Genomic DNA, 57,671 nt, shown 5'->3' with positions numbered 1-57,671 from the left:
GGGCAAGGGCCGCGACGGCGACGCCGACGATCTCCGCGACGCCGAAGATCTGGGAGACGTCCTCGGTGATCTCCTTGCTGGCCAGCGCCGTGACGCCAGCGGAGGACACGCCGTGGACGACGTCCTGGACCTGCTGGCGTTCGGCGGGGCTCAGGGCGTTGATGGAGGTCTTGAACTGCACCTGGGCGATCGCGGCCTTGCCATCCTCGGACACGAAGCGCATGCCCTGGGAGGCCTCAAGCTGGCGTTTCGCCAGCGCGAGCTTCTCCGCGCCGTCGGCTGCCTGCTTCTCGCCGGCGTCGAGCTTTGCCTTCCCCGCCGCGAGCTGGGCCTTCTGCGGGGCAACCTGCGCGTCGATCGCGGCCGCGGGCATTCCTGCACCCGCCATCTGCTCTTCCGCCGCCTTGAGCTGGGCCTCGCCGGCGGCCAGTTGCGCGCGGGCCTGCTCGAGTTGTGCCTTGCCCGCGGCTGCCTGCTTCTCGCCCTGCTCGACGGCGGCGGGCGCCTTGTCGAGTTCGGCCTGCGTGTCAAAGGGGTTGACTGTGGACTGCACCGTGGGAAGCGTCCCGAGCTTGTCCAGGGCCGCGGCGACCGCATCCTTGCCGGCTTGGTCGAAGCCGCTGCTGCCGGCCTCGAAGACGATGCCGGCCGAGCCGCCGGATGCTTCGGGCAGGTCCCTCTTGAGCTTGTCCAGCATCCGCTGGGTTTCCGTGCCCGGGATCTGGAAGTTGTTGGACATGGTGCCATGGAAGGCCACGGCGGAACCGCCCACGGCTACCAGGACGGCCAGCCACAGGGAGATCACCAGCCAGCGGTGGCGGTAGGAGAACTTGCCGAGACGGTAGAGCAAAGTAGCCATGGTGGTGCCGATCTGTTCCGGGTGGTCAGGCGGTAGGTGGTCAGGTTCCGCGTGGTCAGGCGGTGGCAGGTGCGTTGAAGCCGGAGGCCAGCAGGCCCACGGCGGTGACGAGGTGCTGGCGGAAGACTGCCAGCGACTCCAGGGAAAGGTCGGCGCCGCGTTCTTCGAACCAGACGCCCATCGCGGCCTTGCCGCAGGCGATGATGGAGCCGGCCATGGCGCGCAGGTGCAGTTCGTCTGCGCCGTCGCCGAGGCGTTCGCGGGCGGCGGCGATGATCTGTTCGGTGCAGTGTTCCCAGGCTTCGAGCTCGCAGCGGCCCAGCACCTGGCTGGAGTTCGTGAGGCTGAAGAGTTCGGCGATGGGCGCCGCCGTCATCGGGTCCGCCAGTTCCATCAGCGCAATGCGGGCGGATTCAAGGATGGGTTCATCCGCCGGGCGGAGGCGGAATTGCTCCAGGACGTTCTCGAGGAAGCGGTCCGCCAGGGAGGCCAAGGCGGCGTCCACGCCGGTGAAGTAATTGAAGAACGTCCGCCGGGACACCCCCGCCTCGGCGGCGATGTCTTCCACGGTGAAGTTTCCCGCGCCGTTGCTGCGCAGCAGGGCAAGCGCGGCGTCGGCGATCGCGCGGCGGGTGGCGACCTTGTTCAGTTCACGGCGGGACGCTGTTGTGGTGGGAGCGGTTGCAGGCACATATTTACACTAAGTGCATTTTTGCACTCTGCGCAAGTTAAAGAATCCGGCGCAAGTTAGATCCGGGGGAGCGGGGGCTATGCCTGCTGTTGCTGGCCGGCGGTGCTGCTCAGATAGATCGACTGGCCGGTTGCCCCGGGTTCGCCTTCCTTGAGCGGGATGGCGAAGACGGCGGTGCCGTAGGCGCACACCTCGGTCCAGTTCGTTCCCATTTCCGAGGTGTCGAAGCGCATGGCCACGATGGCGTTGGCGCCGCGCTGCTGTGCTTCGTTGACCATGCGGGCCATGACTTCCTGGCGGCTTTCGTAGAGGGCCTTGGTCATTTCGGGGAGTTCGCCGCCGCCCAGGGAGCGGATTCCGGCGAGCATCTGCGAGCCGATGTCCCGGGACCGCACGGTGAGGCCCATGACCTCGCCGAACACGGCGTCGATGCGGTGGCCCGGGATTTCGTTGGAGGTGACAATCAGCATGCGCTGAGCCTACCGGGGCGCCCCGTTAAACGGACGGATCCCCGGGGAATTCCCGGGGATCCGTCAGCATCGCGCCATGCCCTTGTGAGGCGGCTGCCTTAGGCCTTGGCGTCCGCGAGCTCGCGCTCTGCCGCCGGGGCTGCGGACTCCCGTTCCAGGGCGTCGTCCGCAAAGGCGGTGCCGGTGCGCGGTGCGTTGTACAGTTCCTCGTCCAGGATGCCCTGGCGCTTGGCCACGATGGTGGGCACGAGGGCCTGCCCGGCGACGTTGACCGCCGTGCGGCCCATGTCGAGGATCGGGTCGATCGCAAGGAGCAGGCCGACGCCCGCCAGCGGCAGTCCGAGGGTGGACAGGGTCAGGGTCAGCATCACGACGGCGCCGGTGGTGCCGGCCGTCGCGGCCGAGCCCAGCACCGAGACGAGGGCGATAAGCAGGTACTGGCTGAAGTCCAGGTTGATGCCGAAGAACTGGGCCACGAAGATCGCCGCGATGGCCGGGTAGATCGCGGCGCAGCCGTCCATCTTGGTGGTGGCGCCCAGCGGCACGGCGAAGGAGGCGTAGCCGCTCGGAACGCCGAGGTTCCGTTCGGTGACACGCTGCGTGAGCGGCAGGGTGCCGATCGAGGAACGGGAGACGAAGGCCAGCTGCACGGCAGGCCACACGCCGGAGAAGTACTGCTTCACGGACAGGCCATGGCTGCGGACCAGCACCGGGTAGACGGCGAACAGCACCAGCGCCAGGCCGATGTAGATGGCCACTGTGAACTTGCCCAGGGAGCCGATGGTGTCCCAGCCGTAGATGGCCACGGCGTTGCCGATCAGGCCGATGGTGCCCAGCGGGGCGATCCGGATGATCCACCAGAGGACCTTCTGGATCACGGCGAGTGCGGAGGCGTTGAAGTTCAGGAAGGGTTCGGCCTGCTTGCCCACCTTGAGGGCGGCCACGCCGACAGCGATCGCGATCACCAGGATCTGCAGCACGTTGAAGTTCACGGCGGTGGTGACTGCGTCGTCGGCGATGGTGGTGCTCGCGCCGAGGCCCAGGAAGTTCTTCGGGAACAGGCCCGTGAGGAAGGCCCACCAGCTGCCGACCTTGCCTGGGGCCTCGCCCTGGCTGTTGATGCCGGTGCCGGTGCCCGGCTGGAAGAGTACGCCCAGCCCGATGCCGATCAGCACGGCGATCAGGGAGGTGATGGCGAACCAGAGCAGGGTGTTCCATGCGAGCTTTGCCGCGTTGGAGACCTGGCGGAGGTTGGCGATCGAGCTGACGACGGCGGTGAAGATCAGCGGGACGACGGCGGTCTGCAGTAGCGAGACATAGCTCGAGCCGATGGTCTGCAGGGTGGCGCCGAGGCCGTTGGGGGCGGCCTTGGTGCTGCCGGTGTACTTGGCGATGAGGCCGAGCACCAGGCCGATGATGAGGGCGGCGATGATCTGCACGCCGAAGGACGTTGCCCACTTGGGGAGCTTGGGCGCGGTCTTTCCGGCGGAGGGCGAGAGGTTGGATGTTTTGCTCACCCGAACAACGTAGGGGTAGCTGGAATACCAGAGCGAGCGGACGTTGAGAAATATGACGGGTAAGATGAAGTGGCGGCCGTCACTGGAATACCAGCGACGGCCGCCACATCAATGAAGTTTCAAGTTATTCCGTCTGTTGCTGTGGCAAATGTCTCAGCCAAGCAGCGCCCGGCGGAGCGTGTCCAGCCCCACCGAGCCGATGTTCAGGGCGTCCGTGTGGAAGGCCTTGAGCTCGAAGCCGTCGCGCTTTTCCAGTTCGGCGCGGATCTCTTCCCAGAGCCGCTGGCCCACCTTGTACGAAGGGGCCTGGCCCGGCCAGCCGAGGTAGCGGGTGAACTCGAACTTGAGCTGGCCTTCGCTGATGGGCAGGTTGGCGCGGAGGAAGTCGTAGCCCTTCTCCGGCGTCCATGTGCCGCTGCCCCAAGCCTCGGGGACCGCGAGCTCAAGGTGCACGCCGATGTCGAAGACCACGCGGGCGGCACGCATGCGCTGCATGTCCAGCATGCCCATGTGGTCGCCTGGATCCTTCAGGTAGCCCAGTTCCAGCATGAGCTTCTCGGCGTACAGGGCCCAGCCTTCGCCGTGGCCGGACACCCAGCAGATGTTGCGGCGCCAGTCGTTCAGCAGCTCGCGGCGGTAGACGGCGGTGGCCACCTGCAGGTGGTGGCCCGGCACGCCTTCGTGGAAGACCGTCGTCGTCTCCGCCCAGGTGGTGAAGGTGTCCTCGCCGGCGGGCACGGACCACCACATGCGTCCGGGGCGGGAGAAATCGTCCGCGGGCCCGGTGTAGTAGATGCCGCCCTCGTCGGTCGGGGCGATCTTGCATTCCAGGGTCTTCATGACGTCCGGGATCTCGAAGTGGACGTCGGCAAGGTCGGCCACGGCCCGGTCGGACAGTTCCTGCATCCACGCCTGGAGGGCGTCCGTGCCCTTGATCTGCCGGGCGGGATCGTTGTCCAGGATCTCCTTGGCTTCCTCGATCGTGGCCCCGGGCCGGACCTGTTCCGCCACGCGCTCCTGCTCGGCGATGATGCGCTGCAGTTCCTGGACTCCCCACGCGTAGGTTTCCTCGAGGTCCACGGTGGCGCCCAGGAAGGTGCGGGAGGCCAGGGAATAGCGTTCGCGGCCCACCGCGTCCTTCTCGGGGGCGAGCGGCAGCAGTTCCGCCTCGAGGAACGCGGCAAGTCCCGCGTAGGCCGAACGCGCGACGGCGGCACCGGCGTCGAGCTTCTCCTGCAGGTCCGCGGGCAGCGGCTTGCCGTCGATCGCCGCGTCCGCGGCGAGCTTGGCGAAGAAGCCGTCTTCGGCGGCGTATTTGCCGGCCTGTTCGATCACGATCCGCACCTGGCGCGCGGCCGCGACCTTTCCGGAGTCCTTGGCCGAGCGCAGGGAGGCGATGTAGCCCTCGACGGCTCCCGGCACGTTGGCGGCGCGGCCGGCAATGTGCCCCCAGTCCCGCTCCGTGGCGGTGGGCATCAGGTCGAAGACGGCGCGGATGTCCTGGGCGGGCGAGGCGATGTTGTTCAGCTCAGCTGCGTCCCAGCCGGATTCGTGGAACTCCAGCTGCAGGCCCAGGCGCTCCCGCATGGCGTCGAGGGTGATGACGTCGGAGGCGTCGGCAGGCTCCAGGCCTGAGAGCTTGTCTAGGGTGTCGCGGGCAGCGGCAGCGAAGGCCGCGGCGCCCGCCGGCGAGAAGTCCTGGTACTCGCTCTCGTGACCCGGGATGCCGAGGGTGGTGGCCAAGCTCGGGTTCAACGCCAGGTACGTTTCGGTGTACGCGTCAGCTACGGCGTCGATGGCGGTCCGGGAACGTGCCGGTGAGGTGTTTTCAGTAGTCACCTGACGAGCCTAGCGGCGGGCGCGCCTTTCTGAAAGGGTTGCTGAACACTCAGCCCTTGCTGCGCCGCCAGGCGCCCGGACCCGGCGTCGGGTCCAGGCCGAGCCGCTGGCGCCGCACCCAGTGGCGGACGCTCGGCTTCTCGGGCATCGGCACCGCGGGTGCCGAAAGCGATGCGACGACGGCGGCCAGCGCGGCGAGCTCTTCCGGCGTCGGGTTTCCCTTGACCACCGAAAGCAGGGGCGCCTCGGGTGCCTCGGCAACCGGGTCCTGGTTCATGGGCTCGGTGCTCACAGCGGGATGTTTCCGTGCTTCTTCGTGGGCAGGCTGGCGCGCTTGTCACGCAGGGCGCGCAGTCCCTTGATGATCTGGACGCGGGTGTCGGACGGCGCGATGACGGCGTCCACGTAGCCCAGTTCCGCGGCCTGGTAAGGGTTGAGGAGTTCCTCTTCGTACTGCTGGATGATCTCCGCACGGCGGGCCTCGACATCCCCGCCGGTCTCGGCGACCGCTGCGAGATCGCGGCGGTAGAGGATGTTGACGGCGCCCTGGGCACCCATGACACCGATCTGGGCGGTGGGCCAGGCGAGGTTGAGGTCCGCGCCGAGCTTCTTCGAGCCCATCACGATGTACGCGCCGCCGTAGGCCTTGCGGGTGATGACGGTCAGCTTCGGGACGGTGGCTTCGGCGTAGGCATAGAGCAGCTTGGCGCCGCGGCGGATGATGCCCTGGAATTCCTGGTCCTTGCCGGGCAGGAAGCCGGGGACGTCCACCAGGGTGACGATGGGGATGTTGAAGGCGTCGCAGTGGCGGACAAAGCGCGCTGCCTTTTCTGACGCGGCGATGTCCAGGGTGCCGGCGAACTGCATGGGCTGGTTGGCCACGATGCCCACGGTGTGCCCTTCGATGCGGCCGTAGCCGATCATGACGTTCGGGGCGTAGAGCGACTGCATCTCCAGGAAGTGGGCGTCGTCCACGATCTGCTCGATGACCTTGCGCATGTCGTAGGGCTGGTTGGCCGAGTCCGGGATGACGGTGTCCAGGGCGAGGTCGTCCTCGTCGGTCTCGAGCTCCTGCTCGTGCTCCAGCACCGGGGCTTCGGAGAGGTTGTTGGACGGCAGGAAGTCCAGCAGTTCGCGGACGAATTCGATGGCGTCGGCTTCGTCGCTGGCCAGGTAGGTTGAGGTCCCGGTGGTGGCGTTGTGCTGGCGCGCGCCGCCGAGCGTTTCCATGTCCACGTCCTCGCCCGTGACGGTCTTGATGACGTCCGGTCCGGTGATGAACATGTGGGAGGTCTTGTCCACCATCACCACGTAGTCGGTGAGCGCGGGGGAGTAGGCGGCACCGCCGGCGCACGGGCCCATGATCAGGGAGATCTGCGGGATGACGCCGGAAGAGTGGACGTTGTTGCGGAAGATATCAGCGAACATTGCCAGCGAGGCAACGCCTTCCTGGATGCGGGCGCCGCCGCCGTCGTTGATGCCGACCATCGGGCAGCCGTTGCGGAGCGCGAACTCCTGGACCTTGACGATCTTTTCGCCGTTGACCTGGCTGAGGGAGCCGCCGTAGACGCTGAATTCCTGGCTGTAGATGGCAACGAGCCGGCCGTCGACGGTGCCGTAGCCGGACACGACGCCGTCGCCGAGGGGCTTCTTCTTCTCCATGCCGAAGGCCGTGGAGCGGTGGACGGCGAGGGCGTCGAACTCGACGAAGGAGCCTTCATCCAGGAGCAGGTCGATGCGCTCGCGGGCGGTGTTCTTGCCGCGGGCATGCTGCTTTTCGATCGCCTCGGGGCCGGAGGGCTGTTCCGCACGGGCCTGGCGGTCGCGGAAATCGGCAATCTTTCCCGCCGTCGTGGTCAGATCGTGGCTCATCAAGTGTCTCCGGCTCTGTAGCTGTTTACGCTGGCACTGCATTGCTGGGCATGCGCTCTTAAGTAGCATCCGTACAAAATGCGGGCCCTGCTGGCTAGTCTAGTGACGCAAAACCCGGATCCCGCTGTAGAAACCCTACAATTTTCCGTCTTCAAGTCGAGCATCCGGCAATGTTACCCGTGAGTAACTTCGATCGGCTACAGTGTCCCCATGACCTCAAGCAACGACGCTTCAGCACGCGCCGCCACCCCGTACCGGGCAACCGGCACCCTCAAGGGCCGCACCCTCCTGATGTCCGGCGGCAGCCGGGGAATCGGCCTGGCCATCGCCCTGCGTGCCGCGCGCGACGGCGCCAACATCGTGCTCCTGGCCAAGACCGGAGAACCCCACCCCAAGCTGGAAGGCACGGTGCGCACCGCCGCCGCCCGGCTGGAGGCCGCCGGCGGCAAGGCGCTCGCCCTCGTGGGCGACGTACGGAACGACGGGGACGTCGCCGCCGCGGTGGCTGCCGCCGTCGAACACTTCGGCGGGATCGACGCCGTCATCAACAATGCCTCGGCCATCGACTTGTCCCGGACGGACGCCGTCGACATGAAGCGCTACGACCTCATGCAGGACATCAACGTCCGCGGCACCTTCCTGCTCTCCAAACTCGCCCTGCCTGCATTGCGGGAATCTGTGCACGGACAGATCCTCACCCTGTCGCCGCCGCTGAACCTGGACCCGAAGTGGGCGGGCATGCACCTGGCCTACACCATGGCCAAGTACGGGATGAGCCTCACCACCCTGGGGCTTGCCGAAGAGTTGAAGGACGACGGCGTGCTGGTCAACTCGCTCTGGCCCTGCACCCTGATCGACACCGCCGCCATCCGGAACATGCCCGGCGGCGACCGGATCGCGCAGGCCGCCCGCGGACCGGAAATCATGGCCGACGCTGCCCACGCCATCCTCAGCGGGGGAGCGGGTGCCGCCGGACCCCTGAGCGGGAACTTCTACACCGATGAACAGGTGCTGCGCGCGGCCGGAGTGGACGACTTCCGGCCCTACAGCCTCGGGGCTCCGGAAGAGCAGCTGGTCCCGGACATTTTCCTGTAGGCGGAAGGGCTACGTCCGCGGCTGCCGGGATCGTTAGGATTCAGAGTATGGAACGGGCAAACCTCGACAAGGACGCGCTGCTCAACGGGGACTTCCTCTCAAGCGCCGGCATCTCCCGCCTGGAGGTCGTTGAGACCACGGGCTCCACGAACGCGGACCTCCTGCGGGCGGTCACGGTGGAACCCAAGGAATGGCCGGACATGTCCGTGCTGACCGCCGAACACCAGACCGCGGCGCGGGGACGGCTGGAGCGGCACTGGGACGCGCCCGACCATTCCGCCGTGTCCGTGTCGATCGTGCTGCGGCCCGTCAACGCCCAGGGCCTGCCGGTGCCTACCCAGAGCTATTCCTGGCTGTCGCTGCTCGCCGCCCTGGCCCTGCGTGAAACGCTGCTGGAATTCTGCGGCCTGCCCGCGGAGATCAAGTGGCCCAACGACGTCCTGGTCCGAGGCCGGAAGATCTCCGGAATCCTCGCCCAGCTCGGCCCGATGGGTGACGGCACGGTTCCCGCGGTGGTGCTCGGCACGGGCCTGAACGTCAGCCTCGCCGAAGAGGAACTGCCTGTTCCCACCGCCACCTCCCTCCTGGTCGAGGGCTCCGACACGCTGGACCGCACTGCGATCCTGCAGAACTACCTGTCCCGTTTCGCGGCGCTCTACCGCAGCTTCTGCAACGCTGACGGCGATCCCGCCGCGGGTCTCGCGGGCGGGCCGTCGCTGCACAAGCGGGTCGAAGCGGTGCTGGTGACGCTGGGCCGCGAAGTCCGGGCGCAGCTTCCGGGCGACCACGAACTGGTGGGCCACGCCTCCCGCCTGGATGAATACGGATCGCTGCTGGTGGTGGACCACGGTGGCCGCGAACATGTCGTGACGGCCGGGGACGTGGTGCATCTGCGGCCCACAGATGGCGGATATGCGTAAACAGCTCCTGCCGGGTGAACAAGTGATCGTGGTGACCCGGCAACAGGGGCGCCGGCTGTTCTTCCCGGCGGCGGCATTCATCCTGACCCCGGCGCTCGCCGCCTACGCCTGCGCCTGGATTCTCAAGGGCGGGCCAGGCAAGCTGGTGCCCGTGATGACCGGCGCCGAATGGACGCTCTGGCTGGTGCTCGCGTGCGTCTTCCTCGCCGTGGTGGTGCTCCTGGGCTATTGCCTGCCGAAGTACCTTGAATGGTTGGCCGTGCAGTACATCCTCACCAGCCGCCGGATAATTGCCCGTTTCGGAATGCTTCGGCGCCGCGACTGGCAGCTTTCCCTTGCCGCGGTGCGTAACGTCGGTCTCAGGCAGACCCTGATCCAGCGGACATTGCGTTCGGGGAATATATCCTTGGATACCGGGCAGCCGGGCGGAACACTGATGCCCGATGTTCCGGAGGCCGCACGGTTCCGGAACTTCATCCTCGAGGCCATTGACGGACTCCCGCCGGTATCGGCGGCTGACAACGGAAACACATGGGCAAGGAGAGAAGGTGGACGCGATGAGTGGTGACCAGCACTGGAACCCGGAGGACGGCAACGATTCCTTGCCGGAGCCTTCCCTCGACGAGCCCATCACCCGGCCCCTCCCCGTGGCATCCGATCCGCAGGCCTCCCCGCCCACGGGCGTGATGTCCGCCGAACGCATCGCGATGAAGGTCCTCGAGACAAGGCTCCTTGGCGGCGAACGCAAGCTCCGCCGTCGTGAAGTCTCCGCCGCAGCCGGCGTCTCCCTCCTCTCTGCCCGCAAACTGTGGCGCGCCCTGGGCTTCCCGAACTTCGGGGACGAGGACGTTGCCTTCACGGACCAGGACCTCTCCGCACTGTCCACCATCCTGGACCTGGTGCGTGCCGGAAAGCTCACCGAAGAGGCGGCCATCTCGGTCACCCGCGCGATCGGGCAGATGACGGACCGCATGGTCGTCTGGCAGGTCGAGGCCCTGATCGAAGACATGGTGATGCAGCAGGGAATCCCCGATGCGGTGGCACGCAAGCGGCTTGTCAGTGAACTGCCGAACCTCCTGGACGCCATGGAAGAGATCCTGCTGTACTCGTGGCGGCGCCAGATGAATGCCGGCGTGCAGCGGTTGGCGATCCGCGCCGAAGCCGGGCTGAGGGCCAGCGAAGCCGGCCGTGAGGGCGACGAGGACGACGCTCCGCTACCGCTGGCCCGCGCGGTGGGCTTCGCGGACCTGGTGTCCTACACGAGCCTGTCCCGCCGGATGAACGAAAAGACGCTGGCCCAGATGGTCCAGCGTTTCGAGAACAAGTGTGCCGAGATCATCTCGGTGGGCGGCGGACGCCTGGTCAAGACCATCGGGGACGAAGTGCTCTACATCGCCGAAACCCCGGCGGCCGGCGCCGAAATCTCGCTGGCACTGTCCCGCGCGTTCAGCGAGGACGAGATCCTGCCGCAGGCCCGCGTCGCGATGGTGTGGGGCCGCATCCTGTCCCGGCTCGGCGACATCTACGGACCCACCGTCAACCTTGCCGCGCGCCTGACGGCGCTGGCCGAACCCGGCACCGTCCTGGTGGACCAGGCTACCGCCGCGGCCCTGGGCCAGGACGAGCGCTTCGTCCTGGACCCGCAGGCCACGGAGAACGTCCGCGGCTTCGGCGAAATCACCCCGGTCCTGCTGTCGCCCGGCCGGGGCAAGGGGCTCGTCCTGGACTGACGGGGCACCTGCCCTGGCGCCTCAACCTGCGGTCAAATCACGGTTCCGCCAATTGATAGACTTATCCGCGGCGGCGTCCCTTTTCCATGCGCCTTTCGCGGGACCCGGGTTCCACCGGACCCGGCGGCCGGGAGCCGCCCCTTCCAGTTTTGGGATCAATGCTTCAGTGAGTTGGGGGATGCTCCATGTCCAAGTTCCCGGATGGCCGCGCCCCGAGGCGCCGTCCCGGCCGGTGGATCAAGGCCGCCGTCGTCATGGCCACTGGCGGTGCGCTGGTGGCCGGTGCGGTGCTGTATCCCGGGTTCAAGACCAGCGAGGTGGACCTCAACGACGGCAGCGTCTGGGTGACCAGCAAGTCCCGCAACTCCGTCGGCCGGCTCAACTACCCGGCCAAAATGCTCGACGGCGCCGTCACCCCGGCCAGTGTGGACTTCGACGTCCTGCAGCAGGAGAGCGCGGTCTTCGTCGATGACCGGAGCAGCAGCAACCTCAACCCGGTCAGCGCCGCGAACATGCGCCTCGGCGGGGACCGCAAACTGCCCGCGGGCGCGAGGGTCGGCTTCGGCAGGACCATCCTTGCCATCACCGATCCCGCCGCCGGCAAGGTCTGGGTCATCCCGGCGTCGGGCCTGGGCGGTTTCGACCCCGCCGCGGCGGAGCCGTTCCTCGACTCGGAACCGGGCGTGGCGGCCGTGGTGGGCAGCGACGACGCGGTGCACACCGTGGACCCGGCCACCGGCAGGATCTCGAGCAGCACCTTCGATGCCGACGGACTTTCCCGGGACACCACCAGCCGCACCGTGGACGAACTGAAGGGCGCCGGCGAACTCGACCTCACCACCGTGGGCGGCCGGCCCGTCGTGCTGGACCGGGAATCCGGAACCCTCCACCTGCCCGGCGGGCAGAAAGTCCACCTCGACTCCGCCCGCGACGCCCGGCTGCAGCAGCCCGGCGCCGACACCGGCGCCGTCGCCGTCGCGACCCCGGGGGCACTGCTCCTGCAGCCCCTCGACGGCGGCACGGCGCGGACCGCTGCCAGCGGAGGCGAAGGCGTCCCGGCGGCGCCCGTGCAGCTGGGCGGCTGCGCCTACGCTGCATGGTCCGGCAGCAACCGCTACGTCCGCGACTGCGCCAACGACGCCGACGACCAGGCCAAGGCCGTTCCTTCGGCCAGCGCCTCGCCCAGCTACGTGTTCCGGGTCAACCGCGACCTGGTGGTCCTGAACGACGTCAACTCCGGCAACGTCTGGCTGGTCAACCGCAACATGCAGCTGGTTAACAACTGGGACGACGTCATCCCGCCCAAGGAGACCTCCGACGACGCCGACAAGGACTCCGCGGACGAGGTCCAGCAGACCGTCCTCCCGGACCGGACGAAGCCGAACAGCCCGCCCGTGGCCAAGAGCGACGCCTTCGGGGTGCGCGCCGGCAAGACCACGGTCCTTCCGGTCCTGGACAACGACAGCGACCCCGACGGCGACGTCCTGACAGTGCGGACCCCGGAACCGGCGCGGCTGGGCACGGTATCGCCCGTCTACGGCGGCACCGGTTTCCAGGTGGCCGTGGGCGCTGGCAAGGCGGGCAACGAGGCCTTCAAGTACACCGTCGACGACGGCCGCGGCGGTTCCGCCTCCTCGGAAGTCACCTTGCGCGTGGTCCCGGCGGGCGAAAACTCCGCGCCGCGGCAGAAGCCGAACCGCAGTACCACCCTCGTGCTCGCCGCAGGGAAGACGCTCACCCAGAACGTCCTCACCGACTGGATGGACCCCGACGGCGACGACGTCTTCGCGGTGTCCGCCAGGAGCAGCGACCCTGGCGACCAGGTCCGGATCCGGCCGGACGGCCTGCTCACCTTCCAGGACTCCGGAACCGGACCGGGGAAGAAAACCCTCACCATCACGGTGTCCGACGGCACAAGGGAAGCCGAAGGAAGAATCACCGTGGACGTCCGGCCGCCGGGAGCCCTGCCGCCCGTAGCAAACGCGGACCATGTGGTGGCCGTCGCCGGCCAGAACACCGTGATTGCCCCGCTCAAGAACGACACCGATCCGCAAGGCGGTTCCCTGCGTTTGGCACAGGTGACGCCGGACGGCCAGTCCACGGCCCCCACGGGCGCCGACCAGCAGACCTTCACCTTCAACTCGGCCGTCACGGGTCCGCACTACGTCAGCTATCTGGTGACCAACGGACCTGCCAGCGCCCAGCAGTTGGTGCGCGTCGACGTCGTGGCCGGCAGCGGAGGCGGGGTCCCGGTGGCGGTGCGCGACATCGCGTTGCTGCCCCGCGGCGGGAGCACCGTGGTGGACGTGCTGGGCAACGACTCCGACCCTTCCGGCGGCGTGCTCGTGGTGCAGTCCGTCAGCGGAGTGGACGGACTGCCCGTCGCCGTGTCCGTCCTGGACCACTCCGTGGTGCGGGTGCGGGACGTCAATGCCACCGGCCAGCTGACCTTCAAGTACACGATCTCCAACGGCAAGGCGCAGGCGAGCGGCGAGGTGGCCGTCGTCGTCGTCCCCACGCCGGCAAGGCTGCAGGCACCGCAGGCGAAGGCGGATGACGTCCCGGTCCGGGCGGGCGACGTCGTCACGATCCCGGTGCTGGACAACGACACCGACCCGAACGGCGGCAGGCTCTCGCTGGACCCGAAGCTGGCCCAGCAGCCCGATGCCGCCGACGGCCAGACGTTCGTCTCCGGGAATACCCTCCGCTTCGTGGCCGGCAGCAAGGCCAAGACCGTCTACGCGATCTACAAGGTCCGCAACGACTCCGGGCAGAGCGACTCCGAACAGGTGACCATCCGGATCCGGGCCCGGGACGACGAACGCAACAGCCGGCCCGAGCCCAGGAGCCTGACTGCGCGGATCATCGCCGGGACCACCGCGAAGATCGCCGTGCCCCTGGACGGCATCGACGCCGACGGCGACTCCGTCCAGTTGACCGGCATCGACAAGGCGCCCGCGGCAGGCACCGCCGTCGTCAAGGATGGCTACCTTGAATACACCGCCGGCGCGGATTCGGCGGGAACAGACACGTTCAGTTACCGGGTCCGGGACCGGATCGGAGCCGAAAACACCGGGACCGTGCTGGTCGGCATCGCCCCGCCGAACCCGGACAACCAGAAACCCCTCGCCGTGGATGACGCGGTGGACGTGCGCCCCGGCCGCCGGATTGCCGTACCGGTCCTCGGCAACGATTCCGATCCCGACGGCGACCCCATCGCCTTGGTTGGCAACGGCCTGGAGGCCAGCCCGGGACTGGCGGCGGAACCGGGACAGCAGGGCCAGGTGCTGGTGACGGCGCCGGCCACCGCCGGCAACGGCAGCGTCGGATACCGGATCCAGGACGACAAGAAGGCCCAGGCGGCCGCCGTCGTCCGGGTCCGCACCAGCCCGGAAGCCACCCTCCATGCCCCGCTCGCTGTTGACGACAGGGTGACGCTAGCCGAAACCCTCGGCAAGACCGCCGTCGACGTTCCGGTGCTGGAAAACGACTCCGACCCGGACGGCGTGGCCGCCGAGCTGAAAGTCACGCTGCCCGCCGGCACGGCGAACGCCCGCCCCGGCGCCGACGGCCACGTGGTGGTCACCCTCGCCCCGGGCGAACAGCTGATTCCCTACACGGTCACGGACGTGGACGGGCAAAGCGCAACCGGCATCATCTGGGTCCCGGGACAGGGACTGCAGTACCCGACGCTTTCGAGGAACGATCCGGTCGAGGTGATGTCCGGGAAGGACCTCACCGTCCAGCTGGCTGACTACGTGCGCGTCCGGGACGGCCGGAAACCGCGCATCACCGTGGCGGACAAGGTCCGGGTCCAGGGCGCGCAGCCGCGGAACGTGGTGGCCGGCGACGGCGACGCACTCCGGTACGCGGCGTTGCCCGACTACGTCGGCCCGGGCTCGGTCACCTTCGAAGTGACCGACGGCACCGGCCCGGACGATGCGCAGGGCCTGAAGTCCACCCTGACGATCATGACGAGGGTGGTGCCGGATCCCAACGCCAACCATCCACCCACCTTCGCCGGGGCGACCGTCGAGGTGCCGCGGGGCGATTCCGAGGAGCTTGAGCTGGCCAACCTGGCCAGGGACGTGGACCAGCGCGACCAGGGAAACCTGAAGTTCGAACTCGCCGGCACGCCGCCGGCCGGCTTCGGGGTCACCCTCGATGGGGCCGTGCTGCGGGTTTCCGCGGACGCGTCGGCGTCCGCCGGGGCGAAGGGAAGCATCCCGGTGAAGGTCACCGACGGCCGCTCACCGGCGGTCCAGGCCACCATCACCGCGGTGACCGTCGCGTCCAAGCGGCGCCCGCCGTCGGCCAATGACGACACCGTTGCCGCCGCCAATGCCGGGCGCAGCGAAACCGTCAAGGTGCTCGCCAACGACGTCAACCCCTTCGAGGACACCCCGCTGAAGATCGTGTCGGCCGTCGTGGAGACCGGGCAGGCCGCAGGCCAGCCGGTGATCGCGGGGGACGCCGTGACGGTGACACCCGCAGGGGACTTCAAGGGCGTCATGGTGGTCAAGTACACGGTTGCGGACAAGACCGGGGATCCGTCCCGCCAGGCCTCGGCCAGGATCCGGCTGACCGTCCGGGCAGAACCCGATGCGCCTTCGGCGCCCGTCGCCAGCGAGGTGCGCAGCCGGACCGCCGTGCTGAAATGGGCGCCGCCGTCGGACAACGGTGCGGAGATCACCAAATACACCGTGAAGTCCGCAGGGTTCTCGCAGGAGTGCGCCACCACTACCTGCACCCTGACCGGGCTGACCAACAACGTCAAGTACGTCTTCACGGTCACCGCCAGCAACGAGGTGGGGGATTCCACGCCTTCGCCGCCGTCGAACGAGATCCGTCCGGACGAGAAGCCCTCGCCGCCGGACGCGCCCACGGTGAAGGCCGGCGACAAGACCATGGCCATCAACTGGACGGCCGCGAAGACCGAAGGCTCGCCGGTCAAGGGCTACAACCTGGAGATCTCCCCGTCCCCGGCCAATGGCATCGCCGTGAAGAACAACGTGGCCGGCCTCAGCTACGTGTGGCAGGGCCTGACGAACGGCGTCAAATACAAGGTCCGGGCCCAGGCCGTGAACGACCTTGGACCCTCCGAATGGGGCAACTACTCGTCGGAGGACAACCCCGCCGGAGTGCCGGCGGCCCCGGCGGCCCCGACGACGGCGGTCGTCTCCGCGGTCGGCTCGCAGAACCAGTTGCGGGCCGACTGGAGCGAACCGGTCACCAACGGCGACCCGGTCAGGAACTATTACGTGACGATGAGCGGCGGCGGACGCGCCGCCCAGACCCAGACCATTCCGGGCAATGTACGCACCGCCACGTTCACCGCCGGCACCTCGGAAACCGCCTACACCTTCACCGTCCAGGCAGAAAACAAAGCAGGGAAGGGCGCCGTCAGCGCCCCGTCCGCCCCGCGCCGGGCTACTGGCAAACTCGGCACCGTCTCCGGCGTCAGCGTCTCCCCGGCAGCCACCGGCGGAGCGGGCGGGCAGGTCCGGATCGACTTCCGGGAGCTGGACGCCGGCCAGAGGAACGGCTCTGGCGCGAATGAAATCAGCTACAGCTTCAGCGCCTCCACGGGCCAGGGCGGACCGATCCGGCCCGGGGGAGTCGTGGGCGGTTTCGCCAACGGGCAGCGGACCACCATCACCGTTACCGCCAGCTCCTCGGTGGCACCGAGTTCCGATGCCAGCGCGCCGTCGAGCACCACGCCCTACGGTTCGCCGGGCACGCCCTCGGCCTCAGGGCAGGACGGCGGCATGAACCAAAAGTCCCTGACCTTGAACTGGGCCTCGCCCCCGGCGTCCACCAACGACGTTGCCGAGACCAGGATCAGGATCGACGGCGGGGGATGGGAAACCGTTGCCGCGGCGGGCAGCCGGACCATAAACACCGCCGGCTTCGAGGAATCGCACAGCATCACGGTGCAGACCTTCAACTCCTTGGGAACCCCGGGTGGAACCGCCACTGCCAGCGCCAAGTCCGGACGGCAAGGGGTGTGGACCACCACGATGAATCCCAACGCCGTGGTCCGCTCCTGCTCCTTCACCCTGGGTGGTTCCAACTACGACCCGGACAGGTTCACCTGTGACGGCAAGGGCGGCAACCAGCCTCCGTGGATGTACTCGTCCGATCAAGGGGCGATCGTGGTCCGTTGCTACATCGACCAGAGCGACAACTGGACGGGCATGCACCGGTGGTGGCGGATCGAGGACGGTTCGTACCGCAACGTCGGGCGCTACATCATCGCCGGTCACACGCACCTTCCCGATCCCGCCGGCCTGGGGGCGCCGCGGTGCTAGGAGCAGTCGTAGACCACGAAGCGTAGCCGCTCCGTCGCTGTGGCCCTGGTCTGGGTGCATCCGGCCTGTTGGAATGCACCCGGATCCGGGGTCGGGCCCGTGCCTGAGCCGATGAAGTAAACTCTGCCGCGGTGTTCCAGCTCGGCCGCGGTGACTTCCTTGTTGACACCCCAGAGCGTCCCGGACTCTTCCGGGGAAGCCTTCAGTGACAGGTCCGTCAAACGGGAGAACGATGCCGGATAAGCCAGTGCGGGGTCGCGGTCCTCGGGACGACCGTAGACCACGGCTGCGGGGCCGGGACCGTCGGCGTCGAGCAGGGCAGCGACGTGGCGCTCCGTGTCCCGGGGCCCGTTGACCAGGCTCTTCAAGGTCAACTGCTGGGGCAGGCCGGCCAGGAGTACCAAAGCGGCCGCCGCCGCCAGTTTCCTGCTGCCAAGGCTTCGGACCTTGTCCAGCCCGAGCCCGACCAGCAAGGCAAACATTGGTGCAGTAAAGGTGAGGTACCGGGGAACATACACGGGCTGAACGAGGATGCTGACGAGCAGCAACACACCGATCGGTACAGCCACGGCGCAGGCCGCCAGCACCGCGAGTCCCCGGAACTCCGTATGCCCGGCGCTGTGGATCAGTCCCAGGACCGCGAGGCCAAGCTGAAGAAGGCCCAGGACGACGACGGCTCCCAGGACCCAGCCGGGCGGCAGGTTCCCGGTGGGCCGGTCATCTCCGTAGAAGAACTGTTTGACGGCAATCGCCTGGATGTTCTGGAGGAGGGAACGGTCCTGGATCCAGGCGACCTGTCCCTTCTGTCCCAGGGCAAACAGCAGGAACGGGGACGCGGCAATTGCGGCAGCCAGCGCCGAAACGAGCACAGCCAGCACACGGCGGCGCAGCAGGACGGCGGCGACTACGTGGGCCGCGATAGCCAAGGCAAAGAACATGAACACATACACTCCGGCCGCGGCACACACTGAGTAGAGCACCCAGTCAATGACGTGCCCCGAGTTCCACGCCCGGATCAGGAACAGGGTCAGCGCCACCGCAAACAGGGCGATGAGGGCAGACTGCCGGGCCTCGGTTCCCGCCCAGACCATCCGAGGCAGGAACACGAGGACGAGCCCGGCGCCGAGGCCCACGAATTCGTTGCCAAGCTTGCGGCCGATCACCACGGTCCCGGCGCACGCCAGCCCCACGGCAATGGCGGACGGGAGGCGCATCGACAGCTCGGAGAACTCGAAGAGCGACGTCCAGAAATGCATCAGCAAGTAGTACGCCCCGTGGACGGCGTCCACCGACTTGAGGAGTTCAAACAGCTGTTCCGGCGAGCGGCGCGCTGCGGAAATCGTGGTGATTTCGTCGTTCCAGAAGGACGGCACCCAGGCTTTAGCCAAGGGAACCAGGAAGCCCAGCAGCCCGATCGCCCAAAGCCACAGGCTGTGGGGTTTCTCACGAAAACGGGTGCCCTCGGTACCGGCCCTGCCGGTCCGGGCTAGCTGCGTCATGACGATCCTCCTGCATTGTGGCGGCCCACATCCTATCCGGGCACTGATGCGGCCGCCCCGCGATGGGGACCTTTCCCCATCGCGGCGGCCGCGGGACCTTGATTATTCTGGAGCGCCGGTGGTATCCGGGCTCCCTTTGTAACAGGGGGACGCCCGTGCGATAGTCGTAGGGACAAATTCCGCCGCCGTATGGGGGTACGGCGGAATCGCATGATCACCGGTCGGAGGCCGTGAGGTTCGAGGCTGCCTGGGGGCGGCCGTGATGCAAGGGAATTGAATCTGTGACGTCTTTATTCGGCAAATTGGGGCTCAGGAAACGCCGAAACAAGTTCATCGCCACCACCGGATTCACTGCGGCAACCGTGCTGCTGGTGACCGGTGCCGTGCTGTACCCGGGCTTCAAGACCGCGGAGCTTGAACTGAACGACGGCGGCGTGTGGGTGGTCAGCAAGACCAAGAACGCCGTGGGCCGCCTGAACTATCCCTCCCGGGTGCTCGACGGTGCGGTCACGCCCGCCAGCACCACCTTCGACGTGCTGCAGAACTCCAGCGACGTCTTCGTCGACGACAGCACCGGGTCCACGGTCAACCAGGTTTCCGCGGCGAACCTGCGGCTCGGCGGAGACAAGCAGCTCCCGTCCTCTTCGAAGGTCAGCTTCGGCACCGAAGTGCTCTCCGTCACCGACCCGGTCAGGGGCCGGGTCTGGGCCATGTCGCCCTCCACGATCAACAGCTTCGACGAAGAAGGCACGCAGCCGGTGCTGCTGGCCTCCTCCGGTGCGGTTTCCGCCGTCGGGCAGGACAACCGGATCTACACGGCGGACCCGCAGAAGGGTGAAATCACCGTCACCTCGGTGGACGCCAACGGCGAACGGAAGGACTCCGAAACCACGAAGGTCGACGAGCTCAAGGGCGCAGGCGACATCCAGCTCGCGGTCGTCGGCGACAAGCCGGTGGTCCTGGACGCTGCCCGCGGAAACCTGTTCCTGCCGGGCGGGCGCAAGCTCCAGCTCCAGGACGCCCGTGAAGCCAAGCTGCAGCAAAGCAGCGAAGCAAGCAGCTACGTGGCCGTCGCCACCCCGAAGGCCCTCATCAAGCAACCGCTTGACGGCTCCACCGCCGCCGTCGTGACCTTCGGCGGCCAGGGCGTGCCCGCCGCCCCGGTGCAGGTGGCCGGCTGCACGCACTCGGCCTGGGCCGGCGCCAACAAGTACGTCCGCGACTGCACCTCCGACGCCGACGACAAGACCGCCGATGTGCCCAAGGCCAGCGGTGCCCCGAGCTACGTGTTCCGGGTCAACCGGGACCTCGTGGTCCTCAACGACGTGAACTCCGGCAACGTCTGGATGGTCAACCAGAACATGCAGCTGGTCAACAATTGGGACGACGTCATCCCGCCGAAGAACCAGTCGGACGACCAGGACGAGGACTCCGCGGACGAGAACACCATCAACGTGCTGCCGGACCGCACCAAGCCCAACCGGCCGCCGGAAACCAAACCGGACGAGATCGGCGCCCGCCCGGGCCGGACCACCGTGATGAGCGTGCTGGACAACGACTCCGACCCCGACGGCGACGTCCTCACCGCCTCGATCGGCGGCAATCCGCCCAAGTCGGGGTCCATCGAGAACATCTACGGCGGCTCCGCCTTCCAGATCTCCGTTCCCGCCGACGCCAAGCCCGGCACCGAGACCATCGACTACAACGCCGCCGACGGCCGCGGCCTGTCCGCCGGCGGCAAGATCACCCTGCACGTGGTGGGACCGGACGAGAACAAGGCACCGGTCTTCAAACGCGCCAGCCCCACCACGCTGCTCGTCGAACAGGGCAAGACCGTCAGCCAGAACATCCTCACCGACTGGATGGACCCCGACGGCGACGACCTCGTCCTCATGGACGCCAAAGCCGACAACCCGCAGGACCAGGTCAAGTTCCGCCGCGACGGCCTGCTGACCTACCAGGACTCCGGCGCCACCGCCGGCAAGAAGAACGTCACCATCTCCGTCTGGGACGGCCGCGCCACGGCCACCGGCCGCGTGGTCATCAACGTCCGGCCGCCGGGGGCGCTGCAGCCGGTGGTCAACGCGGACCACGTGACCGCCGTCGTCGGGCAGGACCTGGTGATCGCCCCGCTGAAGAACGACGTCGACCCCAACGGCGGCGCCCTGCGCCTTGCCCACGTGGAGGCGGCCGGCCCGGCCGAGCTCGGCCCCGTGACCGACGGCGGCACCTTCACCTTCCGCAGCAACACCCCCGGCCCCGTGTACCTGACCTACATCGCCAGCAACGGCCCGCAAAGCACCCAGGGCCTGATCCGGGTGGACGTCGAGTCCGGCAAGGACGCCGGGAACCCGGTGGCCGTGCACGACGTCGCGCTGCTCCCCGTGGGCGGCAACGTGCTGGTGGACCCCCTGGCCAACGACTCCGATCCCTCCGGCGGCGTCCTCGTGCTGCAGTCCGTGACCCTGCCTGAGGACGCCACGGTGTCCGTCAGCGTCATCGACCACAGCGTCCTGCGGGTCACCGACGTCCTCGGCACACAGCAGCCGGTCATCTTCCGCTACACGATTTCCAACGGGCACAAGTCCGCCAGCGGCACGGTCTCCGTGGTCCCGGTGCCGGCTCCCGCCGTCGTCGAAGCACCGCAGCCGAAACCCGATGAGGTGAACGTGCGCGTCAACGACGTCGTCACCGTCCCGGTCCTGGCCAACGACACCCACCCGCAGGGCGAGAAGCTGCACGTGGACCCGGCCCTGGCGCAGACCGTCCCGGAGGCCGACGGCAAGACCTTCATCTCCGAGGACAAGCTGCGCTTCATCGCCGGCTCCGTGCCCAAGACCGTGCGCGCTATCTACAACGCGGTGGACCCGCAGGGCCAGAAGAGCGCTGCCGCGGTGACCATCCACATCCTGCCCCTTGAGGGCACGCAGAACTCGCGTCCGCAGCCGCAGAACCTGACCGCCCGCGTGGTGGCCGGGGGCACCGTCCGCATCCCTGTACCGCTTGATGGCATCGATCCCGACGGCGACTCCGTGCAGCTGACCGGCATCGACAGCACGCCCGGCATGGGTACAGCGACGGTGGGCAGCAGCTTCATCGACTTCGTGGCCGCCGGCGACGGCGCAGGTACCGATACCTTCCGCTACAAGGTGATCGACCGCCAGGGTGCCGTCAACTCCGGAACCGTCACTGTCGGCATCGCCCCGCAGGGCGAAGACAACCAGAAACCCGCCCCCGTGGACGACACCGTCTCCGTGCGCCCGGGCCGCCAGATCGCCGTCGACGCCCTCGCCAACGATTCCGACCCCGACGGCGACCGGATCGCCATCAAGTCCGACGGCATCGAAGCCGATCCCGCACTCCAGGCCAACGTCAGCAAGACCAGCGGACGCATCATCCTGACCGCACCCGGGAAGGAAGGGATCGTCAACCTCCGGTACACGGTGGTCGACGAGCGCGGCGCCACCGCCGGTGCCACCATCCGGGTCAACGTCAAGGGCAACATCCCGCTGCTGGCACCGATCGCCCGCGACGACCGTGTCACCTCGGCCCAGACCATGGGCAAGAAGGCCGTGGACGTGCCGGTCCTGAAGAACGACGAGGATCCCGACGGCGTCGGTGAGAACCTGAAGATCGCCACCGCCGTGGAAACCGCCAAGCCAGGCAACGACGGCAACGTGGTGATCCAGCTGACCGACGGCCCGCAATTGGTGCCCTACACCGTGGAGGACGTGGACGGACAGAAGTCCACCGCGATCATCTGGGTCCCGGGCATCGGCCAGCAGGTTCCCACCCTCGCCAAGGACGAGGTCATCGAGGTCATCGCCGGCCAGTCCGTAACTGTTGACCTCAACGAATGGGTGAAAGTCCGCGACGGCCGCAGCCCCCGCCTGAGCCAGGCCGACCGCATCAAGCTCATCGGCGCCGACGGCGGAGAGCCGGTGGCGAACGGCGGCACCGCCATCAAGTACACGGCGGGCAAGGACTATGTGGGTCCCGGCTCCATCACCTTCGAAGCCACTGATGGCACCGGCCCGGACGATCCGAACGGGCAAAAGGCCACGCTGAGCATCCGCACCAAGGTGCTCCCGGACCCCAACCGGAACAATCCTCCGAAGCTGCTGGGCAGTTCCCTCGAAGTGCCGCAGAACGACTCCGCCAGCCTCGAGCTGGGCCGCCTCACCAGCGATCCCGACGGCGAGGACGCGGCAAACATGAAGTACGAGGTGGTCGGCGACAGCCCGGCAGGATTCGACGCCAGGATCGACGGCAGGACACTCCGCGTGAGCGCAAAGGGCGAGGCGAAGCCAGGCGTGGCCGGAAGCGTCCAGGTCAAGGCCAAGGACCCGCGCGGCCTGGAGGCCACGGCCACCTACAAGCTCTCAGTGACCGCGTCCAACCGCCCCAAGCCGGTGGCGAGCGACGACGTGGAACCTAACGCGTCCGCCGGCAAACCGGTGACAGTCAAGGTGCTGGCCAATGACAGCAACCCGTTCCCGGACACTCCGCTGAAGATCGTCAACGCGGTCACCGAGACGGGCGAGGGGTCGGCCGTGGCCAACGGCGACTCCGTCACGGTCACCCCGTCCGCGGGGTTCACCGGCTCGATGATCGTCGCCTACACGGTGGCGGACAAGACCGGCGATCCCTCCCGCCAGGCCACGGCGCGCATCCGGCTGAGCGTCAAGGACAAGCCGATGCCGCCGTCGACGCCGCAGGCGCAGAGCGTGGGGGACAGGACCGCCCTGCTGACCTGGACGGCCCCGGCCGACCGCGGCTCGGCCATCACCAAATACACCGTGAAGGGCGAGGGCGGATTCCAGCAGGACTGCCCGGCCAATACCTGCACCCTCAACGGCCTGACCAACAACGTGAAGTACCACTTCACGGTGACTGCCACCAACGCGATCGGCGATTCCGAGCCGTCGCCGGCTTCGGCCGAGGTACGTCCCGACGTCAAGCCGGATACTCCGCTGGCGCCGGGCCTGAAGTTCGGCGACAAGCAGCTTGCGGTCACGTGGACCGCCCCTGCCAGCAAGGGCTCGCCGATCAAGTCCTACGACCTGGAGATCTCGCCGGCCCCGGCAGGGCAGAACCCGCAGATCCAGAACCTGACCTCCACCACCTACGTGTGGAAGGGCCTGACGAACGGTGTCTCCTACAAGGTGCGCGTCCTGGCCCGCAACGACGCCAAGGACCCCTCCGAGTGGAGCCCCTACTCCGCGGCCGAGGTGCCCGCGGGCGTTCCGGCGACGCCGTCGGCGCCCACGGTGGCCAGTGCCCAGCCGGTCGGCTCCCAGAGCCAGCTCAGGGTGACCTGGGCCGCGCCGGACAACAACGGTGACGCCGTCTCGGCCTACACCCTGACCACCCTGCGCGGCGGTTCAGTGGTCAGCAGCCAGAAGGTCGGAACCACGGCCCAGAACGTGGTGGTGGACAACTCGGAGGCGGACTACACCTTCACGGTTTCCGCCACCAACAAGGCCGGCACCAGCGGCACCAGCCAGTCCTCGGCGCCCACCCGCGCGGCGGGCAAGCCAGGCACCGTGAACAGCGGCACCGTGGCGCCCACCGGCAGCAGCGGGCAGCTGCGGCTGACCTTCACTCCACTGACCGCGGCCCAGCGCAACGGTTCGCAGGAGAGCGAGATCGAATACAGCTGGCGCACCGCCTACGGTTCCGGGCCCATCGCGCCCGGCGGCGGCACCATCGGAGGCCAGCCGAACGGCACCGACGTCACCGTCAACATCGTGGCCCGCTCCATCAAGGCCAACATCTCCGGCGACGCCAAGGCCATCGGCAGCGGCAACCCCTACGGCCCGCCCGATGCCCCGAACGTCAACGGCGGCAAGTCCGCCACCGGTGACGGCGACGTGCACTGGACCTGGAACAACCCGAACATGAACGGGCGTCCGCTGGACCACTTCGAGGTCAGCTACGACAACGGCGGCTGGATCAATGTGGGCAAGGCCAACCGCTACGACCGCGGAGGCGGCGGCTGGGACCAGCAGCACAACCTCAGGGTCCGTGCTGTGACCGTGGTGGCCGGCGGCATCGGCAGCGCCAATGCCACCACCGGCAACGACCCGACCCCGCCCCCGCCGCCGAACCGCGTCGCCGTGAACGGTGCGGACATCAACAGCTGCACCGAAGTCACCGGCGGCAACGGGTACGACGGCGGCACGCCGAAGCGCTGCTACGGCGTGGCGAGCCCGGGCGGACCCGGCGCTCCGTCGCCGTGGCTGAGCACCACCGACGGCGGAACGCCGGTGGACCGCTGCGGCAGCCCGTGGGGCGGCAGCGGCTGGCTCCACATCAGCGGGGCCTCGGCCTCGGGCAAGAACCTCAGCGGCCGCTGGGTCCGGGCAGACACCGTGCACTTTGTGTCCGGCAGCCGGCCCTGCTAGCTACGCACCGCGCGGCATCAACCGCGTAAACTTGTACACCGAATTGAATAACCCAGGCCAGGCACTCCAGAACGGCCGCCCGGACAACACCTAAACGAAGGATCCACGACATGACAATGACAAGCGAGCAGGCGGCCTGGTTCGCGGACACGTTTGAAAAGCTGGTCGGCAACGTCGGCCAGGCCGTGTTGGGCAAGTCCCACGTCATCCGGCTGACCTTCACGGCGATGCTCGCCGAGGGCCACGTCCTTTTCGAGGACGCCCCCGGCACAGGCAAGACCTCCCTGGCCCGGGCCCTCGCAGCCACCGTCCAAGGCTCCCACAACCGCATCCAGTTCACACCTGACCTGCTGCCCTCGGACGTCACCGGCGTGACCATCTACGACCAGAAGACCCAGAAGTTCGAGTTCCACAAGGGCCCGATCTTCAGCAACATTGTGCTGGCCGACGAAATCAACCGTGCCTCGCCGAAGACCCAGTCCGCGCTCCTGGAGGTCATGGAGGAGTCCCGGGTGACCGTGGACGGCACCACCTACGAAGCCGGCCGCCCGTTCATGGTGCTCGCCACCCAGAACCCGATCGAACAGGCCGGCACGTACCGCCTGCCCGAAGCCCAGCTGGACCGCTTCCTCATCAAGACCTCCATCGGCTACCCGGACCACGCGTCCACCGTGCAGCTGCTGGGCGGGAGCAACCTGAAGGACCGTTCGCGCGACCTCAGTCCGATCATCACCACCCAGGCCGTGGCCGACATGGCTGACCTCGCGGCCACCACCCACATTGATTCAGCGGTGCTCGAATACATCTCGCGCCTGTGCGAGGAGACCCGCAACGCCCCCGAAACCAGGCTCGGCGTCTCGGTGCGTGGTGCCTTGGCGATGGTGCGTGCGGCAAAGGTCTGGGCGGCCGGGCAGGGACGCAACTACGTCCTGCCGGACGACATCAAGGAACTGGCCGGGGTTGTCTGGACCCACCGCTTCGTCATGGACCCGGAAGCAGAGTTCTCCGGCGCCACCGCCGAGGCCGTCCTCCAGCGCGTCCTCAACGACGTCGCCGCCCCGCAGCACCGCGCCAACGTCTGACGCTCCCCGGTTCCGCAAACAAAAGGTCTCAACATGTCTACCGGCACACCCTTGAAACGGGCTGCTGCATCCGTCACACGCTCCCTGGGTCCGCTCAGGGAGCGTCTCGGCGCCCTCGGGGGAGGGGCCGGCAAGGCGCCTGCCGCCCGTCCGGGCACGCTCCCGTCGAAGCTGCACCCGGCCGCCGTCTGGCGCGAAGCGTCCCAGGCCCTGGCAGAATGGCTCGCCCCGCTCTGGAAGAGGGTACGCAGCCTCTGGCTCGCGTACGCCTGGCCCTCCCTGTCCGTGGTCAGCATCCTCGGCTGGGTGGTCCTGGCCGCCGCCGTGCTGCTGTGGATCGCCGGCCAGTCCTGGGGCTGGCAGGAGGCGAAGTCGGCAGCGCTCGTGGCCTTCCTGCTGTTCCTCTTCGCCGTGGCGTTCATCCTCGGCCGCTCCGCCTACGGCGTGGTGCTCGACATGTCCCGGACCCGCGTGGCGGTGGGCGATGACGCCGTCGGCAGCATCGCTGTCTCCAATACCTCCACCCGGCCGCTGCTGCCGGCGGACCTCGAGCTTCCGGTGGGCAGCAACACCGCGGTCTTCCACCTGCCCCGGATGAAGCCGGCCCAGGTGCATGAGGACCTCTTCACGATCCCGACGGCGCGCCGTGCCGTGATCGTCGTCGGCCCGGTACGCTCCGTGCGGGCCGATCCGCTGCACCTGCTGCGACGCCGCGTCCTGTGGACGGACCCGGTGGACCTGTACGTGCACCCGAAGACCACGGTGCTGGCCGGTTCGGCGGCCGGTTTCATCCGCGACCTCGAAGGCATGCCCACCACCGAGCTTTCCAGCGCCGACGTGTCCTTCCACGCCCTGCGCGACTACGTGCCCGGCGATGACCGCAGGCACATCCACTGGAAGACCACCGCCCGCACCAACAAGCTGATGGTCCGCCAGTTCGAAGAGACCCGGCGCGCCCACCTGGCCATTTCGCTGTCCATCAACACGGACGAGTACGAATCGGAAACCGAGTTCGAACTCGCGATCTCCGTGGCTGCGTCCATCGGCCGGCAGGCCATCCGCGAACAGCGGGAGCTCGACGTCCTGACGCAGAAGGGACCGTTGCGCTGCGAAACCGGCCGCAACCTCCTGGATGACATGACCAGGATCGTGGGCGCACCCATGCGGCGCACCGCCGTCGACCTCGCCCGGACCCTGGCCGACACCGTCCCGAACGCCTCGGTGGTCTTTTTCGTCGTGGGCAGCGGCGTGACCGCCACCCAGCTGCGTTCGGCGGCTGCCTCGGTTCCCGCCGGCGTGCGCAGCCTCGCCGTGCGGGTGCAGGCCGGTGCCCCCGCGGCCCGTGCGAACATCGCAGACCTGACCGTCCTGACCGTCGGCGACCTCGACGACCTCGCCCTCGTCCTCCGGAAGGCAGCCGCATGAGCTCCACCCAGACTTCCCGCCCGCGGCGCGCTGCCCGGAAGCAGCCCGCACAGTCCGCCTTCGCGGACGGCCGTCCCCTGTGGCACACAGCGCTCGACGCCGGCGCCCTGGTCCTGCTGCTGGGCCTGGGCGTGCTCGGGTTCAGCCAGAGCTTCGGTGGCGATCCGCATTTCCTCCTGGCCGGTTTCGGCGGGATCGTGACCGGCTTGGCCCTTGCTGCCGCCAATGCGCATTACCGCCTCGGCCTGCTCATCACCGTGGCACTGGCCTTCGGCGCCTACATGCTCCTGGGCACGGCCCTGGCGGTGCCGGACGCCGCCATCGCTGCTGTGCTGCCCAGCCTTGACTCCCTCCGCACCCTGCTGCTGGGCGTCGTGTTCGCCTGGAAGGACATGCTGACCGTCGGCGTCCCGGTGGGCACCGCGGGCGGAATGCTGATCGTGCCCTTCCTCAGCGCACTGCTCTGTGCCGTGGCGGCTGGCCTGCTCGCCTGGCGGCTGAAGAGCCCGTACTGGCCGTTGCTGCCCGTGATGGCACTGTTCGTCACCGGGATCCTGTTCAGCACCAGCGCGGCGTTCCTCAACGTCGAACGCGGCGTGGGCGTCGCCATCGTCGCCATTGTCTGGGCGACGTTCCGGCGTGACGTGCTGCGGCGCAACGACACCCGCAGGGTGTCCGCGAACCGTCCCGAGGCCGACGCCCGGACGGCACGGCGCGGACGCCTGCGCCGGCTGGGGATGGCCGCCGCGGTGATCGCGGCCGCCGTCGGGATCACCGCCGTCGCCTCTCCGCTCATCACGGCCACGGACGACCGCAAGGTGCTGCGCAACAGCATCGTTCCGCCGTTCGACCCGCGCGACTACATCACACCCCTGGCCAGCTTCCGGGAATTCGTCAAGGACAAGAAGGACGACACCCTCTTCACCGTCAAGGGCCTGCCCAAGGACGGCCGGGTGCGCCTTGCCGCCCTGGATTCCTTCAACGGCCTGAACTACAACATGGATCCGAACGGCTCCGGCAGCTTCAACAAGGTGGGCGACGCGCGGGCGCTGAATAGCCAGCCGGAGGAGGCCGCAGCGGGAACCACTTACACGCTGGACATCACGGTGGGGGACTACCAGGGCTACTTCGTGCCCGGCGGCCGCCACACCACCGGCATCAGCTTCGCCAACGGTTCCCAGGCGGCGTCCGGCCTGTACTTCAACGCCGGCACGGACACCGCGGTGACCACCAAGGGCCTCAGCCAGGGCGACAACTACACCGTGAAGGTCTCCGATCCGGGCACGCTGGAGCACGGGCAGCTGACCCAGTACGACTTCGCCAAGCTGTCGCTGCCGGTGGCCGAAGAGGTGCCGCCGGTGGTGGGGTCGCAGGCCAACGAGTTGTCCGCCGACGCGCCCACGGCGATCGACCGGGTGCGCCAGATCGAGGCCCACTTCCAGAAGTCCGGTGCGTTCAGCAACGGCCTGGTGGCGGACGGGCAGCTTCCCAGCCTGCCCGGCCACAGCGCCGCCCGCGTCCGCAGCCTGCTGACCGCCAAGCAGATGCTCGGCGACGACGAGCAGTATGCCGTGGCCATGTCCCTGATGCTGCGCCACCTGGGCATCCCGTCCCGCGTGGTGATGGGTTTCTACCCGGACCCGAAGAGCCCCGAAAACGGCGGCGCGGACATCCCGATCAAGGGCAAGGACGTGCACGCCTGGGTGGAAGTGGCCTTCGACCGGGTGGGCTGGGTGGCCTTCGATCCCACTCCGCCCAAGGACAACGTGCCCATCCCGCCGGACCCGCAGACCAAGTCCAAGCCCAAGCCGCAGGTCCTGCAGCCGCCGCCCCCGCCGCAGGAGCCGGCGGACCTGCCGCCGGATTCCACCCCGGACGCCCTGGACGCCGACGAGAAGAAGAACAACCCCTGGCTGTTCTGGGGTGCGCTGCTGGCCGCGATCGGCACCGCCTTGCTTCCGCTGGTGGTCCTTGCGCTGCCGCTGGCGCTGATCCTGCTGCTGAAGCTGCGGCGCCGGAAGAGCCGGCTGAACACCGGCCACCCGGCGCAGCGCGTCGGCGGCGGGTGGAGCGAGGTGGTCAGCCTCGCCACCGACATGGGCGCCGCCATCGACGGCAAGGCCACCCGCCGGGAATCCGCCGGGGTGATCGCCGAGGCGTTCCCCGTGAACAGTTCGACGACGACGATGCTCGCCGGCCGTGCCGACGCCGCGATCTTCGGGGCGGGCCAGCCCAGCGAAGAAGAAGTGCGGAAGTACTGGGAAATCGTGGACGGCTCCCTCAAGGACATCACCAGCAACGTGGGCTTCTGGAAACGCCAGCAGGCGCGGTTCTCGCCGCGCTCCCTGCTGGCCGAGGCACGCACCGCGATCCGGGACGGCAACCTCAAACCGCACCGCCTCCGCTCCGTGTTCCGCAGGAACACGGAGCCGGACAACGGTGCCGGGAAGGAACAGCAGCAGTGACCAACGGCCACGAAGAACGGTGCCCGGCCTGCCGCCAGGCGGTCAAGCCCGGGGCATCGTTCTGCACCCACTGCGGCTCGCCGCTGAGCAACCGCGGTGCCCGGATCGAGCGCAACATCAGCCAGGCCCAGCTGGCCAGGCGCGACCCGGCCGCCCCTCAGGCCGGAAGCGATGCCGGTAGGATCGCCATAGCGCCCACGCCGCCCGGTGCCACAGGCCCGGCCCCGGCGGGACAGCGCGTGCCGCACATGCCAGGGGGAGGGGCGACCATGAACAACAACGCTGAGCTGGTTCCGGCGTCGACGGGCAAACGGCTCGGAGCCGCCGTGCTCGACTGGCTGGGCCCGGCGGTAATCCTGGGCATCGCCTTCGGCGTCGGGGCAGCCGGGATCACCGAGCGGCGCAGCAACGGTTTCATCGTCTACGACACGGGGCTGCTGGTCCTCCTAGGCGGTATCGCCCTCGGGCTGACCCTCGTCTACACGGTGGTGCTGCTCGGCATCGAGGCCCGTTCCGGTGCCACGATCGGCAACCGGCTGATGGGCATCCGCAGTGCCGACGCCGACGGGTACGCCCCCGGCGGCGGCATCGTGTTCCTGCGCGGCCTGATTACCGGCGGTGTGCTGATCCTGACGGTCATCGCGGCCGCCGTGGTGCTTGCCGTCGGCTGGCTCGGCATCGCCTTGCTCATCCTCGCTCCGCTGCTCGTCCTGTCCGCCGCGTGGGCCGTGATCGTGGTTGTTTCCAACGCCTGGGACAAGCAGGGCAGGCTGCGGGGCTGGCACGACAAGGCGTCCAAGGCCCTGGTGTTCGATGTCTCCGCCGGCCGGAACCCGGTGAAGACCGGCGGCATCCCGGGCGAATACAACTTTGCGCCGCTGGACCTGCCGCCGGTCAAGCAGGTGGCGTCCCCGGTGGCGATGCCCGCCGCCAGGGGCGCATTCCAGCAATCGGTTCAGCAACCGGTCCAGCAGCCAGGCCAGCCCCTGCAGATCCCGCAGCCGGGAGGCCCGGCCCACGGCATGCCGCAGGGGGCACCGGTGCCGCAGCAGAACCCGGTTCCCCAGCAGAACCCGATGCCGCAGAACCCGATGACACAGCACAATCCGATGACACAGCACAATCCGAACCAGTGGCAGCCGCCCGTTTCCGCCCCGCCGTGGGCGGCGCAGGCAGGCCCGGCGCCGGCCCCGTCAGCGGGTCCCGCCGGCGCCGCTTCGCCCGCCCACCCGGACGACGACGTCGAACGCACCCAGCTGCGTCCCGGCGTCCAGGCCGCCGCCCCGGCGGTGCTCCGGATCCGGCTCGACGACGGCCAGGACGTTGAAGTGGGGGCCTCCCTGCTGATCGGACGCAACCCCGCCGCGATGGCCGGGGAATCCGTGGAGCAGCTGGTTTCCGTGTCAGATCCCGGGCGTTCGATCTCCAAGACGCACCTGCAGCTCCGCCGCGAGGGCGACGGCGTCTGGGTCACGGACCGCAACTCCACCAACGGCTCGGCCGTCACCACCCCGGACGGCAACCAGAGCCGTTTGCTTCCCGGCGAGGCCGTTTTCGTCCGCCCCGGGTCCACCGTCCGGTTCGGTGACCGTTTCTTCCACCTAGGACAGGCATGAACTCACAGCCCGCAGCCGCAGCTGCGACCGCCAACGAGTCCGGATTCGGGCTGAGCTATGGCTACGGCACGGACCGTGGCCTCCGCCGCGAACTCAACGAGGACTCGTTCATAGCCTCCGATCCCGTGTTCGCGGTGGCCGACGGCATGGGCGGGCACGAGGCCGGCGAGATCGCCAGCGGCCTCTGCGTCCGCACCCTGGGTGGTTACCCGCAGCTGGCTACCGGCACCCGCACCGCGACGGCGGCCGTGCTGCAGGATTGCCTGCTGGCCGCGGACGCACGCATCCGCAACGCCACCGGCGCCCGGGCCGGGACCACGCTGTCCGGCGTTGTCGTGGTGGAACAGATGGGGCTGCCGTACTGGTTGGTCATGAACATCGGTGACTCCCGCACGTACTTGCTCAGCCAGGGGGAATTTGCGCAGGTCAGCGTGGACCACTCCGAGGTCCAGGAAATGGTGGACGCCGGCAGCATCACGTCCGAGGAAGCGAACGTCCACCCGCGCCGCCACGTGGTCACCCGTGCGCTGGGCACCGGGGACGAGACCGAGGCCGACTTCTGGCTCCTGCCCATCCATGAGGGGGACCGGATCCTGGTCTGCTCCGACGGGCTCACCGGGGAACTCGCCGACGAGCACATCTTCCGCATCCTCAGCACCGTGGGCCACCCCCAGGACGCCGTGGACGCCCTCATCCAGGCGGCCCTGCGGTCCGGCGGGCGGGACAACGTGACGGTTGTGGTGGTGGACGCGAAGAACGTCCTGAACGACGCCGGCGTGGCCACCACCGCCCCCCGCCCGGGGGCCGGCGCCGAGGACGAGGACACCCTGCCGCGCCAGGAAGTGACCGCCGCTGACGGCGGCGCCGCCGGTGCGCCTGACGGACAGGGGGACGGTGGCCATGGCGCTGAATAGCTATGTTCCCGGCGACTGGTTCGGCGTGGTCCGTTGCGGCACGGTGGTGGTGCTCGGCCCCGGCACCGGGCCGGACCTCCTGGACTCCCTCTGGGCGCTGCTGGGGCGCAGCCCGGAGATCCACGAGATCCTGAACGAGGTCACCGAGGCCTTCGGGGTGTCATTGACCCGGATCCCGGCGTTCGGCATCGTCGACGCCAAAGACGCGCTGCGCGTTGTCCTGCGCGGCGACCTCGACCTGGAAACCGCGCATGGCACGGCGCAAAGCATCCATGGCCGCGACGTCACCACCTGGACGGAGCGGCGCATGGAACTGCCCGCGTCCTACCGCCTGCGGATCGGCTCGGCCGCCGGAACGGGTCCCGCGACGGGTTCCCTGCCGCTGCAGGAAGGCGTGGTGCTGCTCTCCGGCCTGGAGGCCACGCTCACCGGCGGCGACGCACCCGCGGTTCCTGCCGCCGTGCTGGAATCTGAAAACGCGCCGGAAGCTGCAAAGCGGTCGCCGGAACCGGCCGCCGGGAAGTCCCCGGAAACTGTGGCTGTTCCTGCTGTTGCCGGCGTTCCTGCCGCTGCCGAATCCGCGACGGCGGACCGGCCTGCCCCGGTCGAAACGATCCTCGCGTTCGAGCCCGAGGCCGTGCCCGAGCCGCCTGTGCCGGAGACTGTGGCGGCCGGCGAAGAGCCGGAAGAGGACGACCCAACTCCGGATAATGCAGCTCCGGACCATGCAACTCCGGACGACGCAGCTCCGGACGACGCAGCTCCGGACGATGAAGCCCACGACGACCTGGAACTGACGATCGCCCCGGGCCAGCTCCGTGACGGCACGGAAGCCGTGGAAGAGTCCCAGGCCATGGAGGCCGGGGTGGACACCGGCGCCACCACTGACCAGCTGGTGCAGAACCTGGAACAGACCAGCAGCTACGACCACCTCTGGGAGCGGACCGTCATCCGCACCATCGAGGACGCGGCCGTGCGGGTCAACCCGGACGAGGAAGAGCACCAGGAGCCGGCTCCCGCGGCCCAGGCCCCCGAAGCCCGGCCCCAGGTGACGGAGCCGCTCGAACCGTCGCCGGCCGGGAAGCCCGCGCCACAGCACCCCGCGTCACAACCACTCGCTCCACAGCCGCCGGCGCCGCAAAACAGCGGGCTGATTTCTTCCGTGCCCTGGCTGTCGGGCAATTCCGCCCCGGCAGCACAAGGATCCGCTCCGCAAGCCCCGGCCGCGCAGCCACCCGCACCCCCGGCCCCGCAACAGTGGACTCCGCCGCCCGCGCCCGCCCCTGCCCCAGGCACCGGCCCCGGTGCCTTCGCGTCCGGCGTCGGGAATGATGACGGCGACCACGACGGCCACACTGTCATGAAGAGCAGCCTGCCGGACCTCCCGTCCACCCCGGCCCCGGCGACGCCCACAGGCGCGGCCGCGGACCTCCTGCCGGACGGGACGAAGCGCCCGCTCGTCCTGGCCCGCGTGTGCCCGCAGGGCCACGCCAACCCGCCCACGTATTCGCAGTGCCCGGCCTGCGGGAGCACCCTGTCCGGCGACGGCGTCCAGGTCCCGCGGCCGAGCCTGGGCAAGGTCCGGCTGTCCAGCGGCGAGGTCATCGAACTGGACCGTTCGCTGGTCATCGGGCGCCAGCCGTCGGTATCCCGGGTCCAGGGCGGCGGCATGCCGGCCCTGGTCCAGGTGGAGAGCCCCGGCGGGGACATTTCGCGTTCGCACGTGGAGGTCCGCCTGGAGGGCTGGCACGTGATGCTCTGCGACCTCAAGGCCACCAACGGCACCGTCCTGGTCCGGGAAGGCCAGGCGCCGCGCCGGCTTGCCCAGAACGAGATGGCCATCGTCCTGGACGGCGACATCGCCGAACTGGGCGAGAACATTTCATTGCGTTTCGAGGAGATTCTGTGAGTTCCAAGCGGCCCCCCGCACCGCCGCCGCCCCTTCCCGGGTACAAATACATCAGCCACCTCGGCTCCGGGGGCTTTGCAGACGTCTACCTCTACGAACAGGACCGGCCGCGCCGCAGGGTGGCCGTGAAGGTGCTCCTGTCGGACCTGAAGACCGAAGACGCGCGCCGCCGCTTCGAATCCGAAGCCAACCTCATGGCGCAGCTGTCCTCGCACCCGTACATCGTGACCATCTTCGAGGCCGAAACCACCGAGGACGGACACTCGTACCTGGCCATGGAGTACTGCTCCCGGCCCAGCCTGGATGTGCGCTACCGCCGCCAGCGCTTCAGCGTGGACGAGGTCCTGGCGGTGGGCATCCAGGTGGCGTCCGCCGTCGAGACCGCGCACCGCGCAGGAATCGTGCACCGCGACATCAAGCCAGCGAACATCCTGGTGACCGATTACAACCGGCCGGCACTGACCGACTTCGGCATCTCGGGCACCATCGGCGACGACGCGGACGACGACGCCGGCATGTCCATCCCGTGGTCGCCGCCGGAGCAGTTCCGCGGCGGCCCGGTGGACGGCGTGCCGGTGGATGTCTGGGCGCTGGGCGCCACCATCTACACCCTGCTCGCCGGCCGTTCGCCCTTCGTGATGCCGGGCCAGGACAACTCCCAGCGCGAACTGATTTCCCGCATCACCAACTCGCCCGTGCCGCGGCTGGGCCGGGCCGATGTGCCGGAGTCGCTGGAACTGGTGCTGTCCACCGCCATGGCGAAGGCCCCGGGATCCCGCTACTCCTCGGCGCACGCCTTCGCGCTGGCTCTGCAGCGGATCCAAGCCGAACTGAACCTTTCGGTGACCCCCTTCGAAGTCCTCGCCGAGCCCGGCGGCTCCGACGACGTCCACCCGGACGACAACTTCGAGGAGACCCGCGTCCGCAGCGTCGCCGCGATCGATCCCGACGGCGGCACCTCGCCTACCGGGTCAGCGCCGACGTTCCCGGCCCGGACCTTCCCGACTACCAGGACCCAGCCGCCCGCACCCCAAACCGCGAGCTACACGGCACCTGCGGCTGCTCCCCAAACGGCCGCACAGGCGGCACCGAAGGCCGTTCCACAGACCGCTCCGCAGGAAGAGCAGAATGAGTCCACCGTCCTGCGCGGCTGGACCCCGGCGGCCCCCGCCTACACCCCGCCGCCCTTCACCGGCGGTCCTGCGGCCGGCCCGCAGGTGGCCCCGCAGCACTCCGAGGGGGACCTCGCTGCCACAGTCAACCGGCCCGCCGCGGGTGAGGACGACGGGGCCGAGGGGGAGCCCGGGACACCGGACCACCGCAAACGCAACCTCGTGCTTGCCGCGGTCGGTGCCGCGGTGCTGGTGGTCGCCGTCGTCGTCGGAATCGTCCTGGGCGCGAACGCGCCCCAGAAAGCACAGCCGATCGAAACTCGCAGCAAGCCGCCGGCGGATGCCCTGGACAACGGGGTGGTGCCGGACGTCACGAACCTGGCGGCGAAGCGCACCGCGGCCGGGAAACTCCGCTTCACGTGGACCAACCCGCAGCCGCAGGACGGCGACAGCTACAAATGGCGCCGGGCGTTCGCGGCCGATGCCGCCTACCACGCCACGAAAGCCCCCGCTACGGAAATCCCCGAGAGCCCCGGCGGCCGGACCTGCATCCAAGTGATCATCGTCCGCTCGGACGGCAATGCCTCGCCGGCGGGCGACAGCTCCATCAACTGCTTTATCGGGAAGTAATGACACACAACTACGAGGACAAAGGAGGCCTGGCATGGGAGATCTGGCGATAGATTTCTGCGGGGAATGGCATGAGCCGTCCGACGAAGACGTCTTCAACATCGGCCGCGAAGGTGACCTGGAGGTCGACGACAACCCCTACCTGCACCGCCGTTTCCTGCAGATCGCACGCTATGACGGCATCTGGTGGCTGAGCAACGTGGGCAGCATGCTCTCCGCCACCATCGCGGACGGCTCCGGCGGCATGCAGGCCTGGTTGGCACCGGGCGCCCGCATCCCGCTGGTGTTCAGCCACACCAAGGTCATCTTCACGGCCGGACCCACCACCTACGAGTTCGCCGTGCACCTGAAGACGCCCTCCTTCCGCCAGGAAGTCCGCGACGAAGACTCGGCCGGCGACACCACGATCGGGCCCGTGGTGTTCACCGACTCGCAGAAGGCGCTGATCGTCGCCCTGGCCGAGCCGATGCTGCGCCGTGACGGAACCGGTTTCAGCTCGATCCCGTCCTCGGCGGAGGCCGCCAAACGCCTGGGCTGGGCCCTGACCCGCTTCAACCGCAAGCTCGACAACGTCTGCGACAAGCTGGACCGCGTGGGCGTGGTGGGCCTGCGCGGTGGCGGCGGAAAGCTCGCCACCAACCGGCGCGCCCGATTGGTGGAGCACGCCGTCACCTCGCACCTGGTCACCTCGGACGACTTGTTCCTGCTGGAAAAGATGAGGGGCGTTGACGAAGGATGAAGTTCCGCCTGACTTTGCGCCGCGATCCCGCTGCCGCCAAGGACCTCGCGGTCACCGTGGACGGCCGGGCCACGGTCGCCGACATCGCCGGTGAACTCTGGGCGGCCGACCCGGACCGGCAGGGCACCGACGTCCCGCCGAACCTCTCCCTGAAGGTCGACGAGGCCTTCGTCGGGGCAGGCATGAGCGGCATCGTGCTGGACCCCGCCGGGAACCTGCTCGAATCCGGGCTCCGGCCCGGATCCACGGTGTCCCTGACCCAGGTGAGCGAACAGTTCGCCACCCCGGGCGGGCAGCGCGGCCCGACGGCGGCGACCCTCCGCGTGCTGTCGGGTCCCGACTCGGGCAGCGAATTTTCGCTGCCGTTCGGTACCAGCTACATCGGCCGCGACCGCGACGTCGACGTCCGCCTGAGCGACCCCATGACCTCGAAGCGGCACGCCCGCATCACCGTCGCCGAAACCGTGGAAATCGCGGACACCAACTCCGCCAACGGCCTGCTCATGGACGGCCTGCCGGTGGCCCGGGCCACCCTGAATTCCTCGGACACGGTGACCCTCGGCGACACCACGGTGGGCGTCGTCGCCCTGTCCAGGAACCATGGCGCCGCGCCCAGCTCCCCGCTGGTTGACTTCAACCGTTCCCCGCGCGTCGTGCCCCGATTCGACCCGCCCAAGCGCGTGGTCCCGTCCGGCCCGAAGCGTCCGGACCACCAGGCCTTCCCGTACATCATGCTGATGGCCCCGCTCCTCATGGGCGGCATCATGTTCGCCGTCACCCAGAACATCCTCTCGGTGGTGTTCATGATGATGATGCCGCTGTTCATCATCGGCCACTACGTGGACCACAAGGTCCAGTCGAAACGGCAGATGAAGGAGGCCATAAAGCACTTCCGCGCCTCGATGCTGGCGTTCCGCGAAGACATCGCCGAGCAGCAGAACATCGAACGTTCGGTGCGGCTGCAGGAATCGCCCTCCGTGAGCGACACCGTGGACGCGATCTACAAGCTGGGCCCCCTGCTGTGGACCCACCGCCCGGAGCACAAGGGCTTCCTGGGGGTGCGCTTCGGACTGGGCACGGCGCCGTCGCGCATTCCGTTCGAAGAGCCGGGCAGCAACGACACCGAAGCGCAGTACATGCGCGAGATCCAGGAATGCCTGGCCCAGGTGCGGATGATCGACGGCGTGCCGGTCGTCTCCCAGCTGCGCACCTCCGGCTCCTTCGGCATCGCCGGGGAGCGCGGGCTGGTCGACGACGTCGCCCGCGGCATGGTGCTGCAGCTGGTGGGCCTGCATTCGCCCGCCGAACTCGTGGTCACCTCGCTGACCTCGGGCCGCTCCCGGGAACGCTGGAACTGGCTGCAGTGGCTGCCCCACGTCGGCTCGGGCCACAGCCCGCTCTCGGGCGACCACCTCGCTGCGGGGCCCGGGGCCGGCGCCTCCCTGCTGTCCAAGCTCGAAGACCTCGTGGAACAGCGCGAAGCCGCCTCGAAGGACCCGCGGCCGTTGCCGCGCCCGTCCCTGGCCAACGAACACGGCGAGCTCGCCGGGCCGGTGCTACCCACCGTCCTGGTGGTCGTGGAAGACGACGCCCCGGTGGACCGCGGCCGGCTCACCCGCCTGGTGGAACGCGGCCCCGACTCCGGCGTCCACGTCATGTGGGTCGCCGCCAACGTGCAGGCCCTGCCGGCCGCGTGCCGCGACTTCATGGCCGTCGACGGCGACCACGGCACCACCACCGGCCAGGTCCGGCTCGGCCGCCACACCTACCCGGTGAGTTGCGAAAGCGTCGAGGCCGGGCTCGCCACCCAGCTGGCCCGCATGATGTCGCCCCTGGTGGACGTGGGCAAGCCGGTGGACGACGACTCCGACCTGCCGCGCGCGGTGTCCTACGTGACCCTGGTGGGCAAGGACTTCATGGACGTCCCGCAGTCGGTGGCCGAACGCTGGCAGGAGAACAACTCGGTGCACTCCAGCGCCGTGCCCAACCGCAAGGACAACGGCAGCCTGCGCGCCCTGGTGGGCTCGAAGGGCGTGGAACCGTTCTACCTGGACCTCAAGAACGAGGGCCCGCACGCCCTCGTGGGCGGCACCACCGGCGCCGGCAAATCCGAGTTCCTGCAGTCCTGGGTGATGGGCATGGCCTCGGCCTACAGCCCGGACCGGGTCACGTTCCTCTTCGTCGACTACAAGGGTGGTGCCGCGTTCGCGGACTGCGTGAAGCTTCCGCACACCGTGGGCCTGGTGACCGACCTGTCGCCGCACCTCGTGCGCCGGGCATTGACCTCCCTGCGCGCTGAGCTGCACTACCGCGAGCACCTGTTCAACCGGAAGAAGGCCAAGGACCTGCTCGCCCTGCAGCGCGAAGCCGATCCCGAGGCGCCGCCGTACCTGATCATCATTGTGGACGAGTTCGCCGCCCTCGCCTCGGAAATGCCCGAGTTCGTGGACGGAGTGGTGGACGTTGCCGCCCGCGGTCGCTCCCTGGGCGTGCACTTGATCCTGGCCACGCAGCGCCCCGCCGGCGTCATCAAGGACAGCCTGCGTGCCAACACCAACCTGCGCGTCGCGCTGCGCATGGCCGACGAAGACGACGCCACGGACATCCTCGGGGTGCCCCTGGCCGCGTACTTCGACCCCTCGATTCCCGGCCGCGGTGCCGCCAAGACCGGCCCCGGCAGGATCCAGGGCTTCCAGACCGGGTACGCCGGCGGCTGGACCACCGAGAAGCCGCAGCGTCCACGGATCGACATCGTGGAAATGGCCTTCGGCTCCGGGGCGAGCTGGGAGGCGCCGGCCCCGGTGGACGCCGTCAAGGAGGAGCCGGCCGGCCCGAACGACATTTCCCGGATGACCACCAACATCATCCGGGCCGCCGATTCCCTGGCCATCAACCCGCCCCGGAAGCCGTGGCTCAACGAACTGGCCACCACCTACGACTTCTCCAAGCTGCCCAACCCGCGCACCGACGAACGGCTGCTGCTCGGCGTGGCCGACGATCCCGTGCACCAGGACCAGCCCACCGTGTTCTACGAGCCGGACAAAGACGGCAACATGGCCGTCTACGGCACCGGCGGTTCGGGCAAGTCGGCGGCGCTGCGGGGTATCGCCATCGCCGCCGCCGTCACGCCCCGCGGCGGCCCCGTGCACGTGTACGGCATCGACTGCGGCTCCTCGGGGCTGAAGATGCTCGACGGCCTGCCGCACGTGGGCGAAATCATCGGCGGCGACGACGTCGAACGCGTCGGCCGGCTGCTGCGCTGGCTCCGCGACATCGCCGAGGACCGTTCCACCCGCTTCGCCGAGGTCCGGGCCTCCACGATCGTGGAGTACCGGAAACTGGCCAACCGGCCCGACGAGAAACGCATCTTCGTGCTCGTGGACGGCATGTCGGCGTTCCGGGAAGCCTACGAGTACAGCCGCCTCTCCGCCCTGTGGGACATCTTCCTGCAGCTGGCCACGGACGGCCGTCCGCTGGGCATCCACCTGGTGGTCAGCGGCGACCGGCCCAACTCGGTGCCGGCCTCGCTGCTCGCCTCGATCCAGCGCCGCCTGGTCCTGCGCCTGAGTTCCGAGGACGACTACATGACACTGGACGTCCCCAAGGACGTGCTCAGCCCGGCGTCGCCCCCCGGCCGCGGACTCCTTGGCGACCTTGAAGTGCAGCTGGCCGTGCTCGGCGGCAACTCCAACCTCGCCCTGCAGGCCCGCGAAGTCACCAAGCTCGCGCAGGCCATGCAGCGCCAGGGCATGGAGGAAGCGCCGCGCATCCAGCGCCTGCCCGATCAGGTGGACCTGGACATCCTGCCCGCCGGCGGCTTCGACCAGCCCGTCATCGGCGTCGACGACGAGTCCCTGGACCCCGCCGCGATCGCCGCCAAGGGGCCGCTGCTCGTGTCCGGCCCGCCAGGAGCGGGCCGCACGGTCGCGCTCGTCACCATGGCCTACGCCCTGCGCCGCTCCAACCCGGACACGGAACTGATCTACATCGGGGCCCGCCGCTCGGCCGTGGCCGGCCTGAAGGTGTGGAACCGTTCGCTCGTGGGGCCGGACGAGGTGGAGGAAGCCGCCGAGGAGCTCACCGAGCGGTCCACGGAGCGCCCGGGAACCATGGCGATCTTCATCGAGGGCCTGACGGATTTCACGGATTCCCTCGCCGAAATGTCCATCAACAAGCTGGTCACCGATTCGATCAAGGCGGACCAGTGGGTGGTCGGCGAATCGGAGAGCTCCACCTGGTCCCAGGCCTGGTCCCTGGCCCAGCCCTTCAAGTCCGGGCGGCGCGGCCTGCTGCTCAACCCCTCGGACGTGGAAGGCGACAGCCTGCTCAGCACCTCGCTGGGCCGGATCAGCCCGGACTTCATCCCGGGCCGGGGCTACATCGTAGGCCGCGGCAAGGTCCGCAAGATCCAGGTGGCACTGCCGCCGGAGAACCGCAGCTAGCAGCGGTTCTCCGGCGGGGCCGGTTACGCCAGCGAATGGATTTGCGGGGGCCGGGCGGGTATAGGAAAATTCCGGAACCATCCCCAATTCCGGGCAGCATGGCTGCCCCGTGAGGCCATCATGACCGTTCGCCCCACCCCGAAGCACCGGCCTGCCGCCCGCGCGGCGGAGCGGACCCCGTTCGCCGCGTCCCTGGCAGCGGTGCTCCTTGCACTCGTCCTGTGCGCCTTCCCGCTGCTGGCTGCGCACGCGGAAGAGTCGGCCAAGCCCTGTCCTCCCGGGCAGGTCTGCCAGGTTCCCGGCATTTCCCCGGCCCCCGTGCTTCCGGCACCCACGCCCAGCGAGACGGCGCCGGCGGACCCGGCACCGGTCATCCAGGAGCCCGCACCGGCAAAGCCCCCGGTGGTGACCCCGGCACCGGTGGTCCGGGAACCTGCCCCGAGCGCGACGCCGGAGGAGACGGCGGCGGCCAGCCCGGCGCCGTCGTCGTCCATGACACCCACGCCGATCCGCTGGACTCCCAGCGCGAGCGCGACGGTCGATTCTGCCTGGACCAAGCCCATCGAGGACGCCACGGAAGCCACCCAGGCCGCGCTCGTCAGCGACAAGCCGGCCTCCGGCAACGGCGTTTTCGGGATCCTCGCCATCATGGCGGGCGTGCTGGTGGTGGGCCTGGGCGGCCTGGCCTTCGCCCTCTGGAGCAGGAACCGGATCGGCGTGCACTGAGCCCGCGGGCTTCCCGTTCTCCGCCCTCCCTTTGCTCTGCCGGGAATTGTCCGGGCTTTACGGCAAGATAGGAGGGTGAGCACAGCAGAGAGCGTTAGTGGACGCACGCCCGAAACCGTGGAAGCCGCCGACGGGGAGGTCCCCGAGCAGTCGGTCCGCGAAGAGTACGACAACCTTGCCGACCTGGTCCGCAAGCACCGCTACGCGTACTACCAGGAAGATGCGCCCACAGTCTCCGACGCCGAATTCGACGCCCTCTACCGCCGGCTCGAAGAGCTGGAGGCCCTGCACCCCGAACTCGTCTCCAACGACTCGCCCACGCAGGAAGTGGGCGGTGAGGTCTCGGCCGCCTTCGCCGCCGTCGAACACCTGCAACGGATGTACAGCCTGGAGGACGTGTTCTCCCTCGAAGAGCTTGAAGCCTGGGTGCGGAAGGCCGAAGCCTCCGTGGAGAAGCTGGGCGCGAGTGTTCCTGCCATCGCCTGGCTGACCGAACTCAAGATCGACGGCCTGGCCGTGAACCTGCTGTACCGCGACGGCAAGCTGGTCCGGGCCGCCACCCGCGGCGACGGCACCACGGGTGAGGACATCACCCACAACGTGCTCACCATCAAGGAAATCCCGCGCGAACTCAGCGGCTCCGGCTTCCCCGCCGAAGTGGAGATCCGCGGCGAGGTGTTCATCCCGTCCAAGGACTTCGCCGAATTCAACGAGGCCCTGATCGAAGCCGGCAAGGCGCCGCTGGCCAACCCGCGCAACGCCGCTGCGGGTTCGCTGCGACAGAAGGACCCTGCCGAGACCGCCAAGCGACCCCTGCGGATGTTCGTCCACGGCATCGGCGCCCGCGAGGGCCTGGAGGCCACGAGCCAGTCCGAAACCTACAAGCTGCTGGCCGACTGGGGCATGCCGGTCAGCCCGTACCTGAAAGTGCTGCCTTCCTTCGAGGAAGTCCTGGACTTCATCAAGCACTTCGGCGAGCACCGGCACGACCTCCTCCACGAGATCGACGGCATCGTGGTCAAGATCGACGACTTCGCCACCCAGCGCGCCCTCGGCTACACCTCCCGGGTTCCCCGCTGGGCCGTGGCCTACAAGTACCCGCCGGAGGAAGTCCACACGAAGTTGCTGGACATCCAGGTCAACGTCGGCCGCACCGGCCGCGTGACACCGTTCGGGATCATGGAGCCCGTGAAGGTGGCCGGATCCACGGTGGGGATGGCCACGCTGCACAACCAGGACGTGGTGAAGGCCAAGGGCGTCATGATCGGCGACATCGTGGTCCTGCGGAAGGCCGGCGACGTCATCCCGGAGATCGTCGGCCCCGTCCTGGCCCTGCGCGAGCAGCAGGACCCGCCGGTGCGCGAATTCGTCATGCCCACCGAATGCCCTTCCTGTGGGACTCCGCTTGCCCCCGGGAAGGAAGGGGACGTGGACATCCGCTGCCCCAACTCCCGTTCCTGCCCCTCCCAGCTGCGCGAACGCGTCTTCCACGTCGCGGGCCGCGGGGCGTTCGACATTGAGGCCTTGGGCTGGGAAGCGGCGATCGCCCTCACCCAGCCGTCCGCCCCGGAGGTGCCGCCGCTGGAGAACGAGGCCCGGCTGTTCGACCTCACCCCGGAGGACCTGCAGGATGTGATGATCCGCCGGGAGAAGCGCAGCAAGGGCGTGGGCACGGGGGAGTGGGAACTGGTGCCGTACTTCTGGACCAAGCCCACCGCGAAGACCCCGTCCAAGCCCAGCGCCACCACCCAGAAGCTCTTCAAGGAGCTGGAAAAGGCCAAGACCCAGCCGCTGTGGCGCGTCCTCGTGGCACTGTCCATCCGCCACGTCGGCCCCACCGCTTCCCGCGCGCTGGCCACCCGCTACGGTTCGATGGACGCCCTCCTCGCGGCGCTCGACGCGCCGGATGCGCGGGAGCAACTGGCCGAGGTGGACGGCGTGGGCCCGATCATCGCCGACGCCCTCATCGAATGGTTCGCCGTGGACTGGCACCGCGAAATCGTGCAGCGGTGGAAGGACGCCGGCGTGCGCATGGCCGACGAACGCGACGCCTCGGTGCAGCGGAACCTGGAAGGCATGACCATCGTGGTCACCGGAACCCTGCCCACCTTCAGCCGTGACGAAGCCAAGGAAGCCATCATCATCCGCGGCGGCAAGGCTGCCGGTTCGGTCTCGAAGAACACCAGCTACGTGGTGGCCGGGGAGAGCGCCGGTTCGAAGCTCGACAAGGCTGAACAGCTCGGCATTCCGGTCCTGGACGAGGACGGCTTCCGGGCACTGCTTGACGGCACCCTGCCGGGTGCGGACGGCAGCGCCGACTCCGACGGCGATGCCGATCCCGAGGCGACTGTTGAACCCGCCGAAGCCAGCGAAGGAATTGCCGAATGACTGACGCCCTGGAACTCCTAGCCGTCGCCAAGACCGCGGCCGCGGCCGGTGCCGCAGTGCTCGCCACCCGCTCCGCCGCGGGAAGCAGCGGTGCCGGCCTGGACGTCAGCAACAAGGGCGACGCCGGCGACTGGGTGACGGCGTTCGACGTCGCCGCCGAGGAAGCCGTCCGTGCCGCGATCACCGCCGCCCGCCCGCACGACACCATTACGGGCGAGGAGCACGGCACCACCCGGCCGGAAGAAAGCAGCGGATACCGCTGGTCCATCGATCCGCTGGACGGCACCACCAACTTCATCCGGAACATCGTCTACTACGCCACCTCCGTGGCGGTCGCCGGCCCCGACGGCACCTGGCTGGCCGGCGTCGTCCATGCCCCGGCACTGGGCCGGATCTACTCCGCCGCACGCGGCCACGGAGCCTGGCTAGACGTCGCGGGCGGGACCAGCAGGCTGACCGGGCCGGTGCCCGGCCGCGCCGGACTCATCCTCGCCACCGGGTTCAGCTACGACCCCGCCACCCGCTCCAGCCAGCTCAGCGGCCTGCCCGAAATGATGGACGGCTTCGCCGACGTCCGCCGGCTGGGCTCCGCGGCGCTGGACCTGTGCCTGGTGGCGGACGGCAGCCACGACGCCTTCGGTGAACGCGGACTCAACGAGCACGACTTCGCCGCCGGCGCCCTGATCGCCGAAGAGGCCGGGTGCTGGGTCCGCCGCCCCAAGCTGCAAAGCCCGGTGGACGGCGGACCCGAGGACCACGACCGCCTCTCGGCCTGGACCTGCGCGGGGCCGCTGGAGCTCTCGGGCAAGTTCCCGATCTAGAAGCCCGAGCCGATCGAGGTCAGTTGCGGCGCCTCGATCCCGGCGTAGCGGCTGACAGGTCGCTCCAGGCCGTAGTGTCCGCGGAGGGTCGACGCCGTGTATTCGCGGCGGAAGAGGCCGCGCTCCTGCAGGATCGGTACCACCTGGTCCACGAAGGTTTCCAGGCCCGAGGGGAGCACCGGCGGCATGATGTTGAAGCCGTCGGCCGCTCCGCCGTCGAACCATTCCTGGATGGCGTCCGCCACCTGCTCCGCCGTTCCGGCGAAGGTGCGGTGCCCGCGGCCGCCGCCCAGGCGTCCGATCAGCTGCCGCACGGTGAGCTGTTCCCGGCGGGCGAGTTCCACGATGAGGGTGTAGCGGCTCTTGGCGCCCTCGATCTCGTCCTCGGACGGCAGGTCGGCCGGCAGCTGCCGGTCCAGGGGAAGGTCCTCGGGGGCCACGCGGAGGGTCTTGGCAAGCTGCTCCCGGGCGTACTCGGGCTTGATGAGCTCGTCCAGTTCGCGCTCCAACCTGAGGGCTTCCGCCTCGGTCTCGCCGATCACGGGGACAATGCCCGGGAGGATCTTGATGCCTTCCGGATTGCGTCCGACGGCGGCCGTGCGGGCCTTGAGGTCGGCGTAGAACGCCTGCGCGTCGGCAAGGGTCTGGTGCGCGGTGAAGACCGCCTCGGCGTAGCGGGCGGCGAGGTTCTTGCCGTTCTCGGACGAGCCGGCCTGCACGATCAGCGGGTGGCCCTGCGGGGAGCGCGGCACGTTCAGGGGGCCACGGACCCGGAAGTGTTTGCCTTCGTGGTCGATGGTGCGGATCCTGCCGGGGTCGCCCCAGAAACCTTCGGCCTTGTCGGCCACCACCGCGTCGTCGTCCCAGCTGTCCCAGAGCTTCCGGGCAACTTCGATGAACTCGGCGGCGCGTTCGTAACGGACGGCGTGCGCCGGCTGGTCGTCCACGCCGAAGTTGCGGGCGGCGTCGGGCCCGGCCGTGGTGACCACGTTCCAGCCCGCACGGCCGCCGCTCACCCAGTCCACCGAGGCGAAGCGGCGCGCCAGGTTGAAGGGCTCGTTGTAGGTGGTGGAGGCGGTGGCGATGAGTCCGATCTTTTCCGTGGCGCCTGCAATGGCGGTCAGCAGCACGGTGGGCTCCAGCTTGCCCGCCGGACGGCGTCCGACCTCGCCGAACAGCACGGGGGAGTCGGCGAAGAAGATCGAGTCCAGCTTGCCGTGCTCGGCAACGCGCGCGAGGTGCTGGTAGTGGGCGATCCTGGTGTTGGCGAGGGGATCGCTTTCGGGCAGCCGCCACGAGGCTTCGTGGTGGCCGGTGCTCATGAGGAAGGCGTTGAGGTGGAGGGTTCGTCGGGTGCTCATTCGGGGTCCTTTCCTGGGTCCTGGCCGCCAATCAACCACGCCCGCCGCGGCCTCCGCCAGCGATCCGACATCTTCGCGAAACAGCGGGAAACCGGGCTTCACGGCCCGCAACCGGGCTCAACACGGCGCCACGGAAAGCAACACGTGAAGCCACATCGCAAGGCAACACGGCGACGCAACGGAAGTGCCGCCGTCGGGCTCCACAAGTGATAGATCGGTCACGGAAACGCCCGTTTTGGGGGTCCGTGGGACGCCGCGCCACTACCATGGATCAGTGCAAAACCCGATCACCGTCCGTCCCGCCAGGCCCGCAGACTACAACGACGTCGCCCGCATCACGCTCGACTCCTACGTCACCGCCGGCTACTACGGTGATCCGGAGCACCCGTACCTGCGCCAGCTCCAGGACGTGGCAGGGCGTGCCGAACACGCAGACGTGTGGGGTGGCCGAACGCGGCGGCGAAGTCATCGGGTCCGTGACCGTAGCATCGGCCGGCGGTCCCTTCGCGGACATCGCCTACGAGGACGAGCTCGAAATGCGCACCCTCGTGGTGGATCCCGCCGTGCAGCGCTCCGGTGCCGGGAAGACGCTCGTCAAGGCGCTGATGGACCACGCCCGCTCCCGGACCGGCATCAACGCGGTGGCCCTGACCACCGGAGCCACCTGGGAAAGCGCCAACGCCCTGTATCGGGCCACCGGATTCGAGCGGGTCCCGGAGCGGGACTGGTTCGTGCCGGGCACCGACATAAAGCTGTTCGTTTACCGGCGCGAGCTCGGCCAGCCCTAAAGTTTCACCGTAGACCCCGGCCACCGGGCCGGGCTTGGCGGACAGGAGAAGCGCGGCATGCGCAAGACTTACGGTACGGGTTCGGTCTGGGAACAGTCCCTCGGATACTCGCGTGCGGTGCAGGTGGACAACACCCTGTATATTTCCGCCACGGCGGCCTCCGGCCCGGACGGCATCGTGGGCGATGACTTCTACTCCCAGAGCAAGTACATCCTCGAGAAGCTCGGCACCGTGCTGGCCGACGCCGGTTTCTCCTATGAGGACGTGGTGCAGTCGAAGCTGTACCTGACCGACATCAGCAAGTGGGAAGACGCCGGCCGCGCCCACGGCGAAGTCTTCGGCGACATCCGCCCCACCCTGTCCCTGGTGCACGTGCTGCCGTTCCTTGACCCGGAGATGCTGGTCGAGATCGAACTGGTGGCCCAGAAGAGCGCCAACTAAAGCGCGAACGTACAGCTGAGGCCCCGGAATCCGCGATTTCGGGGCCTCAACTGTACGCTCGGGCGTCTGCTGCCCGCCCGGTCAGCGCTCGTCGTCGAGCGGGTGCGGGACCACGGGCACCGGGGACGTCAGGGGCAGCCCGGCCCGCAGGAGACGCTTCTTCTTCAGCTGCCAGAGCACGGCCAGCAGCACGAACCACAGCGGCGTGGCCAGGAACGGCAGGCGGGTGTCTTCACCGATGAACAGCGTCGTTGCAATGAAGGCGAAGAAGGCCAGCACCAGCCAGGGCGCGAACCTGGCCAGCGGCATCCGGAAGCCGGAGGCGGCATGGCGTTCCGGGAAGCGACGGCGGTAGATGATGAAGCTCACCACGATGGAACCCCAGGTGAAGAGCACCAGGGTGGCGCAGACCGAGGAAACGAACGTGAACGCGGCCACCACATTGTCCCCGGCGAACAGCAGCGGGATCGCGGCGAACAGGAAGACGCTGGTGAAGAACACCGCCTTGCGCGGCACGCCGCGGCTGTCCGTCCAGGCAAATCCCTTCGGGGCGTGGCCGTCCTTGGCCAGGCCGTAGAGCATCCGCGTGCCGGAGTACAGCCCCGAGTTGGCGCTGGAGGCGGCCGAGGTGAGCACCACCAGGTTGATGACCAGGGCGGCGATGCCGAAGCCCGCGTAGGCCAGGGTGGTCACGAAGGGGCTCTTTCCAGGCGCGATCCGGTCCCACGGCGTGATGGTCATGATGATGGTCAGCGCGCCCACGTAGAACACCAGGATCCGGGCCACGATCGAATTGATGGCCTTCGGCAGGGTCTTCCGGGGCGACTCGGTCTCGGCCGCGGCGGTGCCCACCAGTTCGACGCCGATGAAGGAGAAAATGCCCATCTGGAAGCCGAGGATGAAGCCGCTGAGGCCGAAGGGGAACATTCCGCCGCGCTCCCAGAGGTTGGCCAGCGAGGCGTGGGTTCCGGTGTCCGGGTTCTGGAAGCCGGTGAACAGCAGCACCAGGCCGGTGGCGATCAGCCCCACGATGGCCACGATTTTCACCACGGCGAACCAGAACTCGGTTTCGCCGAAGTATTTCACCGGCTGGAAGTTCAGCACGATGAGCACCACAGCGGCGATCAGCGCGGGCACCCACGACGGGACGCCGGGATCCAGGTAAGCCACGTAGCCGGTGATCGCCACGATGTCCGCCACGCACGCCACCACCCAGGAAAACCAGTAGGTCCAGGAGACGAAGAACCCGGCCCACGGCCCGATCAGGTCCTTGGCGATGTCGCCGAAGGTCTTGTAGTGCAGGTTGGAGAGCAGCAGCTCGCCCAGGGCGCGCATGACGAAGAAGATCATGAAGCCGATCACCAAGTAGACGAGGATCACCGCGGGGCCGGTGACGCTGATCATCTTCCCGGAGCCCATGAACAGGCCGGTGCCGATGGCGCCGCCGATCGCCATGAGCTGCAGGTGCCGGTTCTTGAGGCCGCGTTCGAGTTCGTCGCGCGGGGCATGGGTAATGGTTGGTGCGGACATGGGTGTCCTCCTGTGGGATGGGTTGGGGTCGGGGCGCAGGCTTAGCGTGCGACGACGCGGAAGGTGTCAAGCGCGGGGTCGTTGGCACCGCGCACATAGCCGGACGGCGCCGCCGCGGTACCGCGCAGGAACGCGATGGAACCGGCGCCCAGGACCTCGCCGGGCAGCACGTTCGGGATGCCCGGGGGATAGGCGGCCAGGGAATCGGCGGAGATCCGGCCCTCGGCTTCCTGCCACGGAACGGTTTCCACGGCGCTGAAGAACGCTTCCTGCAGTCCCATCCGGCGCTCGCCTGCCGGCGGCACGGCACGCATCCGTTCGGGCTCGCTTTCCGCCTGCGGGAGTGCGTGCAGCGCCGTGAGGAAGCGTTCGACGTCGGCCGGTGCGGTGGCGCCGACCAGCAGCAGGAGCGCCGCGGGCGTGGCGAGTTCGCAGTAGATGCGGTGGTCCCGGATGAGCCGGTACTGGGCGTCGGTGCCGGTGATGCCGGCGCCGCGGGTGTCGATGACGATCTTGAAGGGATCGTTGGCCACGGCGTCGGGGCTGGCGAGGATGTCCGGGGTGGCGTCCCGGAAGCGGGCGCTGGCACGCACGGCGGCACGGATCGCCTCCGCGGACGCCAGGGCCTTGCCGATCATCTCCGGCCCGTTGACCACCAGGTGCCGCCGGGCCTCGTCCAAGGAGGCCAGGAGCAACGCACTGCAGCTGGTGGACTGGAAGGAACGCACCACGCGGTCCACCAAGGACTCCAGTTTCCGGGCGTGCGGGCCGTGGCCCAGGTGCAGCATGGCGGACTGGGTGAGCGACCCGGCGCCCTTGTGGGTGCTGGAGATGACCAGGTCCGCCCCGGCCCGGACGGCGTTGACCGGCAGGGACGGGTGCAGGCCGAAATGCGAACCCCAGGCCTCGTCCACGATCAGCGGGACCCCGTGCCGGTGCGCCACCGCGCTGATCGCGGCAATGTCGGCGACTGCGCCGAAGTAGCTGGGGCTGACTAGGTACACCGCCGCGCTGTCCGGGTGGGCTGCCAAGGCTTCCTCGACCTGCCCGGCGGTGACGCCGTGCGCGGAGCCGAGTCCGGCGTCGACGGCGCCCTGCACGAAATGCGGCTCCAGTCCCACATGGGTGATGCCGTCGATCACGCTGGAGTGCACGCTGCGCTGGACCACGAACTCCTTCCCCAGGGCCCGCACCACAGTGGTGGCGATGTGGTTCCCGCCGGACGCGCCGTTGGTGAGGAACCAGGTCCGGGACGCGCCCCAGGCGTCGGCCGCGAGGGCCTGGGCCTGCATGAGGGGCGTCTCGCGTCCGGAGGACACGAGCCGCCAGTCCTGCTGGTCGATGCCGCTGAACAGCATCGGGAAGTCCATGGCCAGGGCCTCAGGTCCCACCAGGGACGCGACGCCGGGGGAGTTGCCGCCGCGGCCCTGGTGTGCGGGAACGTGCAGGCGCTGCCAGTCATGGGAGGCCAGGGAGCGGAGCGCATCGGCGTACGGGGCGGTGGCCTGGGAGGGGGAAACGAGGGTGGATGCAAGGGAAGGCGCCGGCGCGGCGGAGGGGGAAATCAGGGGCATGACATGAACGTTAGTGAGCCCGCATCACCTAGGGAATATCATGTTTTCGTACTGTTCAACATAGTGAGTATGTGATGATCAATCTCCAGCAACTGACCGTCCTCCTCGCCGTCCGGGAGCACGGGAGCCTTACCAAGGCGGCCGAAGCCATGCAGTACGGCGTCCCCACGGTGACCCACCACCTCAACACTTTGGAGCGCCACCTCAAGGTGCGCCTCGTGGAACGCGACCGGCGCGGCGCCACGCTGACGCCCCTCGGTACGGCGTTCGCGGAGGAAGCCGAGCAGATCCTCCGGAGGGTCGGCCAGGCCGAGCGGCTCGTGGCCGAACAACGCGAAGCCGGTCTGGTCACCCTGCGCGTGGGCACCTTCGCCTCCATCGGTTCCCGGCTGCTGCCTTCCGCCATCGCCGAACTGCAGGAGCGCGTGCGGGTCCGCGTGGAGGTCATCGAGGCCGAGCCCACCGAAGTGGTGCGCCTTCTCCTGGCAGGGGAGGTCCACGCCGGTCTCATCTATGAGGCCGAGGACGATCCCGCCTTCGTATCGGCCGAACTGGCGGTGGTGCCGCTCCTGGTGGAGCCGTACCGCGTGATGCTGTCCCGGAACAGCGCGCTGGCCGCCCGGGACGTGCTCGATTTCGCGCAGCTGGACGGCGAAGCCTGGATCCACAGCAGGAACGACGACGAGGCCTCCGACCGCGTCCTGAAGAAGACCTTCAGCCTGGTGGGCCGCCAGCCCCGGGAGCTCATGCGCACCGACGACCTCAACATGATCCACGGCCTCGTGGCGCAGGGCCTGGGGCTGGCACTGAGCACCGAGACCGCCGTCGACACGCGCTTCGACGTCACGCTCCGCCCGGCCGTCCAGGACCTCGGGAAGCGGCGGGTTTCCTTCATCACCCTGAACCGGGCGGTGCCTCCTGCGGTTACGCTGCTGGAGCGGCTCCTGAAGGAGCGGACGGCGGGAACCGGCTCAGCCTGAAGGCCGGACTCAGCGCCGGCCGGGCACTCCGTAGCGATGCTCGGGGCGGCCGGTGGTGCCGTAGCGGAGCTGGATCTCGACGGCGCCGTCGTCAGCGAGTGAGGAAAGGTACCGTTGCGCGGTGGCCCGGGAGACCCCCACCCGTTCCGCGACTTCCGCGGCGGAGTACTGCTCGCCGGGCTCGAGCGATTCCAGCACCGCGGACTCGGTGGCCGTGCGCGGCTTGCCCGACGTCGAGACCTCCCCGGCGAACAGCGCCCGCCGGGCCTTCTCGATGGTGTCCTGGTCCACCGCCTGCTGCCGGTCCAGGATCCGCCGATAGCGGGCGTACGCCCGCAGCTGCTGGGCAAGGGCCTCGGCCGTGAAGGGCTTCAGCAGGTACGCCAGGGCGCCGCGGCGGGTGGCCGTGCGGATGGACACGGCGTCTGACGCGGCCGTGAGCATCATGGCGTCCACGTCCAGCTGCCCCAGCAGGTCCAGGCCCGAACCGTCCGGCAGGTAGACATCCAGCAGCACCAAATCCGGCCGCAGGCTGTGCACCGACTGCAGCGCCTGCGCGGTGGTTCCGGCCGGGCTCAGTGCCAGGAATCCGGCCACCGAATCTACGTAGGCCGCGTGCAGCCGAGCCACGTGGAAGTCGTCGTCGACGATCAGCACCCTCAGGTCCGTGCTCACTGTTCCTCCTCCGTTTGCTCGCCGTCCGTGCCGGGCAGGGCGGTGGTGGTGCCCGGCAGTGATGCCATGAAGACCGCTCCCGGCCCGCCCGGCGTTCCCGGATCCAGCAACCGCACGTCGCCGCCCCGGCGGCGCGCCAGCTTCCGGCTCAGCGCGAGCCCCAGGCCGTGGCCCCCGGCACCCGCACCATCCGGGGCGGCCGTGGTGAACCCCTCGGCGAACACCTCCTCCGGGCCGCTGCCGGCCAGCCCGTCGCCGGAGTCCGCGACGACGATGTGCAGTGTGCCGCCGTCGTCCCCATTTGGCGGTTCGTCAAGCAGTTCCACCTCCACCCAGCACTCCGTAGCGGAACCGGCGACGGCGGCGTTCACGGCGTTGTCGATCAGGTTGCCGAGCACGGTGGTGACGTCCTGCGGGTCAGTGACGGTCCCGCGCACCAGGGTTTCGGGGCCGATCCGCAGCACCACGCCGCGCTCGTCCGCCCCCACGCTCTTGGCCCCGATGAAGGCCTGCAGGTAGGGATCCTGCAGCAGACCCGCCTGATGCACCGGGAAGGTCAGCGGGCCCGTCTCGGAGATCTTCGCGAGGTACTCCTTGGCCTGTTCGCTGTGTCCGATGCTGAGGAAGCCGGCGATCGTGTGCAGCTGGTTGGCGAATTCGTGGCGCTGGGCGCGCAGGGCCGTGGACATGGTGCCGACGGCGTCCAGCTGCCGGGTGAGCTGCTGCAGTTCGGTGCGGTCGCGCAGCATGACCACCCAGCCGAGGTCTTCCTTGCGATGCAAAGCCTTGCGGGCGTTGACCACCAGCACCCGCCCGGCGGCCAGGATTTCCGCGGCCTCGGCGTCGTGCATGGCGTCCCGGGTGAGGTCCCTCAGCTGTTCGGGCACGACGGCGGCCGCCCACGGCTGCCCGATCCGCACCGACGCGGTGGCAGGGGAGGCGGAGGGGCCGCCGTCGTCGTCGGGAATCTCCAGCAGCCGCCGCGCGGCGGCGTTGAACACCGTGATGCGGCCGTCGGCCGAGACGCCGATGACGCCGTCGTCCACGCCCTGCAGGACCGCCACCTGGTCGTGGACCAGCGTGCTGATTTCTTCCGGCTCCAGGCCGAGGGTGAGCCGCTGCAGCCGGCGGCGCAGCAGGAACGAGGCGAGCACACCGGCCAGCAGCGCGCCGGCGGCGGTGAGGGCAATGGGCATGATGTCCTGGCGCAGGCTCTGGCTCAGGGACTCGATGGAGTAGCCCACGCTGACTTCGCCCACCACGGTGCCGGAGCCGGGCGCATACACGGGCACCTTGGCGCCCGCGGACGGGCCGAGGGTGCCGGTGTTCCGGGTGGTGACTTCGTTGCCGGCCAAGGCCTCGGACGGGTCGGTGCTGACGCGCTCGCCGAGCCGCTCGGGTTCCGGATGGGCCAGCCGCAGCCCGGTCTCGTCCGTCACCACCACGAACAGCGCACCGGTGCGGGTCCGGGCGGCTTCCGCCGCCGCCATGATGGGCCCCTTGGCCAGTTCGCCGGCCGGGGGAGTGCCGGTCTGCCTGCTGATCGCGTCCACCTCGGTGCGGATTTCCGGCGCCGAGGCCACCGTACGGGCCAGCGTGAGTGCCTGGTTCTCCGCTTCCACGCCGATCCGCTGGTACACCAGCCAGGCGTGCACCGCGCCGCTGAGCAAAACCACCAGGAGCACGACGCCGAGCTGCAGCAGCAGTGTCTGGGTGGAGAACCGCATGGCGAGCCGTGGCATGGGCAACCTTTCCGCCTGCGTGGACTGTTTCCAGGCCGGCGGAGCCTTCAGCGGCGGCGCTGGCACGGGTGGGACTTCCCCTCCATTGAATCACTGAGCAAAATGAGCAAAATGCTGGCAATGAGCAGTATGCCAATCAATTCCGGCAAACCCCGGGATGTGATGCAGCTCGCCCTACATTCGTAATGCGCACCACACCGACGTGATGCCATTCATAGTTAGGAGCCGGCCGTGCTGGTACTGCTTGGATTCGCCATGATCGCGGTTTTCATGGCCTTGATCATGACGAAGAAGTTGACGCCGGTCCTGGCGCTGATCATCGTCCCGACCGTTTTCGGCCTGTTCGCGGGCGCCGGGCTCGGCATCGGCGACATGGTGATGGATTCGATGAAGTCCATGACGTCCACGGCCGCGCTGCTGATGTTCGCGATCGTGTATTTCGGCCTGATGATCGACGTCGGACTCTTCGACCCGCTGGTGAAATTCATCATCCGCAAGCTCGGCAACGACCCCGCCAAGGTTGTCCTCGGCACGGCGATCCTCGCTGCCGCGGTGTCCCTGGACGGCGACGGCTCCACCACCTTCATCCTCACCACCGCCGCGATGCTGCCGGTCTACCTTCGCCTGAAGATGAGCCCCGTGGTCCTGACCTGCGTGGCGGGCCTGGCCAACGGCACCATGAACATCCTTCCGTGGGGCGGCCCCACCGCCCGCGCCGCCACCGCCCTGAAGATCGACGTCAACGACGTCTTCGTCCCGATGGTCCCGGCCCTCATCGCCGGCCTGCTGGTTGTCTTCGCCTTCGCCTGGCTGATGGGCCTGCAGGAGCGCAACCGCCTCCGCGCCTCCGCTCCGGAAATCTGGGGCGAGTTCGCCGACCTCGATGACGCGTTCGACGGCGGCAAGGGCGCCAGCGCTGCCGGCGGCACCTCCCGCGGCGGTTCCGGCCGTCCGTCCGGCGCCCGTGTTTCCGGCACCGGTGTCTCCGGCAACGGCGGCGGCGTCGCCGTCCTGGAACGCGAAGACACCGCCCTCCTGGTGGACGAGCAGGATTCCGCCATGGCAGACACCGCCCTGGACCCGAACCGTCCCACCCTGCGCCCCAAGCTGTTCTGGTTCAACCTCGGCCTCACCGCCGCCGTCATGGTCATGCTGGTCCTGGACCTGGTGCCGTTGCCCTACGTCTTCATGGTCGGCTCCGCGATCGCCCTGCTGGTGAACTTCCCGAAGGTCAAGGACCAGGGCGCCCAGCTGATCGCCCACGCCCCGTCGATCGTCGCCGTCGTCAGCATGGTCATGGCCGCCGCCGTCCTCACCGGCGTGCTGAACGGCACCGGCATGGTCAAGGAAATGTCCGCCTGGCTCGTCCAGATCATCCCCACCGAACTCGGCCCGTTCATGGGCGTCATCACCGGCCTGCTGAGCATCCCGATGACGTTCTTCATGAGCAATGACGCCTTCTACTTCGGCGTCCTGCCGGTCCTGAGCGAAACGGCCGCCCACTACGGGGTCGGCGCGGCCGATATGGCCCGCGCCTCCATCACCGGCCAGCCCTTCCACATGCAGAGCCCGCTGGTCCCGGCCATCCTGCTGCTGGTGTCGCTGTCCAAGGTGGAACTGGGCGACCACCACAAGAAGGTCCTGTGGCGCTCCGCGGCCGTCTCCCTGGTCATGCTCGGCGTGGGCATGCTGACCGGAGCCGTCGGCATCGGCTAAGACCCTTCACCACCCCCAACGCGGGGTCGCTTACGGCCCATCCAGGCACTCTGGATGGGCCGTAAGTGACCCCGCGTTGTGTCATCTCGACATATTCAGGCGGAATCTGGTTACTGCAGATAAACATTGGTTTACTAACGAGCGTGACAACGAGGTCACCGTGATCAAGGAGGCCCAATGGGTATCGAACGCCGGACCATGCTGAAAGGGCTGGGTGCAGGTTCAGTGGCAGGAGGGCTGGCGATGTTCGCCGCCGCCCCGGCCAGGGCCGACGCATCTCCGGAAGCGCAGAACATCCTTTCCGCCGCAGTGGCATGGCGGGTGACAGCCGCCGAGCGGGAGATGCTGTACCGGCAAGCCTTCAACATCGCCCGCGACCGGCTCGACAACGCGCTCCGCGGCGTCGGCCAGGAGCGGCGCGGAGCCAAGCCGCTGGCTTTCATTTCCGACGTCGACGACACTGTGCTGTCCTCCAACTCCTATTGGGAGATGCTGATCTCCGCGGGCAAGCAAGCGTTCGACGACGAGCTGTGGGACGCCTGGGTCCGGGAGAACGGCCCCACCGCCACTCCCGGCGCCGTCGAGTTCACCCGCTACGCCGAAAGCCGCGGCGTGGAGGTCTTCTACGTTTCCCAGCGCGACCAGGGCCCGGACACCCAGCAGATCGGCGTCGCGAACCTGCGGCACGCCGGCCTGGCCTACGCCGATGACGAGCACGCGATTTTCCAGCGCGAATCCTCCAACAAGGAACCGGCTCAGCAGGCCATTGCGGACAAGTATGAGGTCATCGCGTTCCTGGGCGACAACCTCAACGACTTTAGCCGCCGCTACTACGTGAAGTCTGTCGAAGAACGCCGCACCCTCGCCGCCGAGGACGCCGAGCGCTTCGGCCGCGACTTCATCCTCTTCCCGAACAACACGGACGGCCACTGGATGCGCGCCATCTTCGGCACCAGCGAACCCGCGGACACCCCGGAATACCGCGCCCGAATGCTCCTGGCGGCCCAGGGCAAGGTCCTCTAAACCCCAAAAACAGACCCCCAAAACACAAAGCAGGACGGCAAGTGCAAAGGGTGCACCCGCCGTCCTGCTTTGTGTTGATACGGCGCTGGAACAGGCGACGGAAGAAGGCCAACTGCGCAACGACGGAAAGGCGACAAACGCACACCGGCGGCGGGGGCAGGCATCCGGAAGCGTGCGTCTAAGCGAGGAACGAGCGAGCACGCGGAGGATGGCTGTTCTGCAGCCGGAAGCCAGCCACGGCTGACAGCCGGAAGGCGAGCACACCGGTGGTCGCCTAGGGCGTGTCTCCTAAAGCTGTCAGCCAGGGTCCGGGATGCTTGATGGGTGTCTCGTGATTCTGTTTTGACTGATGCCCAGTGGTC

Annotated in this window: 35 protein-coding genes and 1 pseudogene (1 of these 36 running past the window's edge); 23 read left to right on the top strand and 13 right to left on the bottom strand. The window is 68.7% G+C overall.

Features of this window, described 5'->3' with window-relative positions; genetic code table 11:
- The 7 genes from D3654_RS01530 to D3654_RS01500 all read right to left on the bottom strand — a co-directional run.
- Positions 1 to 859 carry the 5' portion of an MMPL family transporter gene (locus tag D3654_RS01530; protein ID WP_120519772.1) on the bottom strand. 1,679 nt of this gene lie to the left of the window's left edge, so 859 of the gene's 2,538 nt are visible here — the first part of the coding sequence; the start codon lies at positions 857 to 859; its stop codon lies off the left edge, out of view.
- A gap of 55 nt (positions 860 to 914) precedes the next feature.
- The gene (locus D3654_RS01525) at positions 915 to 1,550 is read right to left on the bottom strand and encodes a TetR/AcrR family transcriptional regulator (protein WP_120519771.1); all 636 of its coding nucleotides are present in this window, start codon (positions 1,548 to 1,550) and stop codon (positions 915 to 917) included.
- A gap of 77 nt (positions 1,551 to 1,627) precedes the next feature.
- A complete protein-coding gene (locus tag D3654_RS01520) occupies positions 1,628 to 2,020 on the bottom strand; it encodes a YbjQ family protein (RefSeq protein ID WP_120519770.1) in 393 nt (130 codons plus the stop codon).
- Between the two features lie 98 nt (positions 2,021 to 2,118).
- Positions 2,119 to 3,537 carry a dicarboxylate/amino acid:cation symporter gene (locus D3654_RS01515; protein WP_120519769.1) on the bottom strand — a complete coding sequence of 473 codons (1,419 nt, stop codon included), beginning with the start codon at positions 3,535 to 3,537 and terminating at the stop codon, positions 2,119 to 2,121.
- Between the two features lie 153 nt (positions 3,538 to 3,690).
- Complete coding sequence (locus tag D3654_RS01510; RefSeq protein ID WP_120519768.1) at positions 3,691 to 5,376, bottom strand: DUF885 domain-containing protein; 1,686 nt, start codon at positions 5,374 to 5,376, stop codon at positions 3,691 to 3,693.
- A 49-nt stretch (positions 5,377 to 5,425) separates the two neighbouring features.
- Complete coding sequence (locus tag D3654_RS01505; RefSeq protein WP_120519792.1) at positions 5,426 to 5,653, bottom strand: acyl-CoA carboxylase subunit epsilon; 228 nt, start codon at positions 5,651 to 5,653, stop codon at positions 5,426 to 5,428.
- Between the two features lie 11 nt (positions 5,654 to 5,664).
- Positions 5,665 to 7,248 (bottom strand): acyl-CoA carboxylase subunit beta, encoded by a 1,584-nt coding sequence (locus D3654_RS01500; protein WP_120519767.1) that lies wholly within the window; start codon positions 7,246 to 7,248, stop codon positions 5,665 to 5,667.
- Between the two features lie 210 nt (positions 7,249 to 7,458).
- Between D3654_RS01500 and D3654_RS01495 the strand changes: the two genes are divergently transcribed.
- The 5 genes from D3654_RS01495 (at position 7,459) to D3654_RS01475 (ending at position 17,304) form a co-directional block, all read left to right on the top strand.
- On the top strand, positions 7,459 to 8,343 hold the full coding sequence (locus D3654_RS01495) for an SDR family oxidoreductase (protein WP_120519766.1): 885 nt from the start codon (positions 7,459 to 7,461) through the stop codon (positions 8,341 to 8,343).
- Between the two features lie 47 nt (positions 8,344 to 8,390).
- Positions 8,391 to 9,263, top strand: coding sequence for a biotin--[acetyl-CoA-carboxylase] ligase (locus D3654_RS01490; protein WP_120519765.1), 873 nt, complete (start codon positions 8,391 to 8,393; stop codon positions 9,261 to 9,263).
- Entirely contained in the window at positions 9,256 to 9,831 is a 576-nt protein-coding gene (locus tag D3654_RS01485; RefSeq protein ID WP_120519764.1) for a PH domain-containing protein, read from the top strand. The genes D3654_RS01490 and D3654_RS01485 overlap by 8 nt, the downstream gene beginning before the upstream one ends.
- Positions 9,821 to 10,993 carry an adenylate/guanylate cyclase domain-containing protein gene (locus D3654_RS01480; RefSeq protein ID WP_120519791.1) on the top strand — a complete coding sequence of 391 codons (1,173 nt, stop codon included), beginning with the start codon at positions 9,821 to 9,823 and terminating at the stop codon, positions 10,991 to 10,993. The genes D3654_RS01485 and D3654_RS01480 overlap by 11 nt, the downstream gene beginning before the upstream one ends.
- A gap of 185 nt (positions 10,994 to 11,178) precedes the next feature.
- Complete coding sequence (locus D3654_RS01475; RefSeq protein ID WP_120519763.1) at positions 11,179 to 17,304, top strand: Ig-like domain-containing protein; 6,126 nt, start codon at positions 11,179 to 11,181, stop codon at positions 17,302 to 17,304.
- Here the strand turns inward: D3654_RS01475 and D3654_RS01470 are convergent.
- On the bottom strand, positions 17,301 to 18,803 hold the full coding sequence (locus D3654_RS01470; protein WP_120519762.1) for a glycosyltransferase family 39 protein: 1,503 nt from the start codon (positions 18,801 to 18,803) through the stop codon (positions 17,301 to 17,303). The two genes, D3654_RS01475 and D3654_RS01470, sit on opposite strands and share 4 nt — an antisense overlap.
- Positions 18,804 to 19,084: 281 nt before the next feature.
- On the opposite strand from D3654_RS01470, the gene D3654_RS01465 reads away from it, so the two are divergent.
- The 13 genes from D3654_RS01465 to D3654_RS01405 all read left to right on the top strand — a co-directional run bounded on the left by D3654_RS01465 (position 19,085) and on the right by D3654_RS01405 (position 45,479).
- Positions 19,085 to 25,210, top strand: a complete 6,126-nt coding sequence (locus D3654_RS01465; protein ID WP_120519761.1) for an Ig-like domain-containing protein — start codon at positions 19,085 to 19,087, stop codon at positions 25,208 to 25,210.
- 110 nt (positions 25,211 to 25,320) lie between these two features.
- Entirely contained in the window at positions 25,321 to 26,292 is a 972-nt protein-coding gene (locus D3654_RS01460) for an AAA family ATPase (RefSeq protein WP_120519760.1), read from the top strand.
- A gap of 33 nt (positions 26,293 to 26,325) precedes the next feature.
- Positions 26,326 to 27,717, top strand: a complete 1,392-nt coding sequence (locus D3654_RS01455; protein WP_120519759.1) for a DUF58 domain-containing protein — start codon at positions 26,326 to 26,328, stop codon at positions 27,715 to 27,717.
- The gene (locus tag D3654_RS01450; protein ID WP_120519758.1) at positions 27,714 to 30,182 is read left to right on the top strand and encodes a transglutaminase TgpA family protein; all 2,469 of its coding nucleotides are present in this window, start codon (positions 27,714 to 27,716) and stop codon (positions 30,180 to 30,182) included. Before D3654_RS01455 ends, D3654_RS01450 begins: the two co-directional genes overlap by 4 nt.
- Positions 30,179 to 31,798, top strand: coding sequence for an RDD family protein (locus D3654_RS01445; protein WP_342635081.1), 1,620 nt, complete (start codon positions 30,179 to 30,181; stop codon positions 31,796 to 31,798). Before D3654_RS01450 ends, D3654_RS01445 begins: the two co-directional genes overlap by 4 nt.
- Positions 31,795 to 32,712 (top strand): PP2C family protein-serine/threonine phosphatase, encoded by a 918-nt coding sequence (locus D3654_RS01440; RefSeq protein WP_120519757.1) that lies wholly within the window; start codon positions 31,795 to 31,797, stop codon positions 32,710 to 32,712. Before D3654_RS01445 ends, D3654_RS01440 begins: the two co-directional genes overlap by 4 nt.
- Complete coding sequence (locus tag D3654_RS01435; RefSeq protein WP_120519789.1) at positions 32,699 to 34,621, top strand: double zinc ribbon and FHA domain-containing protein; 1,923 nt, start codon at positions 32,699 to 32,701, stop codon at positions 34,619 to 34,621. Before D3654_RS01440 ends, D3654_RS01435 begins: the two co-directional genes overlap by 14 nt.
- Positions 34,618 to 36,363, top strand: a complete 1,746-nt coding sequence (locus D3654_RS01430; protein WP_120519756.1) for a serine/threonine-protein kinase — start codon at positions 34,618 to 34,620, stop codon at positions 36,361 to 36,363. The genes D3654_RS01435 and D3654_RS01430 overlap by 4 nt, the downstream gene beginning before the upstream one ends.
- 34 nt (positions 36,364 to 36,397) lie before the next feature.
- Positions 36,398 to 37,102: a hypothetical protein gene (locus D3654_RS01425; RefSeq protein WP_120519755.1), complete on the top strand. Its 705-nt coding sequence runs from the start codon at positions 36,398 to 36,400 to the stop codon at positions 37,100 to 37,102.
- Positions 37,099 to 41,544 (top strand): type VII secretion EssC family protein, encoded by a 4,446-nt coding sequence (locus tag D3654_RS01420; protein WP_120519754.1) that lies wholly within the window; start codon positions 37,099 to 37,101, stop codon positions 41,542 to 41,544. Before D3654_RS01425 ends, D3654_RS01420 begins: the two co-directional genes overlap by 4 nt.
- Before the next feature lie 120 nt (positions 41,545 to 41,664).
- On the top strand, positions 41,665 to 42,270 hold the full coding sequence (locus tag D3654_RS20890) for a hypothetical protein (RefSeq protein WP_120519753.1): 606 nt from the start codon (positions 41,665 to 41,667) through the stop codon (positions 42,268 to 42,270).
- 75 nt (positions 42,271 to 42,345) lie between these two features.
- Complete coding sequence (ligA, locus tag D3654_RS01410) at positions 42,346 to 44,658, top strand: NAD-dependent DNA ligase LigA (protein ID WP_120519752.1); 2,313 nt, start codon at positions 42,346 to 42,348, stop codon at positions 44,656 to 44,658.
- Positions 44,655 to 45,479, top strand: coding sequence for an inositol monophosphatase family protein (locus tag D3654_RS01405; protein ID WP_120519751.1), 825 nt, complete (start codon positions 44,655 to 44,657; stop codon positions 45,477 to 45,479). Before ligA ends, D3654_RS01405 begins: the two co-directional genes overlap by 4 nt.
- On the opposite strand, the gene D3654_RS01400 is transcribed toward D3654_RS01405, so the two are convergent.
- Positions 45,476 to 46,840, bottom strand: a complete 1,365-nt coding sequence (locus D3654_RS01400; RefSeq protein WP_120519750.1) for an LLM class flavin-dependent oxidoreductase — start codon at positions 46,838 to 46,840, stop codon at positions 45,476 to 45,478. The two genes, D3654_RS01405 and D3654_RS01400, sit on opposite strands and share 4 nt — an antisense overlap.
- A 274-nt stretch (positions 46,841 to 47,114) precedes the next feature.
- Between D3654_RS01400 and D3654_RS01395 the strand changes: the two are divergent.
- Together D3654_RS01395 and D3654_RS01390 are read left to right on the top strand one after the other, a co-directional pair.
- Positions 47,115 to 47,628: pseudogene (locus D3654_RS01395) on the top strand (N-acetyltransferase family protein).
- 57 nt (positions 47,629 to 47,685) lie between these two features.
- Positions 47,686 to 48,069, top strand: a complete 384-nt coding sequence (locus D3654_RS01390; protein WP_120519749.1) for a RidA family protein — start codon at positions 47,686 to 47,688, stop codon at positions 48,067 to 48,069.
- An 81-nt stretch (positions 48,070 to 48,150) separates the two neighbouring features.
- Here D3654_RS01390 and D3654_RS01385 read toward each other — a convergent pair whose 3' ends face one another.
- Positions 48,151 to 49,599 (bottom strand): amino acid permease, encoded by a 1,449-nt coding sequence (locus D3654_RS01385; RefSeq protein WP_120519748.1) that lies wholly within the window; start codon positions 49,597 to 49,599, stop codon positions 48,151 to 48,153.
- Between the two features lie 41 nt (positions 49,600 to 49,640).
- On the bottom strand, positions 49,641 to 51,173 hold the full coding sequence (locus D3654_RS01380; protein ID WP_120519747.1) for an aminotransferase class I/II-fold pyridoxal phosphate-dependent enzyme: 1,533 nt from the start codon (positions 51,171 to 51,173) through the stop codon (positions 49,641 to 49,643).
- A 74-nt stretch (positions 51,174 to 51,247) separates the two neighbouring features.
- On the opposite strand from D3654_RS01380, the gene D3654_RS01375 reads away from it, so the two are divergent.
- On the top strand, positions 51,248 to 52,153 hold the full coding sequence (locus tag D3654_RS01375; RefSeq protein ID WP_120519746.1) for a LysR family transcriptional regulator: 906 nt from the start codon (positions 51,248 to 51,250) through the stop codon (positions 52,151 to 52,153).
- Between the two features lie 9 nt (positions 52,154 to 52,162).
- Here the strand turns inward: D3654_RS01375 and D3654_RS01370 are convergent, their stop codons facing one another.
- Positions 52,163 to 52,828 carry a response regulator gene (locus tag D3654_RS01370; RefSeq protein WP_120519745.1) on the bottom strand — a complete coding sequence of 222 codons (666 nt, stop codon included), beginning with the start codon at positions 52,826 to 52,828 and terminating at the stop codon, positions 52,163 to 52,165.
- Positions 52,825 to 54,570, bottom strand: a complete 1,746-nt coding sequence (locus D3654_RS01365; protein ID WP_245413026.1) for a sensor histidine kinase — start codon at positions 54,568 to 54,570, stop codon at positions 52,825 to 52,827. The genes D3654_RS01370 and D3654_RS01365 overlap by 4 nt, the downstream gene beginning before the upstream one ends.
- Before the next feature lie 231 nt (positions 54,571 to 54,801).
- Here D3654_RS01365 and D3654_RS01360 point away from each other — a divergent pair, with 231 nt between their 5' ends.
- Complete coding sequence (locus tag D3654_RS01360; RefSeq protein ID WP_120519744.1) at positions 54,802 to 56,286, top strand: CitMHS family transporter; 1,485 nt, start codon at positions 54,802 to 54,804, stop codon at positions 56,284 to 56,286.
- Between the two features lie 177 nt (positions 56,287 to 56,463).
- Complete coding sequence (locus tag D3654_RS01355) at positions 56,464 to 57,309, top strand: 5'-nucleotidase, lipoprotein e(P4) family (RefSeq protein ID WP_205571700.1); 846 nt, start codon at positions 56,464 to 56,466, stop codon at positions 57,307 to 57,309.
- The last annotated feature ends 362 nt before the right edge of the window (positions 57,310 to 57,671 follow it).

Source organism: Arthrobacter celericrescens (assembly GCF_003614925.1).
In the GTDB taxonomy this organism is placed as follows: Bacteria; Actinomycetota; Actinomycetes; order Actinomycetales; family Micrococcaceae; genus Arthrobacter; species Arthrobacter celericrescens.
This window is presented reverse-complemented; position numbering and strand designations above follow the sequence as displayed.

What these genes read in the sequence shown, in the direction of transcription:
- D3654_RS01480 (WP_120519791.1), top strand. Translation starts at nt 9,821, where the DNA reads ATGAGTGGTGACCAGCACTGGAACCCGGAGGACGGCAACGATTCCTTG.
- D3654_RS01390 (WP_120519749.1), top strand. Translation starts at nt 47,686, where the DNA reads ATGCGCAAGACTTACGGTACGGGTTCGGTCTGGGAACAGTCCCTCGGA.
- D3654_RS01375 (WP_120519746.1), top strand. Translation starts at nt 51,248, where the DNA reads ATGATCAATCTCCAGCAACTGACCGTCCTCCTCGCCGTCCGGGAGCAC.
- D3654_RS01500 (WP_120519767.1), bottom strand. Translation starts at nt 7,248, where the DNA reads ATGAGCCACGATCTGACCACGACGGCGGGAAAGATTGCCGATTTCCGC.
- D3654_RS01420 (WP_120519754.1), top strand. Translation starts at nt 37,099, where the DNA reads ATGAAGTTCCGCCTGACTTTGCGCCGCGATCCCGCTGCCGCCAAGGAC.
- D3654_RS01505 (WP_120519792.1), bottom strand. Translation starts at nt 5,653, where the DNA reads ATGAACCAGGACCCGGTTGCCGAGGCACCCGAGGCGCCCCTGCTTTCG.
- D3654_RS01385 (WP_120519748.1), bottom strand. Translation starts at nt 49,599, where the DNA reads ATGTCCGCACCAACCATTACCCATGCCCCGCGCGACGAACTCGAACGC.
- D3654_RS01405 (WP_120519751.1), top strand. Translation starts at nt 44,655, where the DNA reads ATGACTGACGCCCTGGAACTCCTAGCCGTCGCCAAGACCGCGGCCGCG.
- D3654_RS01380 (WP_120519747.1), bottom strand. Translation starts at nt 51,173, where the DNA reads ATGCCCCTGATTTCCCCCTCCGCCGCGCCGGCGCCTTCCCTTGCATCC.
- D3654_RS01520 (WP_120519770.1), bottom strand. Translation starts at nt 2,020, where the DNA reads ATGCTGATTGTCACCTCCAACGAAATCCCGGGCCACCGCATCGACGCC.
- D3654_RS01495 (WP_120519766.1), top strand. Translation starts at nt 7,459, where the DNA reads ATGACCTCAAGCAACGACGCTTCAGCACGCGCCGCCACCCCGTACCGG.
- D3654_RS01470 (WP_120519762.1), bottom strand. Translation starts at nt 18,803, where the DNA reads ATGACGCAGCTAGCCCGGACCGGCAGGGCCGGTACCGAGGGCACCCGT.
- D3654_RS01450 (WP_120519758.1), top strand. Translation starts at nt 27,714, where the DNA reads ATGAGCTCCACCCAGACTTCCCGCCCGCGGCGCGCTGCCCGGAAGCAG.
- D3654_RS01425 (WP_120519755.1), top strand. Translation starts at nt 36,398, where the DNA reads ATGGGAGATCTGGCGATAGATTTCTGCGGGGAATGGCATGAGCCGTCC.
- D3654_RS01490 (WP_120519765.1), top strand. Translation starts at nt 8,391, where the DNA reads ATGGAACGGGCAAACCTCGACAAGGACGCGCTGCTCAACGGGGACTTC.
- D3654_RS01455 (WP_120519759.1), top strand. Translation starts at nt 26,326, where the DNA reads ATGTCTACCGGCACACCCTTGAAACGGGCTGCTGCATCCGTCACACGC.
- D3654_RS01475 (WP_120519763.1), top strand. Translation starts at nt 11,179, where the DNA reads ATGTCCAAGTTCCCGGATGGCCGCGCCCCGAGGCGCCGTCCCGGCCGG.
- D3654_RS01435 (WP_120519789.1), top strand. Translation starts at nt 32,699, where the DNA reads ATGGCGCTGAATAGCTATGTTCCCGGCGACTGGTTCGGCGTGGTCCGT.
- D3654_RS01440 (WP_120519757.1), top strand. Translation starts at nt 31,795, where the DNA reads ATGAACTCACAGCCCGCAGCCGCAGCTGCGACCGCCAACGAGTCCGGA.
- D3654_RS01365 (WP_245413026.1), bottom strand. Translation starts at nt 54,570, where the DNA reads ATGCCACGGCTCGCCATGCGGTTCTCCACCCAGACACTGCTGCTGCAG.
- D3654_RS01400 (WP_120519750.1), bottom strand. Translation starts at nt 46,840, where the DNA reads ATGAGCACCCGACGAACCCTCCACCTCAACGCCTTCCTCATGAGCACC.
- D3654_RS01460 (WP_120519760.1), top strand. Translation starts at nt 25,321, where the DNA reads ATGACAATGACAAGCGAGCAGGCGGCCTGGTTCGCGGACACGTTTGAA.
- D3654_RS01355 (WP_205571700.1), top strand. Translation starts at nt 56,464, where the DNA reads ATGGGTATCGAACGCCGGACCATGCTGAAAGGGCTGGGTGCAGGTTCA.
- D3654_RS20890 (WP_120519753.1), top strand. Translation starts at nt 41,665, where the DNA reads ATGACCGTTCGCCCCACCCCGAAGCACCGGCCTGCCGCCCGCGCGGCG.
- D3654_RS01485 (WP_120519764.1), top strand. Translation starts at nt 9,256, where the DNA reads ATGCGTAAACAGCTCCTGCCGGGTGAACAAGTGATCGTGGTGACCCGG.